At 67.5% G+C, this 44,829-nt stretch carries 22 protein-coding genes and 2 rRNA genes (2 of these 24 running past the window's edge); 17 read left to right on the top strand and 7 right to left on the bottom strand.

What is annotated here, in order from left to right; genetic code table 11:
* Together BAY15_RS00365 and rrf are read left to right on the top strand one after the other, a co-directional pair.
* Positions 1–1,702: ribosomal RNA gene (locus BAY15_RS00365) — 23S ribosomal RNA — on the top strand (it extends 1,177 nt beyond the left edge of the window).
* Between the two features lie 124 nt (positions 1,703–1,826).
* Positions 1,827–1,941, top strand: a 5S ribosomal RNA gene (gene rrf / locus BAY15_RS00360).
* A gap of 185 nt (positions 1,942–2,126) precedes the next feature.
* On the opposite strand, the gene BAY15_RS18650 is transcribed toward rrf, so the two are convergent.
* The 3 genes from BAY15_RS18650 to hemH form a co-directional block, all read right to left on the bottom strand.
* Complete coding sequence (locus BAY15_RS18650) at positions 2,127–3,836, bottom strand: methyl-accepting chemotaxis protein (protein ID WP_083214012.1); 1,710 nt, start codon at positions 3,834–3,836, stop codon at positions 2,127–2,129.
* A gap of 254 nt (positions 3,837–4,090) precedes the next feature.
* Entirely contained in the window at positions 4,091–4,939 is an 849-nt protein-coding gene (locus tag BAY15_RS00345; protein WP_068847935.1) for an alpha/beta fold hydrolase, read from the bottom strand.
* The gene (gene hemH / locus BAY15_RS00340) at positions 4,936–5,898 is read right to left on the bottom strand and encodes a ferrochelatase (protein ID WP_068847933.1); all 963 of its coding nucleotides are present in this window, start codon (positions 5,896–5,898) and stop codon (positions 4,936–4,938) included. Before hemH ends, BAY15_RS00345 begins: the two co-directional genes overlap by 4 nt.
* Before the next feature lie 165 nt (positions 5,899–6,063).
* Here hemH and BAY15_RS00335 point away from each other — a divergent pair, with 165 nt between their 5' ends.
* The 4 genes from BAY15_RS00335 to tatC all read left to right on the top strand — a co-directional run bounded on the left by BAY15_RS00335 (position 6,064) and on the right by tatC (position 8,509).
* On the top strand, positions 6,064–6,951 hold the full coding sequence (locus BAY15_RS00335) for a lipid-binding SYLF domain-containing protein (protein WP_068847931.1): 888 nt from the start codon (positions 6,064–6,066) through the stop codon (positions 6,949–6,951).
* A 77-nt stretch (positions 6,952–7,028) separates the two neighbouring features.
* On the top strand, positions 7,029–7,256 hold the full coding sequence (gene tatA, locus BAY15_RS00330; RefSeq protein WP_068847929.1) for a Sec-independent protein translocase subunit TatA: 228 nt from the start codon (positions 7,029–7,031) through the stop codon (positions 7,254–7,256).
* A 15-nt stretch (positions 7,257–7,271) separates the two neighbouring features.
* Entirely contained in the window at positions 7,272–7,763 is a 492-nt protein-coding gene (tatB, locus tag BAY15_RS00325) for a Sec-independent protein translocase protein TatB (RefSeq protein WP_068847927.1), read from the top strand.
* Complete coding sequence (gene tatC / locus BAY15_RS00320) at positions 7,760–8,509, top strand: twin-arginine translocase subunit TatC (protein WP_068847925.1); 750 nt, start codon at positions 7,760–7,762, stop codon at positions 8,507–8,509. The genes tatB and tatC overlap by 4 nt, the downstream gene beginning before the upstream one ends.
* A gap of 491 nt (positions 8,510–9,000) precedes the next feature.
* On the opposite strand, the gene BAY15_RS00315 is transcribed toward tatC, so the two are convergent.
* The 3 genes from BAY15_RS00315 to BAY15_RS00305 form a co-directional block, all read right to left on the bottom strand.
* Positions 9,001–9,912, bottom strand: a complete 912-nt coding sequence (locus BAY15_RS00315; protein ID WP_068847923.1) for a BPSS1780 family membrane protein — start codon at positions 9,910–9,912, stop codon at positions 9,001–9,003.
* A 103-nt stretch (positions 9,913–10,015) separates the two neighbouring features.
* A complete protein-coding gene (locus BAY15_RS00310; RefSeq protein ID WP_068847921.1) occupies positions 10,016–10,735 on the bottom strand; it encodes a glutamine amidotransferase in 720 nt (239 codons plus the stop codon).
* Positions 10,707–12,542 (bottom strand): GspE/PulE family protein, encoded by a 1,836-nt coding sequence (locus BAY15_RS00305; RefSeq protein WP_068847919.1) that lies wholly within the window; start codon positions 12,540–12,542, stop codon positions 10,707–10,709. The genes BAY15_RS00310 and BAY15_RS00305 overlap by 29 nt, the downstream gene beginning before the upstream one ends.
* A 115-nt stretch (positions 12,543–12,657) precedes the next feature.
* Here BAY15_RS00305 and glyQ point away from each other — a divergent pair, with 115 nt between their 5' ends.
* From glyQ to BAY15_RS00265, 8 genes are all read left to right on the top strand, one after another.
* On the top strand, positions 12,658–13,569 hold the full coding sequence (glyQ, locus tag BAY15_RS00300) for a glycine--tRNA ligase subunit alpha (RefSeq protein ID WP_068847918.1): 912 nt from the start codon (positions 12,658–12,660) through the stop codon (positions 13,567–13,569).
* Complete coding sequence (gene glyS / locus BAY15_RS00295) at positions 13,566–15,662, top strand: glycine--tRNA ligase subunit beta (RefSeq protein WP_068847916.1); 2,097 nt, start codon at positions 13,566–13,568, stop codon at positions 15,660–15,662. The genes glyQ and glyS overlap by 4 nt, the downstream gene beginning before the upstream one ends.
* Positions 15,663–15,931: 269 nt before the next feature.
* Complete coding sequence (locus BAY15_RS00290) at positions 15,932–22,789, top strand: hypothetical protein (RefSeq protein WP_068847914.1); 6,858 nt, start codon at positions 15,932–15,934, stop codon at positions 22,787–22,789.
* Positions 22,790–22,939: 150 nt separating this feature from the next.
* Entirely contained in the window at positions 22,940–23,467 is a 528-nt protein-coding gene (locus tag BAY15_RS00285; RefSeq protein WP_141236222.1) for a hypothetical protein, read from the top strand.
* A 55-nt stretch (positions 23,468–23,522) separates the two neighbouring features.
* Positions 23,523–25,307, top strand: coding sequence for an autotransporter assembly complex protein TamA (locus BAY15_RS00280; protein ID WP_068847910.1), 1,785 nt, complete (start codon positions 23,523–23,525; stop codon positions 25,305–25,307).
* Positions 25,304–29,146 carry a translocation/assembly module TamB domain-containing protein gene (locus BAY15_RS00275; protein ID WP_068847908.1) on the top strand — a complete coding sequence of 1,281 codons (3,843 nt, stop codon included), beginning with the start codon at positions 25,304–25,306 and terminating at the stop codon, positions 29,144–29,146. Before BAY15_RS00280 ends, BAY15_RS00275 begins: the two co-directional genes overlap by 4 nt.
* Before the next feature lie 848 nt (positions 29,147–29,994).
* The gene (locus tag BAY15_RS00270; RefSeq protein WP_068847907.1) at positions 29,995–30,321 is read left to right on the top strand and encodes a SymE family type I addiction module toxin; all 327 of its coding nucleotides are present in this window, start codon (positions 29,995–29,997) and stop codon (positions 30,319–30,321) included.
* Between the two features lie 98 nt (positions 30,322–30,419).
* Positions 30,420–32,567, top strand: a complete 2,148-nt coding sequence (locus BAY15_RS00265; protein ID WP_068847905.1) for a S46 family peptidase — start codon at positions 30,420–30,422, stop codon at positions 32,565–32,567.
* A gap of 11 nt (positions 32,568–32,578) precedes the next feature.
* Here BAY15_RS00265 and BAY15_RS00260 read toward each other — a convergent pair whose 3' ends face one another.
* On the bottom strand, positions 32,579–33,307 hold the full coding sequence (locus tag BAY15_RS00260; protein WP_157771654.1) for a hypothetical protein: 729 nt from the start codon (positions 33,305–33,307) through the stop codon (positions 32,579–32,581).
* Positions 33,308–33,494: 187 nt separating this feature from the next.
* Here BAY15_RS00260 and BAY15_RS00255 point away from each other — a divergent pair, with 187 nt between their 5' ends.
* The 3 genes from BAY15_RS00255 to BAY15_RS00245 form a co-directional block, all read left to right on the top strand.
* Positions 33,495–34,202 (top strand): response regulator transcription factor, encoded by a 708-nt coding sequence (locus BAY15_RS00255; protein ID WP_068847901.1) that lies wholly within the window; start codon positions 33,495–33,497, stop codon positions 34,200–34,202.
* Positions 34,203–34,424: 222 nt separating this feature from the next.
* On the top strand, positions 34,425–43,964 hold the full coding sequence (locus BAY15_RS00250; protein WP_068847899.1) for an SdrD B-like domain-containing protein: 9,540 nt from the start codon (positions 34,425–34,427) through the stop codon (positions 43,962–43,964).
* Positions 43,961–44,829, top strand: partial view of a TonB-dependent receptor gene (locus BAY15_RS00245; protein WP_157771653.1) — the beginning only. 2,485 nt of this gene lie beyond the right edge of the window; 869 of the gene's 3,354 nt are visible here — the first part of the coding sequence; its start codon is at positions 43,961–43,963; its stop codon lies off the right edge, out of view. Before BAY15_RS00250 ends, BAY15_RS00245 begins: the two co-directional genes overlap by 4 nt.

Raw genomic sequence — 44,829 nt, 5'->3', positions numbered from 1 at the left:
GTTCCGTAAGCCGTTGAAGGTGGATTGAGAAGTCTGCTGGAGGTATCGGAAGTGCGAATGCTGACATGAGTAACGATAATGCGGGTGAAAAACCCGCACGCCGAAAGCCCAAGGTTTCCTTGCGCAACGTTAATCGGCGCAGGGTGAGTCGGCCCCTAAGGCGAGGACGAAAGTCGTAGTCGATGGGAAGCAGGTTAATATTCCTGCACCTCGCGTAAGTGCGATGGAGGGACGGAGAAGGTTAGGTGTACCCGGCGTTGGTTGTCCGGGGGAAAGGCGGTAGGTTTGGATCTTTGGCAAATCCGGGATCCTTTAAGACCGAGCACCGAGACGAGTCTTTAAGACAAAGTCACTGATACCACGCTTCCAGGAAAAGCTCCTAAGCTTCAGCTTACGCAGACCGTACCGTAAACCGACACAGGTGGGTAGGATGAGAATTCTCAGGCGCTTGAGAGAACTCGGGTGAAGGAACTAGGCAACATGGCACCGTAACTTCGGGAGAAGGTGCGCCCTTTTTGGTGGCTCATGCGAGCTATAGCTGAAGAGGGCCGCAGAAACCAGGCCGCTGCGACTGTTTATCAAAAACACAGCACTCTGCAAACACGAAAGTGGACGTATAGGGTGTGACGCCTGCCCGGTGCTGGAAGGTTAATTGATGGGGTCAGCCGCAAGGCGAAGCTCTTGATCGAAGCCCCAGTAAACGGCGGCCGTAACTATAACGGTCCTAAGGTAGCGAAATTCCTTGTCGGGTAAGTTCCGACCTGCACGAATGGCGTAACGACAGCGGCGCTGTCTCCACCCGAGACTCAGTGAAATTGAAATCGCTGTGAAGATGCAGCGTTCCCGTGGCAAGACGGAAAGACCCCGTGAACCTTTACTATAGCTTTACACTGAACGTTGAGTTCGTCTGTGTAGGATAGGTGGGAGGCTATGAAACCATGGCGCTAGCTGTGGTGGAGCCATCCTTGAAATACCACCCTGTCGTGCTTGACGTTCTAACCTGGGCCCATTATCTGGGTCGGGGACCGTGTATGGTGGGTAGTTTGACTGGGGCGGTCTCCTCCTAAAGAGTAACGGAGGAGCTCGAAGGTACGCTCAGCGCGGTCGGACATCGCGCACTGTGTGCAAAGGCATAAGCGTGCTTGACTGCAAGATCGACGGATCAAGCAGGTAGGAAACTAGGACTTAGTGATCCGGTGGTTCTGTATGGAAGGGCCATCGCTCAACGGATAAAAGGTACTCCGGGGATAACAGGCTGATACCGCCCAAGAGTTCATATCGACGGCGGTGTTTGGCACCTCGATGTCGGCTCATCACATCCTGGGGCTGTAGTCGGTCCCAAGGGTATGGCTGTTCGCCATTTAAAGTGGTACGCGAGCTGGGTTCAGAACGTCGTGAGACAGTTCGGTCCCTATCTGCCATGGGCGTTGGAGATTTGAGAGGGGCTGCTCCTAGTACGAGAGGACCGGAGTGGACGAACCTCTGGTGTTCCGGTTGTCACGCCAGTGGCATTGCCGGGTAGCTATGTTCGGAAGCGATAACCGCTGAAAGCATCTAAGCGGGAAGCGCGCCTCAAGATGAGATCTCCCGGGGCACAAGCCCCCTGAAGGAACCATATAGACTATGTGGTTGATAGGTCAGGTGTGTAAGTACAGCAATGTATTGAGCTAACTGATACTAATGATCCGTGTGGCTTGACCATATAACCTCAAGTTGCCTTGGCCGACATGACATGTCGATAGAGCCCAAGTGCACGCTACGTCACAAGAACTATGAGAGGCAGGCGCCTAAATCCGTTGTTTGGATGGCGACGCTCCAACCGTCTCCCTGGTGAAATTAGCGCTGTGGAACCACCCGATCCCATCCCGAACTCGGAAGTGAAACGCAGCTGCGCCGATGGTAGTGTGGCTCAAGCCATGCGAGAGTAGGTCATCGCCAGGGTTTACACCCCAAAAACCCCGCTGCTTACGCAGCGGGGTTTTTTCTTTGCGTCAAAGCGTGCCGACCAACAGTGGCACCCGCCCAACGCATGAAAAAGGCGCCCCGCAGGGCGCCTTTCGGGCATCACGACCAACGGTCGTGATCTACCAGGTCGTTATCGACTGTCAGTCGATACGCACAACCCTTCAACGGAACGCTGCAACCGCCTCGGTCAGGCCTGCTGCCTGCTGCTCGAGCTCGCGCGCGGCGGCGCTGGCTTCTTCGACCAGCGCGGCGTTCTGCTGGGTGGCCTCGTCCATCTGCACCACCGTCTGGTTGATCTGGTCGATGCCGGCGGCCTGCTCCTGCGACGCCGACGCAATGCTCGCCATGATCTCGCTGACCCCCGCCACGCTGCCCACGATTTCCTGCATGGTGTGGCCGGCGTCCTGCGCCAACCGGGCACCATCGGCCACCTCGCTGACCGATGCATCGATCAACTGCCGGATCTCACGCGCGGCCTCGGCCGAACGTTGTGCCAGGCTGCGTACCTCGCTGGCCACCACCGTGAAGCCACGGCCCTGGTCACCGGCGCGCGCCGCTTCCACCGCCGCATTGAGGGCAAGGATGTTGGTCTGGAAGGCGATCCCATCGATGACGCCGGTGATCTCGCCAATACGCTTGGATGCGCCGTGGATGCTGTCCATGGTGCTGACCACGCGCCCCACCACGGCGCTGCCACGCTCGGCCACGTCCTGCGCCCCACGCGCGAGCGTGCTGGCCTTGTGTGCATGCTCGGCGTTCTGTCGAACCGTGGCCGTAAGCTCTTCCATCGAAGAGGCCGTTTCCTCCAGATGAGCTGCCTGCCGCTCCGTACGGGTGGAGAGGTCATGGTTGCCACTGGCGATTTCCTCAGCGCCCAGCGCGATGGCGCCGGCACTGCGCCGGATGCGTTCGACCATGCTGCCCAGCTGAATCGCCGTCGCATTCGCATCGCGCTGCATGGCGGCGAACGATCCCTCGTAGTCGCCCTCCATGCGCTGTCCCAGATCACCCTCGGCCAGGGCCGACAACACGCGGCGAAGATCGCCGACGGTGCTGCCCACCCGCTCCAGCAGTTGGTTGATGCCGGTGGTGAGGCCATCCATGAAGGCGGCACCGCTGTCGGCGCGTGGCAGGCGCCGGTCCAGGTCGCCGCGCGCCGCGGCATCGACGATCTCGGCCACGGCCGTCTCCAGCACCAGCTCCTGGGTACGGTCGTGCCATTCCACGGCGAAGCCGACGCGCGCTCCGGCCGCGTCGAACATCGGGCTCACCACCTGGGCAAAGTGCACGTGTCCGATCCGCACGCGTCCATGGTGGGTGGCCTGCAGGGTGTCCAGGATGGCGCGGATACGATCCGGGTCGGCGTGGAAGCGATGGATGCTGGTCCCCACGAGGGTGTCGGCGTCGAAATCCGGAAACGCCTCGCGCAGGGTGGCCTGCTGGTTGCGCAGCAGGCGCACCACGGCGGGGTTTACATAGCGGATCACGTGGGACGCATCGGCAATCATCACCGCCGTGTGCGAGACCTCCAATGCGAGGCGCAGGGTGGCGTCGGCCGCAGCGCCGGCATGCTGGCGAGTGCAATGCGCCTGCAGCTGCGAATGGCCTGCTGATACGCGCGCCAGCTCAGCGCGCAGCGCGTCCCTGCTGCGCCGCACCCGCGGCGCCAGTACCACCAGCGCGCCGGTCGCGATCGCGATGCCAAGCACGGTGACGGCCTGTTGTTGCCAAAGGGCGCCGGCGAGTCCGCCAACCAGCCCAGTGGAGAGCAACCCTGTGAGGATGCGCTGCCCGCGCGGGTGCGGGTGCAACGCAGGTGGCAGCAGCATGGCGTCGGGTGGACGTGAGGAGGGGTGGGGAATGGCAGACATGACAACTCCAGAGGCAATTCGAAACGGAACGTCATCCGCTGAAACGCGGACGAACGGATGCGAGGCCCGGCGACCCAGCGGCGGAAGACCTTGCACAGACGTGGATGGGGGAGAGCACTCCTTCCTTGGAAGCCGGATGACACGCGGCTTCGCAGACGGCGGAGCAAGCGACGACACAGGCACGCTGCGCGTGCCTGCTGCATCGGTATCGGTTGGCGTCGCTGGAAGTTGAGTGCGACAGGGTGTCGCAGCGGTCAGCCGGCGAGGAAGCGCGTGATCACGTCGGCCACCAGTGCCGGGTGCTCCATGTGCAGGTGATGGGTGCCGGGGAATACATCCAGGCGGCCGTCGCGAAGCAGCTTGATGCGTTCACTGCGCAGCGGCTCGGGGTAGTACGACTGTGCCGGCGTCGCGTAGATCACCTGGGTGGGGCATTCGATCGCCGCCAGCAGGTCGTCGATCTGCGCTTCGCTCAACCGCATCGCGGTGGGCAGCATCAGGCGCTGGTCGCTGCACCAGCTGTAGCCGCCTTCCACCGGCATGACGCCGCGTTCAACCAGCAGGCGCGCGCAGGGCTCGCTGAGCTGGTTGGCCATCATGCGCGCGCGTACCGGCGCGGCCAGATCGGAAAACACGCGCAGCTTCTTCGATGGCAACGCGCGCACGGCGCGTACATGCTCGCGAAGGCGCTGCGCGGTTTCATCTTCCGGCCCGCGCAGGCCGCCGAGCGCTTCAATGGCGATCAACCGCTCCACGCGATCGGGCGCGGCGGCAGCGGTGAGGCTGGCAATGCCGGCGCCCATTGAATGGCCGAGCAGCGTAAAGCGCTCCCAGCCCAATGCATCGGCTACGTCGAGCACATGGCAGATCGCGCCCGGGGTGTTGTACTGCGTGCCCGGCGGCATATGCGAGCTGTGGCCGTGCCCGGGCAGGTCGATGGCCACCAGGTCCAGCCCGGGCAGTGCTGCGGCCAACGGCACGAAGCTGGCGGCGTTGTCGAGCCAGCCGTGCAGCGCCAGCACACGCGTGCCTGCCGTCGGCGTCGAACGCAGGCCGGCCACGCGGGTGCCCGCCACCGGCAGTACAAACGGTTCGAGCGTCATGCCAACGCCGTGATGCTCAGCCGCGACAACGCCAGCGCGTGCGCGGGATCGGCGTTGAGGCAAGGGATGTAACGCATCTGCGCACCGCGCGCGGCGACGGTTTCGGTGAAGCCCATCGCCACTTCTTCCAGCGTTTCCAGGCAATCGGTGGCGAAGCCCGGGCAGACCACGTCGATTTGTTTGACGCCGCGCTCGGCCATCGCCCACAGCGTGGGTTCGGCATAGGGCTGCAGCCACTTCTCGCGACCGAAGCGCGACTGGTAGGTGAGCTTCCACTCGCCATCCGCCAGGCCGAGTGCCTGCGCGATCGCCTGCGCACTGGCTTCGCAGCGCTGCGGATAGGGGTCGCCGGCATCGGCGAGGCGCTGCGGAATGCCGTGGAAGGAAAACACCAGCTGCTCGCCGCGGCCGTTCTGCTCCCACCATTGCCGGATGCTGCCGGCCACTGCCGCTACCCAGTCCGGGTCCACCGCGTAATCGCGTACCAGGGTGACGGTGACGCCCGGATGGCGGGGCTGCCAGTCACGCACCTGGTCTTCGATGGAGGCGGTGGTGGTGGTCGAATACTGCGGGTACAACGGCAGCACCACGATCCGGCGCATGCCTTCGGCAGCCAGCCGGTCCAGCTCGGCGGTGAGCGCGGGCGCGCCGTAACGCATGGCGTGGCGTACGCGCACATTGGGCATCAGCTGCTGCATGGCTTCGGCCAGGCGGCGCGTGTAGACCATCAAGGGAGAGCCGTCGGGCAGCCAGACCTGGGCGTACTTGGCGGCCGAGCGGCCACTGCGCAGCGGCAGGATCAGCCCGAACAGCAGGGGCTTCCACAGCAACGGCGGAATCGCGACCACGCGCCGATCGCTGAGGAACTCAGCCAGGTAACGCCGCACCGCCGGGGCGGTGGGCGTCTCGGGTGTGCCTAGATTGACCGCCAGCACGGCGGTATCGGGTGCGTCGAGCATGGGACCATTCTCGCAGGTCTGCGCGACGGCCGGGATCGAATCGCGCCATCACTGCCATAGAGTGGCTCGATTGAACCGAACATACTCATTGCGGATTCATCAGAACCCCACTAATTTCGGGGAAAGCGTATCGACGCTGTCCGTATTTCCCTTTCTGGAGCACCCATGCGCCGCTTGAGCCTTGTACTGCTGATATCCGCCAGCCTGCTGTCGACCCAGGCGATGGCCGGGCCGGAGGAGGACCAGCGCGCCCGCAACGCGGTGCGTGTGTTGAATGACATCCAGAATATTCCCGAGCAGGGCATTCCGGACAAATTGCTGGACGAAGGCCGCGCGATCGTGGTCATTCCTGACACGATCAAGGCAGGCCTGGTGATCGGCGGCCGCCGTGGCCACGGTCTGATGTCGGTCAAGAACGCCGATGGCAGCTGGTCCAACCCGGTGTTCATGAAGCTCACCGGCGGCAGCATCGGCTTCCAGGCCGGCGTGCAGTCCTCGGACGTGGTGCTGGTGTTCCGCAACGACCGCAGCCTGGACAATCTCGTCAACGGCAAATTCACCCTGGGCGCCGATGCCGGCGTGGCGGCCGGTCCCGTGGGCCGCAATGCCGCTGCGGCCACCGATGGCCAGCTGAAGGCCGAGATCTGGTCGTGGTCGCGCGCGCGCGGTCTGTTTGCCGGCGTGGCGCTGGATGGCGCGGTGCTGCAGATCGACGATGAGGCGAACCTGGATGCCTACGGCAGCAACACCACGCCGCGCATGGTGTTCGAGGGCCGCATGGGCGAAGCGCCGTCGATGGACGTGGTGGCCTTCCGCGACCGTCTGGAAGAGGCGACGTATTCGGCACGTGAAAAGCGCGGCACCGCTGGCAGTGCACCGGCCCCACGTGCGGCGGCCCCGCAGCCCCAGGCAGCGCCGGTCGTAACTGAACAGGCCAATGCCGGTGCCACCACCGCGCCGTTGCAGGCCGTTCCGGCGCAGCCGGCACCGCAGCAGGGCTTCCAGCCGGTGGGCGAAGGCGAAGTGCGTACCGAATCGCTGGACGGCAACTGACTTTCGTCACGCGCGCCGCCCTACCGGCGGTGCGCTATGCTCAGGTCCTTGTAACCGGGTAATGCGAGCAGAACATCATGGGCAGTATGAGCTTGTGGCATTGGGTGGTGGTACTGGTCATCGTTCTGCTGGTGTTCGGCACCAAGAAGCTGACCAGTGGCGCCAAGGACCTTGGCAGTGCCGTGAAGGAATTCAAGAAGGGCATGCGCGACGAGGACAAGCCGACCGCGCACCTGAGCGATGAGTCGCGTCCGCAGGATCCGACGACGACATCGCAGAACGAGCACGACCGCGACCGGCGTTGATCGGGGCGGCATGGCGTGTTCGACATCGGTTTCAGTGAACTGCTGGTCATCGCGGTAGTAGCGTTGGTCGTGCTGGGTCCCGAGCGTCTGCCCAAGGCAGCCCGCTTCGCGGGGCTGTGGGTGCGGCGCGCGCGCAACCAGTGGGATTCGGTGAAGCAGGAGCTGGAACGCGAGCTGCACGCAGACGAGATCAAGCGCCAGTTCCGCGATGCGCAGGATTCGGTGCGCGATACCGAGGCGCAGCTGCGTGCCAGTGGTGAGGCGGTGCGCCGCGAAGCCGAGCAGGTGCGCAACCAGGTACAGCGCGATGGCGATACGCCAGCCAGCACCGACGAGCCGGTCATGACCGGGCCCGCGCCGGGTTCGCCGGCGAGCGTGGCCCAGCACGTCGTGGCACCCGAGCCCGAGGCGGTGCCTGAAGAACCGCGTGATGCGATGGCACCGCCGGGCATCGACGGGCAGGCGCCGCGCGATCCGCCGCCTGCGACGACGGAGGCCCCGCGATGAGCGGTAACGAGTCGCCGGAAAGCGGGCTGATCGAACACCTGATCGAACTGCGCGCGCGCCTGATGCGGGCGCTGATCGGGCTGGGCGTGGTGCTGCTGGGGCTGATGCCGTTCTCGCGGCAGATCTACACGTGGTTGGCGCAGCCGTTGATCTCGCAGCTGCCCAACGGGCAGTCGATGATCGCGACCAACCCGGCCGGTGCATTCTTCGCGCCGCTCAAGCTGACCTTCTTCGTGGCCGTGTTCATCGCGGTACCGTGGCTGCTGTACCAGCTGTGGGCGTTCGTGGCGCCTGGCCTGTATGCGCGCGAAAAGCGACTGGCGGTGCCGTTGCTGGCAACCTCGGTGCTGCTGTTCTACATCGGCTGCGCGTTTGCGTACTTCCTGGTACTGCCGGCGGTCTTCCACTTCCTGACCACGTTCCGCCCGGAGGTGATTGCGATCACGCCGGATGCGAATGCGTACCTGGATTTCGTGCTGGCGATCTTCTTCGCGTTCGGCAGCAGTTTCGAACTGCCGGTGGCGATGGTGATCCTGACCCTGCTGGGGTGGATCACGCCGCAGCAGTTCAAGGACGGCCGTGGGTACGCGATCGTGGGCATCTTCGTGTTGGCCGCGGTGTTGACGCCGCCGGATGTGGTTTCCCAGTTGATGCTGGCGATTCCCATGTGCCTGCTTTATGAGCTTGGGATACATGCTTCGCGGTGGTTGGTGCCTGCGAAGGGTGATGAGCCTCAGGCGCAGTAGCGCTTTTGGAGCTTAGGAGCAGCGTTTTCTTTGCTGCGTGCTGGGGAGGCCGACGGGCAGCCCCTTACGGGACACGCCGTAAATACATCCTTGTAGGCTTGGCAAAAACATCCATGTTTTTGACAGTCCCTACAGGGGCTGCCCGCCGGCCTCCCCTCTCGTGCATCGCAGGTGCGGATACGAAAGCAAAGCAGCGACGCATGGCGTCGCTCTACGTCTTTGAATTTTTCAATGCGTTACCGGATACATCGCACGCGCACGGTAGAGCGACGCCATGCGTCGCTGCTTTTCCATCCGCACAGCGGGATCCATGACGGGGCCGGGCGGCGGGTAGCCCCCGGAGGGACTGTCAAAAACATGGATGTTTTTGCCAAGCCTCCAGGGATGGATTCACGGCGTGTCCCGGAGGGGGCTGCCCGTCGCCCGGCCCCAGCCCGCAGCATCTGAAACGCTGCTGTTGCTGTTGCTGTTGCTGTTGCTGTCGCGGCCAATCAAGCCGCGAAAATATTCCCAGGCCCGTTCGACGGCGGTACCGGCGGTGGGGCGGCGCGGCCGCGGTGGGCGAACATCTGGTTCCAGGCGGCGTACACCGCGCCCACGTAAAGCGGCATGATCACCGCCGTGTTGGTCAGCTGCATCACGAACGCGGCTGCACCGGCGCCGCCGGCCATCAGCGCCAGCTGCATCACGATGATCATCACGAAGTAGATGCACATCGCCGCGATCAGGCCCAGCAGCATGAACACCGCCATCGCGCCGAAATTGCGGATGCAGCCCTGCAGGCTCATGCGCAGCGCGTGCATGCCGCTCTGGTGGTCGAACACCACCAGCGCCGGCTGGGTGAACATCGCCATGCTCAGCGCCACGAACGTGCCGAATGCAATCAGCAGCCACAGCAGGATGCGCACCACCGGTACGCCGGCCATCAGCGCGATGGTCTGCTCATTGCTCGGCGTGGCGCCGGACTGCTGCAGCTCCTGCATTCTGCGGAACATCTCGGCCGTGGCAGTCAGGCCGTCGGGGCCCATCATCACGTACAACAGCGTGCCCAGTGCAATCACCGCGATCAGCTGGATCGCCAGCGGCACCAGCAGGTGGCTCACGCGGCGGTCGCGGATCGGCTGCAGCAGGTGGGTCGGCATGGCGCGGTGGCCCTGGGCCACTTCGCTCACCGCCACCAGCATGCCGCCGAACACCAGCGGGCCGACCGCCACCGAAACCAGCTGCAGCAGCACGCCGAGCCAGCTCGGCAATGCCTGCGCCAGCACCAGGATCAGCGAACTGACCAGCATGCCGATCACGCCAAGGACCGCCAGCTGCAGCGGTGCGCGGCGATACAGGGTGAACGCGTCCAGCAGCCATTGGGCGCCCGCCGAGGCGGGCAGCTTGCGAATTTCGCTCATACCATTCCGGAACAGGGGGAAGGGCGCGTACGCCCCGAATACCAACGATTATCCCTGTTTTCCGTGCCCATCACCTGAAGGAAAGGTCGCTCCCGGCGGTCTTTCAGTTGTTGCGCGCCTGGCGGACGAACCGGCGCAGCAGCTGGCGGGCCAGCGGGGCCGCACTGACCCCGCGCGCCACGCTGCGCGCGCAGCCGCCGTGGCGACCGATGCACTCGGCACGCGCCCGCACGTAGCCGCGCATGTGGTGGGTGGCGAACTCCGGGTGGAACTGCACGCCCCAGGCCTGCTGGCCCCAACGGAAGGCGTGGCAGTTGTCCTGCGCCGAGCGCGCCAGGATGGCCGCGCCCTCCGGCGCGCGCAGCACCGTCTGCAGGTGGGTGGCATGGGCCGGGAAGCGCGCCGGCAGGCCCGCGAACAGCGGGTCGTCCACCGCCGAGGGCTCCAGCGCCAGCTCGATCGTGCCCGACTCGCGCCCCGCCGGGTTGTAGGCCACCTCACCGCCCAGCGCATGTGCAAGCAGCTGGTGGCCGTAGCAGATGCCGAACACCGGGCGGTTGTCATGCGCGGCGGTGCGCAGCCACTGCGCGCTGCGCTCGCTCCAGTCGGCACGGTCGGTCACGTAGGCGGCCGAGCCGCTGATGATCACCCCGGCGAAATCGCGGTGGTCGGGCAGCTCGCCGCCGTGCTCCACGTCCACCACCACCGTCTCGTCCGCATCCAGCCCCGCCGCGACCCGGATCCAGTGCGGAAAACGGCCGTACCGGCGCAGCGAAGCGACCGGTTGGCCGGTTTCAAGAATCAGGAAAGGCGAGCGGTTCATCGGGGGGAGGCAGCACGCTGAGGACTTCCTCGATTGTAGTCAGCCCTGCCGCCACCTTTTCAAGCCCCGCGCGGCGAAGGGTTCGTACTCCTTCAGCACGCGCGGCCCGGTTGAAACCGGCCAGATCCATGTCCGCCCGGATCAGCCCGCGCAGCCGCGAACTCAATGGCAGCAACTCATACAGGCCTACCCGGCCCATGTAGCCGGTGCGCCGGCAGTCGAGACAACCGGCCGGCGCATATGGCGTGGGTGACTCTGGTAATGCCTCATCGGCATCAGCCAGCACCGCCCATTGGGCCGCACTGAGCGGCTTGGGCACCTTGCAGTGCGGGCACAACGTGCGGACCAGGCGCTGGGCCAGGACCCCGTTGATGGTGCTGGCCAACAGGTAATGCGGCACGCCCAGGTCGAGCAGCCGGGTGATCGCCGAAGGCGCATCGTTGGTGTGCAGCGTGGACAGCACCAGATGGCCGGTCAGCGACGCCTGCACGGCCATCTGGGCCGTTTCCAGGTCGCGGATTTCGCCGATCATGATGATGTCCGGATCCTGCCGCAGCAGGGTGCGTACGCCGGCGGCGAAGTCCAGGTCGATGTTGGTCTGCACCTGCATCTGGTTGAATTCCGGCGCGATCATCTCGATCGGATCCTCCACCGTGCACACGTTCACGTCCGGGGTGGCCAGCCGCTTCAGGGTGGAATACAGGGTGGTGGTCTTGCCCGAACCGGTCGGGCCGGTGACCAGCACGATGCCGTGCGGGCGCTCCACCAGCGCGGTCCAGCCAGCCGCTTCCTGTGGGCTGAAACCGAGCTGGTCGATGCTCTTGAAGGCCGCATCCGGGTCGAAGATGCGCATCACGCACTTCTCGCCAAAGGCGGTGGGCATGGTCGACAGGCGCATTTCCACCTCGCGCCCACCCGGCGAGCGGGTCTTGATGCGGCCATCCTGCGGCCGTCGACGCTCGGCCAGGTCCATGCGGCCCAGCACTTTGATCCGGCTGACCATGGCGGTCATCACCGCCGGCGGCACCTCGAACACCTTGTGCAGCACGCCGTCGATGCGGAAACGCATGCGCCCCATGTCACGCCGCGGTTCCAGGTGGATGTCCGAGGCGCGCTGCTCGAAGGCGTACTGCAGCAGCCAGTCCACGATGTGCACCACGTGCTGGTCATCGGCGTTCACGTCGCCGGAGCGGCCCAGCTCCACCAGCTGCTCGAAGCTGGGCAGGACGCCGCTGGCTTCGCCGCGCACATCGCCACGCGCCCCGCGCACCGACCGGGTCACCCCGTAGAACTCCATCGTGTAGCGGTGCAGGTCCAGCGGGTTGACCATGGCCAGCTCGATCCGGCGCCGGGCCAGGTGCTGCAGGTCGAGCAGCCACTCCTGGGCCAGCGGCTCGCTGGTGGCCACCAGCAGCCGCTCGCTGTCCACCGCCAGCGGCAGGAACCGATGGCGGCGGGCATAGGCATGGGAGACCAGCGCGGTCACCGCTGCCACGTCCACCCGGGTGGGATCGATGCGCAGGTAGCGGGTGCCGGTTCGGGTCGCCAGCCATTCGGTCAGCCGTTCCAGGCCCAGCTCTCCACCCGAGGCGGCCGCCAGCTTCAGGTTGGCCAGCAGCACCAGCGGGTGCACCTCGCTGGCATTGCGGGCGCCGTTGCCGGAAAAGCGGATGCGCTCCACATCACTGGCCGCGACCAGCCCGTCGGCCACCATGGCGGCCGCCACCTGATCGAAATCCAGCCGGCCCGGCGGCAGGGGCCCCGGAGCAGGAACGGGGGCGAGCGTTGCCGGTGAGCGGTGTTCCATGGCGCCAGAATCCTCGGAGCGGGGCCTGCACGGCGTGATGGCAGCTTGCCTGGAATGCCGGCGGGCGGTCCGTCGCTATACTAGCGCACCCCCTGAGCAGGCAAGACTCCGCCGCATGTCCGCGACCCAGAACGTTCCGATCACTTTCCAGGGCCTGATCCAGACCCTCAACCAGTATTGGGCGCAGCAGGGCTGCGTGCTGATCCAGCCGCTGGACCTGGAGGTCGGTGCCGGCACCTTCCACCCGGCCACCTTCCTGCGCTCGATCGGCCCGGAAAGCTGGAATGCCGCGTACGTGCAGCCCTCGCGTCGCCCGACCGATGGCCGCTACGGCGAAAACCCCAACCGCCTGCAGCGCTACTACCAGTACCAGGTGGCGATGAAGCCCAGCCCGGACAACATCCAGCAGCTGTACCTGGATTCGCTGAAGGCACTGGGCATCGACCCGCTGGTGCACGACCTGCGTTTCGTCGAGGACAACTGGGAATCGCCGACCCTGGGCGCCTGGGGCCTGGGCTGGGAAGTCTGGCTCAACGGCATGGAGGTGACCCAGTTCACCTACTTCCAGCAGGCCGGTGGCCTGGAGTGCAAGCCAGTGCTGGGCGAGATCACCTACGGTCTTGAACGCCTGTGCATGTACCTGCAGAACTGCGACAACGTGTATGACCTGGTCTGGACCTACGGGCCCGACGGCACGCCGGTGACCTACGGCGATGTGTACCTGCAGAACGAAGTGGAGCAGAGCACCTACAACTTCGAGTACGCCGACGTGGAAGAACTGTTCCACCGCTTCGACGCGTGCGAGAAGGAAGCACAGAAGCTGGTGGAAGTGGGCCTGCCGCTGCCGGCCTACGAGCAGGTGTGCAAGGCCAGCCATTCGTTCAACCTGCTGGATGCGCGCCGCGCGATCAGCGTGACCGAGCGCCAGCGCTACATCCTGCGCGTGCGCGCGCTGGCCCAGGCGGTGGCGAAATTGTATGAAGCCAAGCGCCTCGAAGCGGTGGCGGCCAAGGAGGTGCAGGCATGAGCACGATGCTGCCGCTGCTGATTGAACTGGGTACCGAAGAACTGCCCGTGAAGGCGCTGCCGGGCCTGGCCCAGGCATTCTTCGATGGCGTGGTGGACGGCCTGGCCAAGCGTGGCGTGGAAGTGGAACGCGGCGACGCCAAGCCGCTGTCCACCCCGCGCCGGCTCGCGGTGCTGCTGCCCGGCGTGGCCGTGGAGCAGCCGGAACAGCGCGGTGAAGTGCTGGGCCCGTACCTGAACATCGCGCTGGACGCCGATGGCCAGCCGACCAAGGCGCTGCAGGGCTTCGCGGCCAAGGCCGGGATCGACTGGACCGCGCTGGAGCGCACCAGCGATGCCAAGGGCGAGCGTTTCGTGCACCGTTCGGTGACCCCGGGTGCGCGCACCGCGGCCCTGCTGCCGGAGATCCTGGCCGAAGCGATTGCCGCCATGCCCATTCCCAAGCCGATGCGCTGGGGCAGCCACGCCTACGGCTTCGCTCGCCCGGTGCATTGGCTGGTGCTGCTGCACGGCAAGGACGTGATCGAGGCCGAAGTGCTGGGCCTGAAGTCCGACCGCATGAGCCGCGGCCATCGCTTCATGCACGACAAGACCGTGTGGCTGTCCTCGCCGGACGACTACGTCAGTTCGCTGCAGGCCGCTTATGTGCTGGTGGACGCCGACGCGCGCCGCAGCCGCATCGTGGAGGCGGTAAACGCCGAAGCCGCCGCCGCCGGTGGCCAGGCGCGCATCACCGATGACAACCTGGAACAGGTGGTCAACCTGGTTGAATGGCCGGCGCCGGTGCTGTGCAGTTTCGAACGCGATTTCCTGGCGGTGCCGCAGGAAGCGCTGATCGAGACGATGGAAATCAACCAGAAGTTCTTCCCGGTACTGGACAACAGCGGCAAGCTGACCGAGAAGTTCATCGGCATCGCCAACATCGAATCGAAGAACGTGGCCGAAGTGGCCAAGGGCTACGAGCGGGTCATCCGCCCGCGCTTCGCCGATGCCAAGTTCTTCTTCGACGAAGACCTGAAGCAGGGCCTGGAATCGATGGGCGACGGGCTGAAGACAGTGACCTACCAGGCCAAGCTGGGCTCGGTGGCCGACAAGGTGCAGCGCGTGGTGGCACTGGCCGGGCTTATCGCACCGCAGGTGGGCGCCGATCCGGTGCTGGCCAGGCGCGCCGCCGTGCTCGCCAAGAACGACCTGCAGTCGCGCATGGTCAACGAGTTCCCCGAGCTGCAGGGCATTGCCGGGCGCCATTATGCGGTGACCGGTGGCGAATCGCCCGACGTCGCGCTGGCGATCGACGAGGCTTACCAGCCGCGCTTCGGTGGCGATGACATCGCGCTGTCGGACCTGGGCAAGGTACTGGCCATCGCCGAGCGTGCTGACACCCTGGCCGGTGGTTTTGCCGCAGGCTTGAAGCCGACCGGCAACAAGGACCCGTTCGCACTGCGCCGCAACGCGCTGGGCCTGGCGCGCACGATCATTGAATCCGGCTTCGAGCTGGACCTGCGCGCGCTGCTGGAAACGGCCTTTGCCGGCCTGCCGGCGGCGGTGCAGCCCAGTGCCGAGCGCAAGACCGACGCACTGCCGCAGGAGCTGTACGACTTCATCATCGACCGCCTGCGCGGCTACTACGCCGACAAGGGTGTGCCGGCCACGCACTTCAACGCCGTGGCCGAACTGAAGCCGGCCTCGCTGTACGACTTCGACCGCCGCATCGACGCCATCGGCATCTTCGCCGCGCTGCCGGAAGCCGAAGCGCTGGCCGCCGCCAACAAGCGCATCCGCAACATCCTGCGGAAGGCTGAGGGGGCGATTCCCGGCATGGTCGATCCGGCCCTGCTGGCCGAACCGGCCGAGAGCGAACTGGCTGAAGCCGTCGAAGCGGCCATCGACGACAGCAATGCCAGCCTGCACCAGAAGGACTACGTCAGCGTGCTGGCGCGCCTGGCCCGCCTGCGCCCGCAGGTGGATGCGTTCTTCGATGCGGTGATGGTCAACGCGGAAGATCCCGCACTGCGCGGCAACCGTCTGGCGCTGCTCAAGCGCTTGGGCGACCGCCTGGGCAGCGTGGCGGCGATCGAGCATTTGTCCAGCTGACGGCAACAGCCTTATCGCGTCTCACCCTTGAAAGCGCCCGACTGGTTCGGGCGCTTTCTTTTTATGCGCATTTGCTCGAATGCGACGAAAACTGCAATCAATCTGAATATTGATTGAGCGTTTCTTAGGAAAAATCAGAAAACGATAAATTCGTGCAATCGGCATTTCCCGGCGCCGCGTGATCATCCGGCGCCGCACTTCCACGCGGCACCGACACGTCGCGTGCGTCCTGCGCGGCTCGCCCCCGCTTCGCATGGAAGTTCTGCCGCATGCCCATCTTCGATCGCGCCGCTGGCGCCTTGTCTACCTTCAACCCGTTCAACGCACCGGCCAACGAGCCTGTGGCGCAGGATGCGGCTGGGACAGGCGCAAATACCCCCACCCATGTAAGCAATGCGACATCGCCGTATCCGCGGGAAGCCACCGCACTGGATGTTGTGCTGACCCCGCGTGAGAGGGCGGTGCATGATGCGATCCTCGAAACAGAAGCGCCGGAACGCGCCGCGCTGGCGTGGACGATGAAAAAGTACATCGCCGCTGCCACCACGCCGGTAGAACGCGACGCCATCACCCAGCGGATGGAGCAGGCGCTTGCCGCGCGAGGTCGCGATGTGGCGATGCTGCGCCACCTGGGCATCAACACGCTGGACAGCGCGTTGACGCGGGCAGCGTGGACCACACTGATGGCCGAACTGCCCGGCTGGGCCAGCAGCGCGATGACCGCAGGCCAGCTCGCCCGCAGCGTATTCACCGGCACGTGGGGCAGCGTGGCCGCCGTGTTGCCGTCATTGGCGGCGGCGCTTCCGTCGCTGCGCAGTCATGAGCAGTTCGACGCGCTGGTGCAGTCGTTGCCCGAAACACTGCGGGCCAGCCTGTGGACCCTGCATGAGCAGATCGCACAGGCCGACGCGCAGCTGCGCCCCACCCTTGGCGGCGGTCACCTGGTGTCGGCGCTCGCGGTGGCCGCACTGCTCTGGCAGGTGCAACGCGCGCTGCCCCGACCAATGGCACCGCTGCAGGGCATGGCCCGGTTCATAGCCGAGCTGCCCAATCACTGGCAGCGCGTTGCCGTGTTGAACGGGGTGGGCGGCGCGCTGTTGCAACCGACTCACCGTGCCGAGGGCGATGTTCTGGCCGCGCCCAGGAACAAGCTGACCAAGGCGGAAAAGCAGGCGCGTATCCTGCACCAGAAGGCGGTGGACCGCCGAGAGGCGGTGGTGCCGGACTGGCATGGCAGCACGCCCGACCTGGAGGCGGCGCGCCCCCCCGGCGCGCCATGCGTCGGCGGAACGGTCGCCACCCCGCTGCCTGGCCACCCTGCCGTAGCGCCGGGCGACGCCGCGCGCTCGCCGGCATCGCCCCTGCAAGGGGGCTTGCTGGCCGGGCTGGGTGCGGGTATTGCCATGCTGCGACAGGCCGCGTGGAGCGGCTTCCAGGCGGTGCCGCAGGCGCCCCCGCCGGTGGAAATGACGTTGATGGGCGGCTCGTCGCTGCGCGAGGTGGTGACCGAGCCGCTGATGTCGCCCGAAGCAGTTGAAGTGGCGACGGGAGCGGCTAGCACCGCGCGCATGTTCCCTAACCTGCGACGGACGCGGCTGGCGCTGGCAGCGGCAGCGACGGTAACCGGTGCGGGTGCGGCAGTGATGGGCTTGAAGCGCTATTTCTGGCCAGACACCGCCGCCGCCGCGCCGATCGCGCTGGCCGAACAGCTGGCCGTCGAGGTGGTGGCGCTGCCAGATGGCCAGTGGGGTACCGGGCTGGACCTGCTGCTGGGCGATCTCGATCCGGCGCCACGCGGTGCGCGGGTGCGCCGCGCAGCCCCCGACACGGATGGCGCACTGCCCGTTGCCCGCGACGTCACTGCCGGGCAGCTTCAGGGAGTATCGCCCGAGCAGCTGGAAGCACTTCGCGCCGACCCCGCACTGATGCAGCAGGCGCAGACGGCACGCGTATGGTCGGTGGCGGTCGCCCGCGACCTCGCCACCCATCCGGGCTGGGCCTGGGTTGCGACACTACCGGCATCGGAGCAGGAACTGCTGGTGAGCCAATGGCAGGCGTTGCGCACGCTCACGCCGGCGTTGGCAGCGGTGGAAGCGGCGACGGATGCGACGATCAGCGCCGTCCTGCAGGACGTGGGCTGGAGCGGGGAGTGGCGCGATATCGAGGTGCGCCTGCCGTCCGTCCGCGTGGCCGGGATGACGGTGGATGATCGCCTGCCACTGCTGCAGTTCTGCATGGGACGCGACGACCACGCGGGCGCCTCGTTCCTGCGCGGTGACCTGCCGGTGTCGGCAGTCGAACAGGCGACGCTGGCCCGCTTCGTCAGCGGTACCGATATCGAGGGCCTCCGCGCGCGAATCACGGCAGCGGCCGAGCAGGTACGGCCAGCGCTGAGCCGCGCGCTGCAGTCGCGGCTGGTCATCGATGCCCTCAAGGCCAAGGCGCAGGGCGTGCTGGGCAGCGGCAGCGCGCACCGACGCGGAGCCGACGTGGTGCTGGGGTTCCTGCAGGGAACCGGCGCGGTCGAACGCGCCACGTTGACCTACACCGACCGTCTGCCCAACGGCACGCCCGTGACCGTGCAGGTGCCGAACTACCTGGTGCTGCGCAGTGCCGGTGAGCCGGGCCTGCACGGGCAGGTGGTGCTGTACCGCGCGGACCTTGCCCGCTTCCAGGCCTTCGGCGATGAAAGCGCGTTCCGCCAGTTCCTGGACACCCAGCGTGCCCGCACGGGCGCGTTCGCGGGCGACGGCGGTATTGACCGCACGCTGGCCGACGACATCGTGCAGGCCGCGCTGCCAGGCCAGCGCGTCGCCGTGCGCGGGCTGGTGCAGTCATGGGAAGCGCGGCTGGCACGCTACCAGAGCGGCCAGCGCGGGCCGCAGGCGTGGAACCCCATTGAGAGTTTCAAGCTGGCGTTCGCGCCGGTTGACGAGGCGGCAGGGAACCGCCAGCAGTGGGCCGACGCGCTGGTCGAACACGGCGAGGCACTGGCGAACGAGCGCCTGGAGCGCAATCGATTGCGCTGGAGCCCGCTGGGCATCGCCAACGTGGCAGCTGAAACGGCGTACCGCCAGCAGCAGGACAGTGCGCTGCAGTCCCTGCGCCAGCATGCGCATGCCAGTGTGACCGAGGCGATGCAGCTTGCATTGCGCATGGCGGGCCTGCAGGGCTCGCTGGAAGGGTTCGATCCGGACCAGGTGCGGCTGCGTGTCGGCGGCCAGGAGATGGACCTGACCGACTGGGCCACGCGCGGCTGGCAGCAGCATGGGCTGCGCCGCCCGGCGATGCCGGGCAACCTGCCGGACTGGTCGCCGGACGCTGCAGGCCTGCCCAATGCGCGGCTGGCAGCGGCGTCGTGGCTGGACGATGAGACCCTGGACGCGATGCAGATGGTGGCCCACCGGCGCGACGCGGAGGGCGCGTTGAGCAGGGATGACGCGCTGAGCGGAGCCTTGCAGGATCCGGCGCTGCGCCGCGCGATCTGCGGAGTGCTGGAGGACTTCGCAGACAGCAACCGGCTGGCGGACGCCTATCTCGACCACCTGCGTGCGCTGCCGGGCACTGCGGAAGGACAGGCGTTCGCCACTGCATTGGGCAACCAGATCCGGGCCCGCACCGCGTGGATGATCGAGGTTGCCCGGCAGGACGGTGCGTTGGATGCCGCCACGCATGCCGCGCTGAAGACCGCGCATGCCAACCTGGATACGGTCGGCACGCGGGCTTCCACGTTGCAGGGGGTGACGCTCAAGGGCCATGCCATCGTGGGACTGTGGGCCATCCGTACCCCGCGTGGGTGCCATGTATTCCTGCCCGACACCGCGCACGGTGATCGCCTGCTGGATGAGCGCGCCTTTGGCGAATGGCTGCGCCAGCCCGACGCCGAGGGCTACATCCGCGCCCGCGCCCAGTACCGGCATCATCCGGACCTGGCGGCGATGTTCCAGCACACCGCCACCTCGCGAAGCCTCCCCGTCGGGTTCGTGGCCACGCGCGGCCCCACGGCAGCGGCCGCCGCGCTCATCGCCGCGCGCATGGGCGATGTGGACGAAATGACGCTGAGCCAGCTGGAACGGCTGGGCGACACCCTCAAGCTGATCGGTGCGATCGGTGTCGGCGCGGTGTGCTCGCTGGCCACCGCCGGCGCGGGCGCTGCGCTGTGCGTGGCGGGCACGCTGGCGCTGGTTGCGGAGAGCATCCGTGCGGGCGTCGATCAACTGGAGCGCGGTGACAGGGATGCCGCCATCCTTGAGCTGGGCGGCGGGCTGTTGGATGCCGCGGACATCGCCCAGGTCAGCGCCATTAGCGCCATTCCGGCCATGCTGTTCCGCCTCGGGCGCGGCGCGATGCGAACCCCCGCCGAGGCCGCGCGGGCACTGGTGGAGTGGAAGGCGCAGGGTCGCGCGTTCGACCGCAGCGGCGTGCTCACCGACGCACTGGCGGTCCCGCGCACGGCCCTGGACGAGGCGCCGATGCTGACCCGCGAGGAACGGGGTGGCGGCACGCTGTATCGGCAGAACGGGCGCGAATTCGTGCGGCACGAAGGTGCCTTCGTGGAAACCTGGCTGGACCCCCACGGCGTGCGCCGCCTGCGCGATCCGCTCGACGCGGATGCGGCCGGTGCGCCGGTACGCTACCAGCAGGGCCAGTGGCGCCGCATGGACCAGCGGCCGTCCCTTCGCGGAACCACCACCCCGGCGTCGATGCTGGACAGGCCGGAGTGGGTCAAGGCGGTGCCCGAGGCCGGGATGCTGCCGCCGGCCAAACTTGATGAGCTGGAGGCGGTGTTCGGGTTCCTTACCCTCAAGCAACGGCCGGACACCGACCTGCTGCAGACGGTGCGCGAGCTGAGCATGAAAGCGCGCATCCAGCAGATCGTCGATGCGCCCGACACGCTGGGCCTGCCCGGCGATGAAGCCATGATCCTGCGGGCATGGGCCGATACGCCCGCCCTCGGCAACGGGCGCAGCGTGGAAACCTACATCGAGGAAGTCGGCGACTGGACGCGCGGAGCACGTTTCGGAAACGGGCCGGTCGGCGTATTCGTCCGCACGGACGATGCGCGCACGCTGCCTACGCTGGAAGCGCTGGTTGACGCAGCCGACGAGCAGGCGCTGCTCGCGCGCCTGGGATTGGAGGCGGACGCCAGCCAGGACACGCTGATGACGGCGGTGCGCGAAGCATTGGCGCACACCATCGCCGCCGCACCCGCGCAGAGCCTGCAGACCTGGCAGCGCTGGGCCGCCATGCAGCATCGCCTGCCCGCGGCTGCAGACAACCTGGTCAAGCACTACCCGGCGCTGACCCGGGCCGAAGCGCAGGCCCTGGTCGACAGCGATCGCGAGCTAAAACAGCATGCCGAGTCCTGGCTGTTCCCGCAGCAGACCGCGGCCAAGGTGGCCGACGTGCTCGGCAACCGTTCGCGGAGGCAGCAGCGGGAAGCGGTGGTGGGCGGGCGTATCCGCTCGCTGTCGGAAGTGCAGCTGCTGGGCAGCCACCTGCAGGCCATCGTGCCGGGACGGGACTGGAGTGTTACCGCCGGTGCCACCAGCGATGCGGCGATGCTCGTGTTCCGTCATCCCTCGCGGGACGGCATGGCCGGGCAGCTGGCCTTCGGCGGCGATGGTCGGCCTTACATCCCGGTTGCCGATGGCAGCGGCAACCCCGTGCAGAGCTGGGAGGAGGGAATCTTCGCGCAGCTGGACGCCACCGAGCGGCAGCCGTTGTCGACCCCCGACGGGTTGCGCCGCGCGGTGGTCGACCACATGAAGCAGACCCCGCTGCTGCGCGCGTGCACGCTGCCGCGCGCGCTGCCCGGGGCGCGGGTCAAGCGCGGCCTGGACACGTGTGATCCGCCCGCAGGCGTGTCCCTGACCCAGGAGGAGGTAGCCACCCGCGACGCGGTCAACCATCAGCTCTACCAGCTGCACGAGCGCGCCGAGCAGGAATACGCCGGCATCCGCGCGTTGCTGGCCGAGTCGGAGGCATTGAAGGCCGAGAAGCGCGCGCTGCAGGCGCAGGGCAAGTCGCTGCCGGAGCCCAAGCTGGCGCGCATTGCCGAGCTGGCGACAATGGACCTGATGCACGAGCGCAACTTCCGGGTCAAGAACTTCATGACCTATGCGCTGGAGGACCTGCGCTTCAATGGCGAACCGTTGTCGCTGCCGGCTTTCCCACTGCAGGGCGGCGCGTACAGCGGGCCCCCGGTAGCATGGATGAAAGGGAGCGGGTATGTGGGCACCACACCGATCCGGCGCGTGTTCGTGGCCGATGACCAGGTCGAGAAAAGCTACAAGGGCAAGGGCAAGCAGCGCACCGAAACGCCCATTCCGCCGCACGATCGCTTCCGCTCGGACTATGCAATGGGTGCCGACCTGCTGACCACCAGCAGCGAACGTGCCCGCGGCTCCGGGCTGGTGATCCTCACCGACGAGGACCTGCGCGCGCGGATCGGTCCGGTGGGCGCTGACGGCACCGCCGGCTGGGTGCGGTTGCGCGACCTGGACGCCAACCAGCTTGAGGCGCTGCCGCGCAGTGCGCTGCCCGAGTCGATGCAGAAGCTGCTTGGCGACGCGCAGCTGCTGCCATCCAATGTCCGCGCGCTCACGCCGGGGCCCTATCGGGTGTTCGAGGTCCGTTCCTGCAGCGAGGGCAAGGTCATGGACGAGCTGGTCAACCAGATGACCGCTGCGGCACCGGAGCTGGCCGCCGCCCTCCGTGCAGACGTCAACACCCCGGTGCCGGCGGTGGACGGCAAGTGGACTGCGGTGACGGCCATGCATCCCTGCACCACCAGCTGTAACCGGCGAATTGAGGCCTTGATGGAGGTGCTGCCCAACGTGAAGACGCGGGTCTATTACCACTTCGTCGACAACCCGGAACGCACCGAATGGCGCCTGGGCCTCATGGTGGAGCGCGAGCTGCAGCGCACCCGGGCGCAATGGGAGGCGGCCGGCGAGGACATCGATGCGGTTCGTGCCGGAATCCGCAGTGCATTGCTGGACAAGGCCGATCCGGCGCGCCGCGAGGCGGCCGAGGCAGAACTGCTGCGCAACCCGCCCCGTGAGAGCGACCTGCCGGTGCCGCGCCTTTGGCTGCCGACCGATCTGGACGACGGAGGCTTGTAAGCCCGGCAGCACATGGTTGGCGGGCACGTGGTGGAGCGTGCCCGCCGCCCGTTCCGGGCGGCAGCCAACATTCCCTTCACGCTGACACAGCGCGGCAACGGCGATCATCTCCCCGCCTGTGCCGCCGTGCCGATATCCCTGGAAGAAAACATGCAGATCGAACGGAGCGGACCCGGTGCGCCACTGAACCTGCTGAGCCCCCATCATCCTCGCGCTCCGGTGGGCATCGCCGGTACGGCAGCCTCGCTGCTTTCCGCCGCGCAGGAGCACACGCTCACCACGCTGCGCGACCCTGAACTGAATTTCGAAGCCTATGGCCGTCGCGTGCTCACCGACGACCTGGTAGGCGCAGCCGGCTATTTGACCCAAGGCTGGTTGCCGGACGACAGCTACCGTCCCGGGCCGGTGAAGCTGCTGCGTGAACAGGCCACCTCGCCGGAGGGCGTGGCATGGGATGCCATCAACCTGGGCCTGCAGCCGGATGTGCAGGTGATCGGCATGCGCGATACGCAGGGCGGAGCGGACAGCTACTTCGTCTGCCAGCCCGACCCGGACGACACGCACGCGCCCCCACGCTTCTTCACCCTGTGCATCGAATCGGGCCAGGGCAGCGGGGTCTATGAAATCTTCGTGTCGCCGCCGCGCGACTGGCAGGCCTTCCTCGACCAGCTTGGGTGAGCCCCTGGCGGCCCCCGTTGTTGCGTGATCGACCCGTCCGGCTATCCTGTTGCCCATGATTTCACTGAAATACGCCCTGCCACTGATGTTCCTGTCGCTGGCCATCGCCTCGACCGCGCATGCGCGCGGCACCATCGAGAAGGTGGACATCACCGGCCTGGACAGGGACGACGATGCCGAGATGATCGAGAACATCGAAGTCTCGCTGTCGCTGTACGACACCATTGGCAAGGAACAGGGCGAGTCGCGGCTGGAATACCTGCTGTCGCAGGCCGAGCGCCAGACCCGGCGCGCGCTGGAACCATTCGGCTACTACAACCCGGTGATCACGGTGGAAAGCCCGCGCGAAGGCGAGAACCTGCGCGTGGTGATCCATGTCGATCGTGGTCCGCCCACCCTGGTGCGGCGCGAGAACATAGACATCACCGGTCCGGCCCAGCTGGACCAGTACCTGCAGGAAGACCTGGAGAACTTCCGGCCGCGCAAGGGCCAGCGCTTCGAGCACACGCTGTACGACGCCAGCCGCGTGACCATCACCCGGCGCCTGGCCGAACGTGGCTACTTCGATGCCGATTTCACCCAGCGCCGGGTCGAGATCACCCGCGCCGAGAATGCCGCCGACATCGATCTCACCTGGGACAGCGGCCGCCGCTACAACATGGGCGATATCCGCTTCCACCAGGATTACTTCGTGGAGCGCCTGTTCGACCCGCTGGTGTACTGGGAAAAGGGCAGTTACTTCCACGAAGGCAAGCTGGACCGCCTGCGCGAATCGCTGACCAAGCTGGATTACTTCAGCGTCATCGACATCCAGCCGCAGCCGGACCAGGCCGACGAGAACGGCAACGTGCCGGTGGATGTCACCCTGACCCGGGCCAAGCGCAGCATCTACACGGCCGGTATCAGCTACGGCAGCGAAAGCGGCGCCGGTGTGCGCGGCGGCCTGGAGCGGCGCTTCCTCAACAGCCGCGGCCACAAGATGAACACCCAGCTGGACTACGCGCAGAAGCGCAAGAGTCTTGTCACCACCTACCGGATCCCGGCGTTCAAGTGGCTGGACGGGTGGTACGGGCTCACCGCCAGCGCGTATGACGAGCAGACCGACTACATCGACCTTCGCAACTTCAAGCTGATCGGCAGCCGCAGCGGCGAGATCAACGAGAACTGGACGGCCATCGCCTCGATCAACGCCCTGCGCGAGCGCTGGCGCTATGCCTCGGGCACCGAATTCACCAACGCGATCTACAACACCTCCACGCTGGTGTATCCGCAGCTGGTGGCCGACTACGTGAATGTCGATGACCGCCTGGCCCCGCGCAAGGGCATCAGTGGCAGCGCCACCATGCGTGGCGGCATCGAAGGCGCAGGTTCGGATACCAGTTTCGTGCAGGCCAGCGTGATGCTGCGCTGGTTCATTCCGGTCGGCGATGCCGACCGCCTGATCCTGCGCGGCGAAGGGGGTACCACCTGGACCAGCGACCTGGTGGCGATGCCCCCCAGCCTGCGCTTCTTCGCCGGTGGCGACCGCAGCATCCGCGGTTACGCGTTCCGTGAAGTAGGCCCGCGCACGCCTCCGCCGGATAAATTCGCACTGGGTGCCAAGAACCTGGTGACCGCCTCGGCCGAGTATGAGCACTACTTCAAGGGCGGGCCGTGGGGCGGCGCGGTGTTCGTCGATACCGGCAGCGCGTTCGACAACACCATCGACCTGCATACCGGCGTGGGCTTCGGCGTGCGCTGGAAATCACCGGTGGGTCCGGTGCGCGTGGACATCGCGCACGGTCTGAACAATCCGGATTCGAAGTTCCAGCTGTACCTGAGCGTGGGAGCGGACCTGTGAGCACGCCGACCCCGACCACGCCAACCCCGCCGCCGCCGCGCGTGCGCTTCTACCGCAAGCGCCGGTTCTGGGCGTGGTCCGGCTTCACCGTGCTGGGCCTGGTGCTGCTGGCACTGCTGCTGGTGTACTGGCTGCTGCAGACCGTGGCCGGGCGCGATGTGCTGCTGGCCCAGGTTGTGGCGCGGCTGCCGGTGGGCGCCACGCTGACCTGGAGCAAGGTGGATGGCCCGGTGGCCGGGCCGCTGGTGCTGCACAACCTGGATTTCCGCTACGACGACATCCACTTCACCGCCGAGCGCGCGTACCTGGATCCGGATATCCGCCCGCTGCTGGGCCGCAAGCTGCAGCTGGATGCGCTGCAGATCAAGAACGCCACGTTGAACCTGGCCAAGAGCGATGAACCGTTCGAAATGCCCTCGTGGCCCGATTCGCTGCCGCAGATCGAAATGCCGCTGGCGATCCAGGCCGACACCATCATCATCGATGGCTTCCGCATCACCCAGGCGCAGGAACCGTTGATCGACATCACCAGGCTGCGCGGTGGGCTGGAAATTGCCAACGGCGAATTCCGCGCGCGCCAGCTCAAGGTGGACAGCGACCTGGGCGACTTCCGTGTGGACGGCCGCTATGTGCCGCGCAACGACTATTCCACCGACATCACCATCGGCGCGGTGCTGCCGGCACCGCGCGGGCGCACCCCGGCGCGGCTTGGGCTGGTGGCCCGTGGCAACCTGGACCGCATGGAAATCGCGCTGGCCGGGCATGCCCCCGCGCCGCTGCAGGCCAGCCTGGTCTTCGACGGCCGCGACGAACCGGTGTGGAAGGCCAGTGCGCGCAGCAAGGAACTGGACCTGGCTCTGCTGGTGCCGGGCATGGATGCCAGTACCAGCACGCCGCTGTCGCTGGATTTCCAGGCCACCGGCAAGGGCGGGCAGGCCAACCTGCAGGGCCGCATCCAGCAGGGCGATCTGGCGGTGGAGCTGGCGCCATCCAATGTCGGCCTGGCCGACCAGGTACTGACCGTCTCACCGCTGGTGGTGAAGGGCTTCGGTGGCCAGGCCCGGCTGCAGGGCACCGCCGATTTCCGTGACCGCGAAAATGCCAGCCTGCGCTTTGCGATCGTCGCCAACGACCTGACCTTCGTGCCCGAGGCCGACCCCACCACGCCGGGCGCCGCCAAACCGGTACCGGTGACGCTCAACGAAGCGCGCATGGGCCTGGCCGGCACGCTCAAGAACTGGGCGGCGGTCGGCACGGCCTCGGTGAAGCGCGAACAGCAATCGGCCGACCTGACGTTCGATGTGCGCGGCAGCGACACCGCCGCCCGGATCAAGCAGCTGCAAGCCAAGACCCCCGGCGGCGCGCTCGATGTGACCGGCCAGGTGGCGTGGGCGCCGCAGCTGGATTGGGACGTGGCCGCCAAGCTGGCTGCATTCGATCCCGGCTACTTCGTGCCCGGGTGGGATGGCCGCCTGTCCGGCAACGTGGCCTCCAAGGGCCGCCAGCTGCCGCCGCCGGCGGGCAGCCCGGCCGGTACCGCCGGCATCTATGAAGCCACCGTGGACGTGCCCGGCATCAACGGCATGCTGCGCAACCGCCGCGTGGATGCGCAGGGCCGCTTCGCGCTGCGCGGGCAGCAGGGCGAAGGCAACGTGCGCCTGGCGGTGGGCAACAGCCGCCTGACCGCGCGCGGCAGCGTCGGCGACCGCCTCGATGTGCAGGCGCAACTGGAACCGGTGCAACTGGATGACCTGATGCCCGGCAGCACCGGCACGCTGCGTGGCCAGGTGCAGGTGCGCGGACCGCGCACCGCACCGGACATCACCGCCGACCTGGTCGGCAGCGGGCTGCGCTATGCCGATTACAGCGCTGAAGCGCTGAGCATCCGTGGCCGCCTGCCTTGGCAGGGCAGCAACGGAACCCTGGCGCTGCAGGGCACCAAGGTGCAGGCCGGCATGCTGCTGGACACGATCAACGTGGACGCGCGCGGCAGTGTGTCCAACCTGCGGCTGGATGCGCAGGCGAAGAACGAACTGGGTGCGGTGGCGCTGGAAGGCGGGGTACGCCAGCAGGGGAATGCATGGCGGGGCGATATCGCCGCGCTGCGGATCGCACCCATCAAGGGCGATGCGTGGGCATTGCGCGCACCGGCCACCTTCGGTATCCAGGGCAGCAATTTCACCCTGACCGACACCTGCCTGGGCGCGGCCACCGGCGGCGCGCTGTGCGCCAGCGCCAACTGGCCGCGTGATGGGTTGAAGGTGCGCGGCGATGCGCTGCCGCTGGCGCTGGTGCAGCCGTGGCTGCCGCCGCAATCCGGGCGCCGCCTGCACCTGCGCGGCGAAATCACCCTGGATGGGCAGATCCGCCCGCGCGGCAACGCGTGGGAAGGCAGCGCCAGGATCGCCTCGCTGGAGGGCGGCATCCGCCTGGGCGACAACGCGCGCGGCGAACTGGTGCGCTACGACCAGTTCTCGGCCACGCTGGAAATGACCCCGGCGCAGATCAACGCCAAGCTCGGTGTCGGCTTCCAGGGCAACGGCTTCGTCGATGCCAAGGTGCAGACCGGCTGGGATGCCAACGCGCCACTCAACGGCGAGCTGTACCTCAACATGTCGCGGCTGTACTGGATCGAGCTGTTCTCGCCGGACATCGTGCGCCCCACCGGCCTGATCGAAGGCCACGTCAGCCTGCGCGGTACGCGCGGCACGCCGTCGCTGGGCGGCGACGCCAAGCTGAGCAACTTCAAGGGGGAATTCCCGGCGCTGGGCCTGACCTTCGACCAGGGCAGCGGCAGCTTCACCGCGCAGCCGGATGGTTCGGCGAAGATCACCGCACAGGCGAACTCGGGCAAGGGCACGCTGTACGTCGACGGCGGGCTGTCGTGGTTCGGCGATGCACAGCCGCTGCAGCTGCATATCCACGGCGAAAACGTGCTGCTGTCCAACACGCCGGAACTGCGCATCGTGGCCAACCCCAACCTCGACTTCACCCTGGCCAAGGCGGCCATGCAGCTGCGCGGCACCGTGCACGTGCCCGAAGCCGACCTGGATCTGGAGCGGCTGGATCGCGGCACCTCGGTCTCCGAAGACGTGGTGGTGCTGGACCCGGCCGATCCGGAAGAAGGCCCGAGCCTGCCGCTGGACATGGACCTGACCGTAAGCCTGGGCGACAAGGTCCGCATGGCCGGCTTCGGCCTCAAGGGCGGGTTGGGCGGCAAGATGCAGGTGTGGGCGCGGCCCGGTCGCGAGATGACCGCCAACGGTGCGCTGGAAGTGAGTGGCCGCTACAAGGCCTATGGCCAGGACCTGACCATCACCCGCGGCAACCTCAACTGGAACTTCAACGCGGTGTCCGACCCGCGCATCAACATCCGTGCAGAGCGCCGGGTGGGTGATGTCACCGCCGGCATCGACGTGACCGGCCGCGCGCAGTCGCCCCGGGTGGACGTGTGGTCGGACCCGTCGATGTCGCAGTCCGAAGCACTGGCGTTCCTGGTGCTGGGGCGCAGCCTTACCGGCGCCAGCAGCGACCAGACCCAGCAGGTGAACGCGGCCTCGGCGGCGCTGTCGGCCGGCAGCGGCCTGCTGGCCTCGCAGCTGGGCGCCAAGCTCGGCCTGGACGACGCCGGCGTGAGCCAGTCGCGCGCGCTGGGCGGCTCGGTGATCGGCGTGGGCAAGTACATCTCGCCCAAGCTGTACGTCGGCTACGGCGTCTCGCTGGTAGGCAGCGGCTCGGTACTCACGCTGAAGTATCTGCTGCGCCGCGGCTTCGACATCGAAATCGAATCCAGCACGGTGGAAAACCGCGGCTCGCTCAACTGGCGAAAGGAAAAGTAGAGCCAGGCCCTGCCTGGCTGCCGACAATGATCGGCGTCACGGCCCCACCGGACGTGCGCTGATCTGACACCGGTAGGGTCGCATCCCAATCGACCGCCGACGCGGCATCCGCGACCGTTGATGGCATTGCAATGATCGGCATCCCGCCTCCGTCAGCCATGTAATTGCGGGTCCGACACCGGTAGGGTCGCATCCCAATCGACCGCCGACGCCGCATCCGCGACCGTTGATGGCATTGCAATAATCGGCATCACGCCTCCGTCAGCCCGTGTGATTGCGAGTCCGACACCGGTGGGGTCGCATCCCAATCGACCGCCGACGCGGCATCCGCGACCGTTGATGGCATTGCAATGATCGGCATCACGCCTCCGTCAGCCATGTAATTGCACAGGTCCATGCGTCAAAGCGATCGCCCACATTGTCGGCAGTCGTTTGGGAACCGACCCTACCGCGCGGTGCATGCCGAATGCGGCATGGAAAATCCTGGCGTTTCATGCTGCGCAGAGCGCACAGAAAGAAACTTCGCCTACCGCATCACACTTCGCAATGTGCTTGCACCGCAATGGATGCAGGGCACTCGCGGTCCATTTCCGACGCAGTGTTAGGCACCGCCTACCGGTTCGACCAAATCAACAGATAAAACCGAATTCCGTTATGGTCATCCCGTCCGCATGGTGGGCCCTGAGTCTAAAAGCTCAGCAACCAAGCAAGCTTGATGCACTGCGTCGGGAGGGTGACCGAATACAACACCCCTCGTGGAAATACGTCGCACCGTTTCTTGCTTAACGGCTTTTAGCCTCCCGACTCCCCCGCCATTCCGGCGGGGGGACATCAAGGAGAGGCCTACCATGCACGACCAAGAAAACCAGTCATCCGCCCGCACCCCATCGCGTGTCGTCTACCACTGGCGTACGCCGCGCAGCGTGCTCGTTGGTGCGTTGCGCGAGGACGACCGTGAGCCGGAGCCCGGCGAACTACTGATTCCCTCCCTCCACCTGCGTGGCATGTGGATGACCACGGCAGGCATCGAAACCGGCAGCTGTCTGAGCGTGCATATCGCGCCCGGCTGCCTGCTGCTGCGCAGCGTGAAGCCCTTGGTAAGCGTCGCGTGCCGCCCCGGGTGGTACCTGTCCACGAAAGAGGCCCCGCGCGTTCGAACGCGTTCGCGCTGGTAAGCCGCGCGTCATTCCCCGGCCCCTGACCATCGGCCGTTGCCCCTGCGGGGCGCAGCGGCTATGGTCCCGGACTGTTCAACAGTGCCGGAATCAACTCCATGGCCACTCGCAGCACCCTCTCCACCGCCCTGGCCCTTGGCCTCACCCTCGCCGCCGGCGCCCATGCCGACGAAGGCATGTGGATGCCGACCCAGCTGCCGGACCTGGCCAAGCCGCTGAAGGCCGCCGGGTTCAAGGGCAACCCGGCCGACCTGGCCAACGTGACCGCCGCGCCGCTGAGCGCCGTGGTGCGTGCGGGGGGCGGCACCGGCTCGTTCGTCTCCGAAGACGGCCTGCTGCTGACCAACCACCATGTGGCCATGGGCGTGATCCAGTACAACAGCACCGCCGAGCACAACCTGATCGACGGCGGCTTCATCGCCCAGGGTCGCAGCGATGAGCGCCCGTCCAACCCGGATTTCCGCGTGCTGGTCACCACCGGCTTCGACAAGGTCACCGATGAAGTGCTGCGCGATGCGCGCGGCAAGACCGGGCGCGCCTACTTCGATGCGGTGGACCGCGCCAGCAAGCGGCTGGTGGCTGAGTGCGAGCAGGAAGGCAACGTGCGCTGCAGCGTGGCCGACATGTACTACGGCACCGATTTCTACCGCATCCGCCAGCTGGAACTGAGCGATGTGCGGTTGGTGTACGCGCCGCCGCGCGCGATCGGCAACTACGGCGATGAGATCGACAACTTCATGTGGCCGCGCCACACCGGCGATTTCACTCTGCTGCGCGCCTACGTGGGCAAGGACGGCAAGCCGGCCGCCTACAGCCCGGACAACGTGCCCTACCACCCGCCGGCGCACCTGAAGATGGCCATCGATGGCCCGAAGACCGGTGATTTCGCCATGCTGGCCGGATACCCGGGCATCACCTACCGCCACCGCACGGCGGCCGAGTTCGCCGGCCAGATCGACACGGTGCTGCCGCGCAGGGTCGCGGTGTTCCAGCAGATGATCGACACCATCGAAGCGACCACGGCCAAGGACGCACAGGCGCGCACCCGCTATGCCGCGCAGCTGCAGTCGCTGAAGAACAACCGCAAGCGTGCCGCCGGTGAGCTGGAAGGCCTGCTGCGCAGCGATGCCAAGACCCAGCGCGCCAGCGATGAGGCGGCGATGCTGAAGGCCACCGATGCGACCTGGCAGCCGGACATCCAGGCGCTGCTGGGCTCGCTGTCGCAGGGCGCGTCGATGGGCGAGCGCGATTTCGTGCTGGAACAGGCCGCCGCGCAGAGCCAGCTGCTGCGTTCGGCGCTGCTGCTGGAGCGCCTGCGCATCGAATCGGCCAAGCCCGATACCGAGCGCGAAAGCGGCTACCAGCAGCGCGATCAGGCGCTGATCGAAGGCACCCTCAAGCAGGTCCAGCGTCGCTACGCGTCGGAGGTCGAGAAGGCGCTGCTGACGAATCTGCTCACCCGCTACCAGCAGCTGCCCGATGCGCAGCGCGTGCCCGAGTTCGACGCCGCATTCGGCCGTACCCCGGCCGCGCTGGTCAAGGCGTTGGACACGCTGTACAGCGGCACGCGGCTGGGTGATGAAGCCGAACGCCTGAGCCGCTTCGCCGCTGCGAAGGAAGGCAAGGCATTGGCGCACGACCCGCTGATCGACCTGGCCGGCCCGCTGGTGGCCGCGCAGCTGCGCATGGAGGGTGAGCGCAAGGAACGCGAAGGCGAGCAGCTGCGCCTGCGCCCGGCCTACATGCAGGCGCTGTTTGCGTGGCGGGCAAAGCAGGGCAGGGCGGTTTACCCGGACGCCAACCGTACCCTGCGCATCAGCTACGGCAAGGTGGAAGCGCTGTCGCCGCGCGATGCGGTGCATTTCGATCCGGTCACCACCGTGGCCGGCATCGTCGAGAAGAACACCAATGCATTCCCGTTCGATGCGCCCAAGCCGCTGCTGGCGGCCATCGCCAAGGGCGATTTCGGCAGCACCGCCGACCCGGTGCTGAAGACCCAGACGGTCAACTTCCTGACCAACCTGGATACCACCGGCGGCAACTCCGGCTCGCCGGTGCTGAACGCACGCGGCGAGCTGATCGGGCTGAACTTCGACAGCAACTGGGAATCGGTCAGCGCAAGCTGGTGGTTCGACCCGCGCTTCAAGCGCGCCGTGCACGTGGACATGCGTTACCTGCGCTGGCTGCTGGCCAAGGTCTACCCGGCGCCGGCACTGTTGACCGAAATGGGCGTGCCGGCCGAGTAGGCCGTCGCCCTTCAACGGGGCAGCGGCGTCAGGCCGGTCCAGTCCATCTGCAGGGGCGCGAGCAGCAGATCCAGTTCGTTGCCCAGCGGGTTGCCGGGGTCCCAGACGTTGGGGTTGGCTGCAGCGTGCGAGCGCTCGGGCGGCGCGGCGCCGTTCCACGCCACCAGGGTCAGCTTCATGCCGCCGCGGTGAACGCCTGTCACCGCGTCCAACTGCTGCGCACCCAGTGCCCGTACTTCTGTGGGCTGAAAGCCCAGCCGCTCGGCCTTGGCCAGCAGCTTGACGGCAATATCGCTGACTGCCAGCTCGCGCCAGGTCAACGTTACCGGCACCGGCAGCAACGAGAACTCGCGGCGTAGTTCATGCAGCAGGTGGGCATGGATCTGGCTCTGCGGCCGCCGCACGGCGGGATCGCCTCCGGGATCAAGCGGCAGTGCCGCTTCCACTTCGTGCAGGTAGTGCACCAGCTGCAGCGTGCGGTGTTCATCCGCACTGAGCGGACCGAAAGGGGAACCGGCTACCGGAGCCGCCAGCCGCTGGTAGATCTGCGCCATCGGCCAACGACTGGTACGGTCAGCCGGCGGAGGGGTTTCAGTGACGGCTCGGGCGTTCCAGACCGAATACAGCAGGTTGCTGAGCGCGTTGCAGGTGACCTCGCGTTGGTCCGCGGGCAGCGAGGTTTCCAGGCGGTGGCGCAAGAGCCGGGTGAGTATGGCGGGCGGCGAGGTGGCTACGGGCATGCTGGAACTCCGTGGGAACGAGGGGCGGTCAACGCTGCCTGCCCCGATCCACACGAACAAGCGGCAACCACGACGCCCCACTGTCGCTTGCACCCACACGCCCCCGCACTGCGGCTTTTGTAGCATTTGGCGGGTTCCCGGGCGGCGGCTAGACTGCAGGCTGGATCCGGAGGAAGCGACGCACCACGTGACTGCAGTACGGGAACTTGAAGGGCTGAAGGTCTGGGTGGTTGAAGACGACCCGGAGCTGCTTGCACTGCTGCTGGACGACCTGGCCTGGCGCGGCGCGACCGTGCGTGGCCTGGACAGCGCCGAAGCCCTGTACCGCGCGCTGCTGAGCGACCGCTGCGACATCGTGGTGCTGGACGTGGGCCTGCCTGGCGAAGACGGCTACACGGTGGCGAGCCACCTTCGCGCCTCGGCCTCGATCGGCATCGTGATGCTGACCGGCCGTGGCGACCCCCGCGACATGGCGCTGGGCCTGACCCAGGGCGCCGACCTGTATCTGGTCAAGCCACCGGACCTGGATGTGCTGGCAGCCGGCCTGCACAGCCTGCGCCGCCGCCTGTCGCCTCCTTCCACCGCGCCGGCCCCCGCCACGGCGCAGCCGCGCTGGCGATTGGCCGATGACGGCTGGACCCTGCACGCACCGACCGCCGCCACGCTGGCGCTGACGATGATGGAGCGCGGCGTGCTGCAGCTGCTGTTCGCGGCCAACGGCGGCGCCGTCACCCGCGAGCAGCTGATCGCCAACATCACCGACACCCCGTGGGATTTCGATCCGCACCGCCTGGATGTGCTGGTCCATCGCCTGCGCACGCGCGTGCGCAGCGCCACCGATGTCGAGCTGCCGATCCGCGCGCTGCGCGGCCAGGGCTACCTGCTTACCGCCTGACCCGCGCGGGTCTGTGTGAGCCGGTGTGAGCGTGCGTGAGCCGCCGGCACTGACTTGCCTTCACGGCAACATCACAATCCGCCCCGCCCGGCACCGTCGGCGACGTCTGTCGCCTGCAGGCCTGGGATTCATCTGACAGGGGACGTCTGGACCGGTTGCGTTGGGTACGCATCGTGCGGCGTTCCCTGTGAACGCTGCAACGACCGGAACAGGGGAAAACGCATGTCCATCCAGAGCGATCGCGCAGGTATCTGCGCGGCGGCAACGCCGTTTGAGCGCACGCAGGCGCAGTCCTGGCGGTTGTCGCTGCGCCGCGCCCTGCTGGCCCTGGTGATGGTGCTGCCACTGCCCGCACTGGCCATCGACCTGCAGATCACCGACTTCTCCGACACCGGTTACGACCCGGTGCCGGCCGGCACCACGGTGATCTACAACGTCAAGGTCGAAAACGGCGCCAACGACACCGCCAGCGGCAGCGTGACCCTGTTCGACCTGCCCGCCGGCACCGCGCTGGGCGGCACCGCCCCGGCGGGCTGCAGCGCCTCGGCGGGCGCTGCCGGCACCACCCGCGTGGTGTGCACGAACCCGGCATTGAATGCTTCCACGGCGCCCTACGAATTCAAGCTGCCGGTCACCACCATCGCCTCGCAGCCGGCCACCATCACCGTGCGCGCCGCGATCGGCTTCGCCAACGCGCTGCCGCCGGCGACCACGCCGATCAGCACGCTGCAGAACACCGACCCGTTCTTCGGCAGCGATACCAACGTTGCCAACAACCGCACCAGCCAGAACACCACCATCCAGGCGGCGGCCGACCTGGAACTCAGCAAGAGCGCCACGCCCGATCCGGTGATCGGCGGCGGCGAAATCACCTATACCCTGACCGTGCGCAACGCCGGCCCCAGCGTCACCACCGGCTTCCGGGTGGCCGATACGCTGCCGCCGAATGTCACCCTGGTCGGCGCGCCGACCGGTGCGGACTGGGCCTTCACCCAGCAGAACGGCACCTACAACGGCACCCTGGCGGTAGGCGCGAGCACCAGCTATTCGTTCCGCGGCAAGGTCAATGTCGGCACCGGCAACATCGTCAATTCGGCGGTGGTCAACGCCGGCAACGTGCCCGACCCGGTGCCGGACAACAACGCTGCCCAGGTGACCACGCAGGTGACTGCCGGTGCGGACCTGCTGGTGTCCAAGTCGGTATCGCCCGCGCCGGCAGCCGCCGGTTCGGTGGTCACCTATACGCTGACCGCGCGCAACGATGGTCCCAGTGCCGCCACCACGGTGGTTCTGCGCGATGCGCTGCCGGAAGGTTTCATCGTCAACGGGGTATCCGGACCCGGCGGCTGGTCGTGCAGCAACAACGCCGAGCGCACCGTGGTCACCTGCAACGCCGCAAGCTTCGCACCGGGCGCGCAGGCGCAGATCGCGATCCAGGCGCAGGTGCCGTCCACCGGCACCAACAGCAGCGGTACGGTGACCAACACGGCCCAGATCAGCGCGGCCACGCCGGATCCGGTGCTCACCAACAACCAGGGCAGCGTCGGCCTGACCGTCATCCCCGACGGCGCCGACCTGCGCATGACCAAGACCAAGACGCCGGCGCTGGTACCGGTGTGGAACAACACCGGCCTGCGCACCGACAGCGTGATGACCAGCACCCTGCGCGCGCAGAACCTGGGCCCGCGCACGGTCACCGGCAACCTGCAGCTGGTCGATACGCTTGCCGCGGGCGAAGAGTGGGTCGATGCCAGTGGGCAGCCCTACGCGGCGGGCGTGCCCGTGACCGTGGGCGGTTTCAGCTGCAGCGTGGACCGCGCCTGGAGCGGGGCCCCGGCGCAGGTCGTCACCTGCACCCAGACTGGTGGCTACCCGGTTGCGGTCAACGGCAACTCCGCCGCGCTGACCCTGTACACGCTTGCGCGCCTGCAGGGCTCGCTGGCCAATACCGCCTGTACCGGCGGCAGCGGCGGTTCGGCCGAACCGACCACCGCCGGTGGCATCAACCTGGATCCGAACACCGGCAATGACTGCACCGGCGGGCAGAGCCGCGCCACCGACGCCCGCGCCGACCTGTCCATCACCAAGCGCACCAATGGCGCTGGCGACGCCGACAACGTGATCCGGGAAGCGGATGGTGGGGTCAGCTACACGCTGCAGGTCACCAACAACGGCGCAACCACCACCGGCGTGGTGGTCAACGACCCCATCCCGGGCTTTGTCACCGGCAGCACCACCGTCACCAAGAACACCGTGCCGGCCGGCTGGACCTGCGATGTGGTCGGCAGCGGTTACATCTGCCGCTCCGCCGGCACCGCGCTGGCGGCCGGCGCCACCGCCACCATCGTGTTCACCGTCAACCGCGGCCTGTTCGACAGCCAGAGCCAGGCAGCTGGTACCTGCGGTGGCGTGGCGATGCCGGCCGGCCGCTTCTGCAACACCGCAGGCGTCAGCGTCGATCCGACCGTGAGCGGGTCGATCGGCGAAGCCAACCCGGGCAACAACAGCGCCTCGGACTGGGTGCAGATCGACCCGGTGGCCAACATGGCAACCACTGCCAAGGACATCACCTCCGGCAGCCCGGGCCGCGCTGGCGTGAACACCACCTACCGCATCACCTACCAGAACCGGGGTCCGTCCACGGCCCGCGGTGTGGTGTTCAGCGATACCTTCACCCTGCCGGCCAATGACGCCGGTTTTGTATTGATTTCGGCGGTGCGCACCGGCAGCGGCAGCACCGCGTGCAGCGTGACCTCCAACGATGCGGCGATCAGCTCGGCGTCCGCCCCGGGCGGCACCTCGTGGTTCAACACCGGCGGCGCGCCCGCCACGCTGCGGCTGACCTGTGCGCCGCAGGACATGGCCAACAACTCCACCCAGACCATGACGGTGGTGATCCGCCCGAACGTCAACAGCGGTAATACGGGCCGCCGTTTCACCAACGATGGCTCGTTCCATTTCGATCCGGACAACACCGGCAGCCCGGTACCGGCCAGCGGCGTCGACGGCAGCGGGCGCAGCTACAACTACAACAGCCGCACCGACGATGACCTGCGTGCCGCCGCGCTGGATTTCACCGCCGGTGAAGTCGACCTGATCGTCAACAAGATCGACCAGAACTTCGATGGCGCAGTGGATCCGCTGGGCTACGACTCGCGTGTCGGGCAGGAAGCCAACAACTACATCACCTACCAGGTGAGCGTGCGCAACGATGGCCCATCACTGGCCACCCGCACCGTGATTGAAGACACCATCACCCCCGCGAGCGGGGCCAACGTGGCCTTCGTAGGCAGTCGCACCGGCACCAACACCACGCCGCAGGGCGCGATGGAAGCACCGGGTGTCCGCTGTACGGTTGCCCCGGGCAGCAGCAACCCCACCACGGCGCCGCAGACCCTGTCGTGCAGCATGCCCAGCGTGGGCGTGTCCACCACCGAGCAGGGCGCGATCGCCGCCAACCAGACGAGCTACCTGTACCTGGTGTACCAGTATCTCAGCGCGCCGCCGGCCACCGGCGCGACGCTGTTGAACGCGGTCACCGCACGCTCGGCCGAAACCGAGCGCGATACCAGCAACAACAGCGCGGTGCAGGAAACCAGCATCCGCACGCGCTCGGATCTGGCAATGACCAAGACCAGCGTGGTGCTGGCGCCCAATGCCAACCCGACCCAGCCGCTGCCCGCCGCTGCCACCACGATCAGCCTGCGCCAGCCGTTCTGGTACGTGCTGGACGTGGTCAACAATGGCCCCGGCCACAGCCTGTCGCGCGACCGCAGCGGCGACAATCCACTGCGCGGCGATGGCGTGGTGGTCACCGATACGCTGCCGGCAGGTCTGGAGGTGATCGGCGGCGGCGAAGGCACCAGCTGGCAGAAGGCCGGCAACACCGCTGACGCCGGCGTGGTCAGCAACGGCACCGGCAGCTGCGTGGTGAACGGTCGCAACCTTACCTGCCGCATGGGCGACCTGGCGCTGGACGGCCGCGTCCGCGTGCTGGTGCCCGCGCGCTGGACCACGCTGCCGGCCAATGGCGCCGGCCTCAACACCGCACGCGCCACCAGCGACCAGCTCGACCCGACCCCCGGCAATGACGAAGGCACCAGCACCCACACCGTGGTGCGGTCCTCGCTGACCGGCGTGGTGTTCCAGGACCGCGAGCGCAGCGGCACGGATGGCGGCACGCCGCAGGCCGGCGAACCGACCATTTCCGGCGTGGAAGTGCGCCTCACCGGCACCGATGCCTACGGCAACGCGGTGACGCTCACCACCACCACCGACGGCAACGGTGCCTACCGCTTCGACAACCTCGCACCGGCCGGGACCGACGGCTACACGCTGACCCAGGTGCAGCCGGCCGCCTACGTCAATGGCCCGGTGGCACCGCCCGTTGCGGGCGGCCTGGCGCCGTCGGCCGGCGGTACCTATGCCGTGGTCGATCCGGCGATCAGCGCCAACTCGCTCTATACCGCCGTCGCGCTGGGCGCGGGCGTGGACGCGGTGCGCTACAACTTCCCGGAAGTGCGCCGCCCGGCGTTGTCCGGCTTTGTCTACGTCGACAGCAACTACAGCAACACCCGCAACACCGGCGACGCCCCGATTGCCAATGCCACCGTCGAACTGCTCGATGCGGCCGGCACCGTGGTGGCCAGTGCCACCACCGCCGCCGACGGCAGCTACAGCTTCCCCGGCCTGAACCCGTTGCAGGTGTACACGCTGCGCGAAGTGCTGCCCACCGGCAGCTACCGCAACCGCCCGAGCGCGATCAATCCGGGCCTGGTGGGTACTGCGGCGTGCGCAGTTTGCACCGTGGCCACCGGCGCGGCCGGCGATGCGGCAACCACCGACCGGATCGGCAACATCGACCTCTCGCGCGGCGAAGATGCCACTGCGTTCAACTTCGGCGAAGACGCGGTCACCGCCATCTCCGGGCATGTGTACCTGGACCGCAACGGCAACGGCGACTTCGATGCGGGCGATGCCGGTACGCGCAATTCGCAGGCCAATGGCGGCCTGCAGGGCGCCACCGTCACCCTCATCGGCGCGGGCCCCGACGGCGCGTTCGGTACGGGCGATGACCTGCCACCGGTGGTGGTCCAGACCGACGCGCAGGGCCGCTACGATTTCGATGGCCTGGTGGTCGGGCAGAACTACCGCATCACTGAGACGCAGCCGCAGGGGTATGCGAACGCCGCCGAAAACGCGACCAACAGCATCACCCTCAACGCGCTGCCGTTGACCGGTTCCAGTGGCAACGATTTCGGCGAGGCGCTCGGTTCGCTCAGCGGCGAGGTCTACGAAGACTTCTCCAACGTGGCGCCCAACAACAACAACGGCCGCCGCGACGCCGGTGAAAACGCCATCGCCAACGTCACCGTGACCCTGTCGGGCACGGACGTGCTTGGCAATCCGGTCGCGCTGACCACCACCACCGATGCCAACGGCGGCTACCGCTTCAGTGACCTGTTGCCGCCGCAGGCCGGCACCGGCTACACCCTGACCGAAACGCAGCCGGCCGGTTACCTGGACGGCAAGCATGCGGCCGGCAATGCGGCCACCCCCGGCAGCACGGCCGTGGCCAACGTCATTTCCGCGATCGCCATCAACGCCGGGCAGGACGCCAGCGGCTACCTCTTTGGCGAACTGGCCAATGCGCCGATCAGCGGCACGGTGTACCTGGACCGCAACGACGACGGCGACAACACCGCCGGCGACATCGGCGTACCCGGCGTGCAGGTGACCATCGTCGGCAATGGCGCCGACGGCGTGTTCGGCACGCCCGACGACACCACCGTCACCCTGGTCACCAATGCCGATGGCCAGTACAGCTACCCTGGCGCGATCGCCGGCCAGGCCTACCGCATCACCGAAACCCAGCCGACCGGGCTGGGCGAAGGCCGCGAGCAGCCGGGCAATGTCATCCTGATCGCCAACCTGCCCGCCGCCGGCGCCAGCGGCAACGATTTCGGCGAGCTGGCCGCGTCGCTGTCCGGCACCGTGTTCCTGGACCGCAACAACAACGGCGTGCAGGACGCCGGCGAGCCGGGCCTGCCGGGCGTGCAGCTGCAGCTGCCGGCCGGCACGGTCGACGCGCTGGGCAACGCCGTGGTTACCGTGGCGACCGATGCCGACGGTCGCTACCGCTTCGACCACCTGCTGGCCGGCACCTACAGCGTGACCGAGCAGGCCACGCAGCCGTCGTTCAATGGCGGCCCGACCCTCAACGGCCTCACCCGTGCGGGCAGCATCGACGGCGCCATCGTGGGCGTGTCCACCGCCGTGGCCAGCGTGCCGAGCGCGATCAACGCGATCACGCTGCCGGCCGGCAAGGCAGGGACCGCCTATGACTTCGGCGAGATCCTGCCGGTGTCCATCGCCGGCGCGGTGTTCTTCGATGTCGACAACGACGGCGTGCGCAACGGTGCCGCTGAAACCGGCATCGAAGCGGTGACTGTGCAGGTCAACGGCACCGACGACACCGGCGCCAGCGCCTCGGTCAGCGTACAGACCGGTGCCGATGGCCGCTTCGTGTTCGAAGGCCTTCGCCCGGGCACCTACACGCTTGTTGAACCGCAGCAGCCGGCCGGCACCAGCAACGGCATCACCACCGCCGGCACCGTGGGCGGCACGCCGCGTGGCACCGCCACGCCGATCACCACCGTGCCCAGTGCGATCAGCACCATCGACCTGACCACGCCGGGCAGCGCCTCGGTGGACAACCTGTTCGGCGAAATTCCGCTCAACAGCGGCATCAGCGGCAAGGTCTGGACCGACCGCAACAATGACGGCGTGGTCGACCCGGGCGAAACCGGCCTGGCCAATGTGCGGGTCACCCTGACCGGCACCGACCTGGCCGGCAATCCGATCAGCCGCGATACCGTGACCGACGCGGACGGTAGCTACAGCTTCGCCGAACTGCCGCCGGGCACCTACGTCGTGACCGAACCGGAGCAGCCCACCGGCACCCGCGATGGCCGCACCGTGGCCGGCAGCACCGGTGGCAGCGTGACCGCGCCGGGCACGGCGCCTTCGCAGATCACTGCGCTGGTGCTGGGCGTGAACCAGCAGTCGGTGAACAACAACTTTGGTGAGATTCCGACCGCCAGCATTGCCGGCCGCGTCTACAACGACAGTAACGACAACGGCAGCGTCGACAGCGGCGAAGGCGGCATTGCCGGGGTCAGCGTGGTGCTGACCGGCACCGATGACCTTGGCCAGCCGGTATCGCTCACGTTGAACACCGATGCCGAAGGCCGCTACCGCTTCGAGGGCCTGCGCCCGGGCACCTACACCGTGACCGAGCCGACCCAGCCGCCGCAGACGCTCAACGGCATTACCAGCGCCGGCACCGTCAACGCCGCCCTGGTCGGTGTGGCCAGTGACCGCGCCAGCGTGCCGTCGGCGATCAGCCAGATCGTGCTGCCGCTGGGCGTGGACGCGCTGGAGTACAACTTCGGTGAGATCGGCGATTCGCCCGACCTGATGGTCAGCAAGGCGTCCACCAGCACGCGCTTCACGGTCAACAACCTGGCCGGTTACACCATCCAGGTGCGCAACGCCGGCCAACAGCCGAGCCGTGGCGAGTACACGGTGCACGACCGCCTGCCGGCGGGCCTGAGCCTGGACAGCCTGCCGGTGGGGACCGGCTGGACCTGCACCGGCGAACCCGGCGCAACCCGTTTCAGCTGCACCAGCCAGCGCGTGCTGGCCGCCGGTGCGGTATCGCCGGACAGCATCGCCGTGGTGGTACGTGTGGCCGCAGCAGCGGCCGAGGCCGGCACAGTCAACAATGCCGTGCTGGTGGAAGGCGGCGGCGAGAACCCGTTCCGCGCCCCGACCGCAACCGAACGCGCTGCGTTCGAGGGCGAAGTGGGCAACCTGCCGGCGTGCGTGGACACCATCATCCACAACGCCTGCCGCGTGCCCAACAGCGTGCAGCTGGCCGCGTCGGTCGGTGGCACCGTGTGGTTCGACGTGGGCAGCGATGACCAGCTGCTGGATGGCGGCGACCGTCGTCTGTCGGCTTGGATCGTGGAGCTGGTGGACCCCGCCAACGGCCAAGTGGTGAAGACCACCGTGAGTGCGGCCGATGGCAGCTACCGCTTCGGCGATGTGGTGCCAGGCGTGAAGTGGAACATCCGCTTCCGCGACCCGCGCTCCACCGTACTGTGGCCGTTCCCGGTCACCCGCGAAACTGCCGGCGGCGTGCAGGAAGCCTGCGACGCCGACGCGGCGATCGCGCGCGGCGCGGTCAGTGCCTGCCGCACCACCGACAACGGTACCAGCCAGCTGGAAGTGGTGCTGCGCGCCGGTGACCACCTGCCGCAGCAGAGCCTGCCGGTAGACCCATCGGGCGTGGTGTACGACGCCACCACCCGCGACCCGGTACCGGGTTCGATCGTGACCCTGGCGCCGGTTGGCCTGTGCAGCGGGTATGACCCGCGAACCAGCGTGCTCAATGCAGCCGGTGGTGGCTATCGCATTGACGGCAACACGATTGCGATGACCGTTGGCAGCGAAGGCTTCTACCAGTTCGCGTTTGGTCCGGCGGCGCCGGCACGTTGCGAGTTCCAGTTGACGGTGACTCCGCCGGGTGGCTACACCTTCGTGTCGAGCATGATCCCGCCGCAGGCCAGCGCGTTGTCGCCGGCCGGCGGTGCCGGTGCCAACCATGTCGTGCAGGCCAACACCCAGGCGCCGACCGGCGCGGTGGGTACGGCGACCGAGTACTACCTGACCCTGTTCGCGGGTTCGGCCACCGCAGCGATCGTGCACAACCATCTGCCGCTGGATACGGCGGTGGCCACCGGCCTGGCGATCACCAAGACCGGCGACCGCCAGACCGCCGAAATCGGCGACACCGTGCAGTACACCGTCACCGTGCGCCAGACCGCCGGCAGTGCGCTGGCCGCGTTGAACGTGATCGACCGCCTGCCGCGTGGCTTCACCTACATCGACGGCACCGCGCGTGCCGACGGCCGTGCGGTGGCCGACCCGGCCGGCAAGCCCGGCCCGCTGCTGGGCTTCGCGCTGGGGCCGATCACTGTCGGCGGCCAGATCGTGCTGACCTACCGGGTCCGCGTGGGCGTGGGCGCGCAGCAGGGCGACGGCATCAACCGGGCGCAGGCCCATGGCTGTTCGATCAGCGGCGGTTGCATCGACCCGATGGCGGTCACCCCGCTGCCCGGTTCGCTGGCCTCCAACCGTGCCGAATACCGCGTGCGTGTCACCGGTGGCGTGTTCACCGAACAGGCCTGTGTGCTCGGCAAGGTGTTCATGGACTGCAACAACAACCACGTGCAGGACCGCGAAGAGCTGGGCATTCCGGGAGTGCGCCTGTACTTCTCCGACGGCACCTGGGTGATCAGCGATTCGGAAGGCAAGTACAGCTTCTGCGGCCTGCCGCCGCAGAGCCACACGCTGAAGGTGGATGCGAGCACGCTGCCGGTCGGCGCGCGCCTGACCACCAGCAGCAACCGCAACCTGGGCGACGCCGACAGCCTGCTGCTCGACCTGAAGAACGGCGAGCTGCACCGCGCCGACTTCATCGAAGGCAGCTGCGCCAACCCGGTGCTGGAGCAGGTCAAGGCACGTCGCACCCAGGGTGAGGTGCAGGCGCCGGAAACCGAACCGGGCCAGGCGCCGCTGCGCTTCGAGAGCAAACCCGCACGGGCGCCGCAGCAGGCGACCGACACGGCCAACCAGAGACCGATCGTGCATCCCAGAGCCACACCGCCCGCCGCCGCCACGGAGGGCCAGCCATGAGCCGTGCTTCCGTAGTGCGCCAGCTGCCGCGCTTGAGCTTGTTGGCCTGCGCGCTGGCGACCCTGCCGGCGATGGCCCAGAGCGTGGGTACGCCGGGCCGCTTCACCCCGGTACTGGGCGATGCCAGCACGCTGTACCCGCGCAGCCCGGCCAGCGTGGACGCCGCGCCCGTTGCGGTGCGCGCCGCAGCGGGCACGCTGGACCGCATCGTGGTCGAGCTGGACCGCGACGGCGTGCCGGCCGATGGCCAGAGCCCGGTGCACGTGCGCGTGCAGCTGCTGGACTCCAGCGGCCTGCCGCTGTCCGGCACCAGCTACGCGACGATTGAAAACAGTGGTGGCCGGATCCGTCTGCCCGGCTCGCGTACCGACGAGCTCGGTCCGGGTGCGCTGGATGCCGACAAGGTCACCCCGGGCGTGCAGCTGCAGGTGGTCGATGGCGTGGCCGAGTTCGACCTGGTCGCGCCGCACGAGCCCCAGGATGTGCTGCTGCGGATCACCGCCGGGGCCGAAACCGCGCAGGGCAGCATCGGCTTCGTGCCGGAGATGCGCGAGATGATCGCCACCGGCCTCATCGAAGGCGTGGTCAACTTCCGTCGCCACGGCAATGGCAGCCTGGTTTCGCCGGTGGAGCACAACGACGCGTTCGACCGCGACATCCGTCGCTGGGAGCGCCAGTTCAACAACGGCAAGGCCAACGCCGCCGCGCGCACCGCGTTCTTCGTCAAGGGCCGGATCAAGGGCGATGCGCTGCTCACTGCCGCCTACGATTCGGACAAGGACACCCGCGGCCGCCTGCTGCGTGACATCCAGCCCGAGGAGTTCTACCCGGTCTACGGCGACGCGTCGCTGCGCGGCTTCGACGC

The sequence above is a fragment of the Stenotrophomonas rhizophila genome, from assembly GCF_001704155.1.
In the GTDB taxonomy this organism is placed as follows: Bacteria; Pseudomonadota; Gammaproteobacteria; order Xanthomonadales; family Xanthomonadaceae; genus Stenotrophomonas; species Stenotrophomonas rhizophila_A.
Note: the sequence above shows the minus strand (reverse complement) of the source record. Positions and strands in the feature narration are given on the sequence as shown.

What these genes read in the sequence shown, in the direction of transcription:
- BAY15_RS00305 (WP_068847919.1), bottom strand. Translation starts at nt 12,542, where the DNA reads ATGGAACACCGCTCACCGGCAACGCTCGCCCCCGTTCCTGCTCCGGGG.
- glyQ (WP_068847918.1), top strand. Translation starts at nt 12,658, where the DNA reads ATGTCCGCGACCCAGAACGTTCCGATCACTTTCCAGGGCCTGATCCAG.
- glyS (WP_068847916.1), top strand. Translation starts at nt 13,566, where the DNA reads ATGAGCACGATGCTGCCGCTGCTGATTGAACTGGGTACCGAAGAACTG.
- tatA (WP_068847929.1), top strand. Translation starts at nt 7,029, where the DNA reads ATGGGCAGTATGAGCTTGTGGCATTGGGTGGTGGTACTGGTCATCGTT.
- BAY15_RS00345 (WP_068847935.1), bottom strand. Translation starts at nt 4,939, where the DNA reads ATGACGCTCGAACCGTTTGTACTGCCGGTGGCGGGCACCCGCGTGGCC.
- BAY15_RS00270 (WP_068847907.1), top strand. Translation starts at nt 29,995, where the DNA reads ATGCACGACCAAGAAAACCAGTCATCCGCCCGCACCCCATCGCGTGTC.
- BAY15_RS00280 (WP_068847910.1), top strand. Translation starts at nt 23,523, where the DNA reads ATGATTTCACTGAAATACGCCCTGCCACTGATGTTCCTGTCGCTGGCC.
- hemH (WP_068847933.1), bottom strand. Translation starts at nt 5,898, where the DNA reads ATGCTCGACGCACCCGATACCGCCGTGCTGGCGGTCAATCTAGGCACA.
- tatC (WP_068847925.1), top strand. Translation starts at nt 7,760, where the DNA reads ATGAGCGGTAACGAGTCGCCGGAAAGCGGGCTGATCGAACACCTGATC.
- BAY15_RS00260 (WP_157771654.1), bottom strand. Translation starts at nt 33,307, where the DNA reads ATGCCCGTAGCCACCTCGCCGCCCGCCATACTCACCCGGCTCTTGCGC.
- BAY15_RS00290 (WP_068847914.1), top strand. Translation starts at nt 15,932, where the DNA reads ATGCCCATCTTCGATCGCGCCGCTGGCGCCTTGTCTACCTTCAACCCG.
- BAY15_RS00315 (WP_068847923.1), bottom strand. Translation starts at nt 9,912, where the DNA reads ATGAGCGAAATTCGCAAGCTGCCCGCCTCGGCGGGCGCCCAATGGCTG.
- BAY15_RS00285 (WP_141236222.1), top strand. Translation starts at nt 22,940, where the DNA reads ATGCAGATCGAACGGAGCGGACCCGGTGCGCCACTGAACCTGCTGAGC.
- BAY15_RS00250 (WP_068847899.1), top strand. Translation starts at nt 34,425, where the DNA reads ATGTCCATCCAGAGCGATCGCGCAGGTATCTGCGCGGCGGCAACGCCG.
- BAY15_RS18650 (WP_083214012.1), bottom strand. Translation starts at nt 3,836, where the DNA reads ATGTCTGCCATTCCCCACCCCTCCTCACGTCCACCCGACGCCATGCTG.
- BAY15_RS00265 (WP_068847905.1), top strand. Translation starts at nt 30,420, where the DNA reads ATGGCCACTCGCAGCACCCTCTCCACCGCCCTGGCCCTTGGCCTCACC.
- BAY15_RS00335 (WP_068847931.1), top strand. Translation starts at nt 6,064, where the DNA reads ATGCGCCGCTTGAGCCTTGTACTGCTGATATCCGCCAGCCTGCTGTCG.
- BAY15_RS00310 (WP_068847921.1), bottom strand. Translation starts at nt 10,735, where the DNA reads ATGAACCGCTCGCCTTTCCTGATTCTTGAAACCGGCCAACCGGTCGCT.